A 56,953-nucleotide genomic window follows, 5' to 3' on the forward strand; every position below is an offset into this window, starting at 1 on the left:
CATCGCCGTGGACTTCAGGTTGATCAGGCGTGCCCCAGTGCAATCGCAAACGACACAACGATCATGCACGCGAACGCAAAATTGAGATTCATGAAGATTTCTTCCATAGATTTTAAAAGTGCGGCCATTTTGACCCTCTCTGGAACAAATAAAAATTCGGCTGCATGATTTAAAAGATCAAGGAAATTGATAGCTGCCGGTCCTCACTGCGTACCGAACATCGCCGTCCAGTAGATGCCGGCATCGCTTTTCGGGTCCACCGCATACGCCGCGCCCAGTTCCTTGTACTGCGGGTTCATCAAGTTGGCGCAGTGGCCAGGGCTGGAGATCCAGCCATCGACGACCTTTCCAGCGGTGTCTTGCCCGGCAGCGATGTTCTCGCCGATCTGCTGGGCGTTATAGCCCGACAGTTCTGCCCGGTCACCGGGCGTGCGGCCCTCGCGGTCCTTGTGATCGAAGAAGTTGTTATTGGCCATGGACCGCGAGTGCGCCTCGGCGGCGGTCGCCAACGATGCATTCCAGGCCAGCGGCGTGGTGGCAGCAAAGGATTGCGTGCCGCACTGGCGGGGTTGGCTGCGGGCGTTGTTGAGCTGGGTCAGCAGTTTTTGTCCTTCCGCCTGCCAGTCACCCAAACGGCCGGTCAGCAGCGGTCGTGCCAGCACAATGCGCCAGTCCCGGTCTTCGTGGCGGACACCGATGTCAACGAACTGCGGGTCGAGCACCACGTGGCAGAAGCTTTCCTGAATGGCTTTCATGGCCGACGGCGCATCGCGGGGCCCGGACAGGGTGATGACTTGCACGTTGACCATTGGATAACCCGCGGTGGCCATGGCCTGTTGCAGGTTGCGGGCGCTGGCATCGGACAGCGCCAGTCGCGGATCACCCGCCAGTGGGGGGAGCTCCGGTGCTACCTGATCGGCGCAGCGTTGGGGCTGGCTGCGGTAGGCATTGATCGAGTCGATGAGTTGTTTCTCTTCCGCGGCCAGTGCCTGGGCGGCGAACGACAAGCTCAACGACAACACGGCAAGACGCATGGCAGATGGTATGAAACGCATGGAAATCCCCTTGAACTGACTGCGCCCATGATGCGCGATTTCACCCCCGCAAGCGCAATGTCTTTTTGCGCCGAAATACAATTTGTTGCCCGCCTGTTGAAATGGATTCTGGCTACTACAATCAAGCCAGATCGCCCCTGAACCGGGTGATAGCGTCGCGAATGCGTTGCCCGAATCCGTTCCCTCAGAAGGGTCGATCATGCGATTGATGTGGATAGCAACCTGCCTGGCAATATCCCTTTTCAGCAGCCACGTGTCGGCCACTGACCAGGAACAGAAAAAGGCCGAGGACAAGGCCGAGGTACTGGAAGAAAAAGCCGCAGAGAAGGGCGCCGATGTCCCGGTGCCCAAAGCCGAAGCCATCACCACGTCCGAAGTGCAGGCTGTCGATCCTGCCGGTAAGGCGCCACTGGATGACGCCATCACCTGCCTTGCACGCTCTATCTATTGGGAGGCCAAGGGTCGTGAAACCAATGAGATGGAAGCGGTCGCCAGCGTGGTGATGAATCGCCTGGGTCATGAAGGTTTTCCGGACACGGTGTGCGCAGTGGTCAAGCAAGGTTCAGAAACCAAAAACTGCCAGTTCTCCTGGTGGTGTGACGGGCGCTCGGACCAGGTCAAGGAGGACGCGGAGTATGCCGTCGCCAAGGAAATCGCGCGCAAGGCACTGAACAAGACCCTCAATGATCGTACGTTGGGTGCGATGTATTTTCACGACAAGACCGTGAGACCGGATTGGGCGGGCAAGTACATCAAGACGGCGGATATCGGCCGGTTTCGGTTTTACAAACCGCGAGGGGGAGATGCGAAGTAAGCACGTACCCCAAACACAGCCCTGTGGGAGCGGGCTTGCTCGCGATGGGGTCGTGACAGGCGAGATCACTGTTGAATGCAAGACCGTCATCGCGAGCAGGCTCACTCCCACATTTTTGATTTTTGTCGGGCACAGAATAGGTGAACACCGCTGATCCCCTGTAGGAGCGAGCCTGCTCGCGATGGGGCCGTGACAGGCGACATCATTGTTGAATGCAAGACCGTCATCGCGAGCAGGCTCACTCCCACATTTTTGATTTTTGTCGGGCACAGATTAGGTGAGCACCGCTGATCCCCTGTAGGAGCGAGCCTGCTCGCGATGGTCGTCAACGATAACGCTGCACGCCTGATACGACCGCGTTTTCAAGTACACAGCTTGCGCACGCTGACCCGCATGAACGTCCAGTCTGGTGCCGATTTAGCTCGGCAGCGCAGCAAGTCTTAAACCCGGCTAACCGGGTGGTGCATAAAAAAGGCCCCGACATCAATCGATGAAGGGGCCTTTTCAGTGGGCGCCGATTTTACAGTTCCTGGCCCAGGAAGATCAGGGTGTTGCCATGGGACTCAGCCGCTGCACGCTGGTTGTAGCTGTCGCGATGGGAGCAGTTGAAGCCATGTTCAGCCTGTGGGTACACGACGATTTCGACGTAATCGTTGTTTTCGAAACGCTCGGCGATTTGCTCCACGGCGTCCAATGGAATGTGGCTGTCCTCTTCACCGAAGTGCATCAGGAAGGGGACGGTGATTTCATCGGCACGGTCCAGCTGGTTCTGAATGCCACCGCCGTAATAAGCGATCGCCACGTCGACCAGGCCGTTGGCGGCGGTGTGGTAGGAGAGCAGGCCGCCGAAGCAGTAACCGATGGAGGCAACACCGCCGTCCAGGCCAGGCTGGGACTTGAGCGCTTCAATGGTCAGTTTGATGTCGTCCTGGGCTTTGCCGACGTCCGTGGCGTTCATCAGCTCGACGGCACGTTTCCAGCCGGCTTCGTCGTAATTCAGCTCGATGCGCGGGCCGCTGCGCCAGAACAGGTCCGGCGCGATGACCAGGTAACCATCGGCGGCGTACTGTTCGGCGACGGAGCGAATGTGTTCGTTGACGCCGAAAATTTCCTGGATCAGCACGATCCCCGGGCCTTTCTGAGTGTGGGGAATGGCCAGGTACGCGCCGAATTTACCGTCGGCGCTGTCGATTTCGATCCATTGGGTGGTCACGCTCATGGTGGCTCCTGTCTACTCGAGTAAGGTGGGGTGAAGGCTGCCACGTTAACATTTCAATGATTGTTGCGACGCCAGAAAATTCGCGACAGCAGTGCATCGAGGCTGAGTTTTCCGGCACCCGTGAACAACAATGGCATGAGGGCAACGAGGTAGATCAGCGGCAGCTTGAAGTTGCCGTGGCCCTTGTTGCTGATGGCATAACCCTGTGCAAGCTCACTTAATGTAGACCAATCGGCCGGCCAGTGAACGGCAGCGGTCGCGACGATGGTGACCACGATTAGAATGACGGCTGAAACCCGCGTCCCCAGGCCCGCCAGCAGGGCGAGGGCGCACATCAGTTCGGCCCACATCGACAGCTCCCAGTTGAAGGTCGCCGGCACATGGTTGAACGGAAACGGAAAGCGCTCCTGGATATCGGCGAACCAGTTCTGGCCATTCCATTTTTCCAGCCCGGACTCGAAGAACTCCCAGGCGAGGAACACCCTCAAGGTCAGCGGCGCGATCCAGCTTCCGGCACGGTCGAGGTTCAGGTGCAGGCCTTTGACGGCCGAAAAAATTGAGGTGCTCATGGGCATTATTTCCGTTCAGTCAGGGAGGCGGGGCAACGGCGTGCCCCCCGCAATGGGTTACTCGCTGGCGCCGCACTTGCCTTCGCCGCATTTGCCTTCAGCGGGTTTTTCCGCCGTGTCGGCCTGGACCTGGCTGTAGCCGTGGGCCAGCTGCTTCATGCTGAAGGCCTCGGACTCGGAGGCCGAAGCGACGTTGGACAGGGCCAGGCCACCCGCAAAGAGCAGGCCGAGGGTCAGGGAGGACGTCGAGAGTTTGAACATGGTGATACTCCGTTGCTGAGTTGAGTGATGCGCTTTGATCGGCTTGGCCAATCGACAGGCAAATTTCAACAGGCGGGTGTATCGGTGATGTGTCGTGGGGACCGGGTATTAGAGCCATAGTGTGTCGAGGCGCGGTGCGTATACAGAGTGATACGAATCGCGAAATGTTAACGCCCCCACGATCTCTGTAGCAGCTGCCGAGCCTGCGAGGCTGCGTTCGACTGCGCAGCAGTCGTAATCCCTATGCATGCATTCCACCTGAATGACCGATTTGACTGATTTGACCGATTTGACTGATTTGGCGACTGCTACGCAGCCGAACGCAGCCTCGCAGGCTCGGCAGCTGCTACAGGGCGAGGGGGACAGGGAGAGAGGGCGTGGGTGATGATGACGCTCCAGAGATTTTCCGGTACCTTTTCCGCCCGCCCATTGCATGGTGAATCCGCTTCATGTCTCTTGCGCTCGAACGTCTAGTCGCTGGCACGCCGATCCCTTTCGCTGGTAACCGTGTCTCTGTCGTCAGCCCCGAACTGGCCGCGCGATTCCAGCCCGGTGACCATTTGCTGGTGGAACAGGTCAGCGGCGAACTGTTGCTGATCCCCGTGTCCGACCAGCAAGCGGCAGCGGTGGCGATTGAGCGTGCTGAAGCAGCGTTCAAGGCCATGTCCGACGTGTCTGATCAGGCGATCAGCGAGTTTTTCGACCGTTTCGCCCAGCGTCTGGAAAGCCAGGAGACCTGGGCGTTGATCGAGGCTGCGAATCTGGGCGATATCGAACGAGCCAGATCACGCGGGCGCTCCACCACCCGGTTGCTGGCCAATGAACCCATGCGCCGAGACATGATCGCCGGCCTCAGGGCCTGGCGCGATGCGTCGGCGACTCGCGGCAAAGTGATCAGCTGTGTCGAGCATGACGGCTGGAAAGTCGAGCAAGTGGTCTCGCCGCTGGGCATCGTCGCATTTGTGTTCGAAGGCCGGCCGAACGTCTTTGCCGACGCCGCTGGTGTACTGCGCACCGGCAACACCGCAGTGCTGCGCATTGGCAGCGATGCGTTGGGCACCGCTCAAGCCATCGTCAGCCATGCGCTGAACCCCGCGCTGGCCGATGCAGGATTGCCCGCCGGCGCCGTGTCGCTGGTGGAAAGCGTCAATCACGCTGCGGGCTGGGCCATGTTCGCCGACCGGCGTCTGTCGCTGGCAGTGGCCCGTGGTTCGGGTCGAGCGGTCAGTCAGCTCGGCAGTATCGCCCAACAGTCCGGCACCGCGGTCAGCCTGCACGGCACCGGCGGCGCCTGGCTTATCGCGGACAAGGACGCCGATTCCCGGCGCTTTGCCAGCGTGGCGCGCAATTCCCTCGACCGTAAAGTCTGCAACACCCTCAACGTTTGCCTGATACATCGCGATCGTGCGGCAGAACTGGTGCCGCTGTTTCTCGATGCACTGCAACAGGCGGGCGCTGCTCGGGGGCAGGGCTGCAAGTTGCACATCGTCGAAGGTAGCGAGCCGTGCTTGCCGGCGGACTGGCAAACTGCGAGCGTCGAGGTGTACCGCGCTGAAGGCTATCGCACCGAAGCGCTGGCCGAGCCCTTGCCCGAGGCGCAATTGGGGCGCGAGTGGGAATGGGAGGAGACGCCGGAAGTCAGCCTGAAAATAGTTGATGACCTTGACCAGTCCATCGCCTTGTTCAATCGCTACAGCCCGCAATTCACGGTCTCGTTGATCAGCGAAGATGCCACCGCGCAAGCGCGCTTCTATAACGCGGTCAATGCGCCGTTCGTGGGCAACGGGATGACCCGGTGGGTCGACGGCCAATACGCCTTGAACAAGCCGGAGTTGGGACTTTCGAACTGGGAAAGTGGCCGTCTGTTTGCGCGCAGTGCGATTCTTTCGGGTGACGGTGTGTTCACGATCCGCAGTCGCATGACGCAGACCGATCTGGGCGTCAAACGCTAAGCGACCGCTTTGCCGTAGACCGCGCAGGCCATTGGGTGGTCCACCAGTGACACAAAGCCGCGGCTGTCGGCATCCAGCGCATCAATCGAACCGGTCTCGATGTCGTAGACCCAGCCATGCAGGTTCAACAGGCCTTTTTCCTGGGCCAGTCGCACGCTTGGGTGGGTCTGGATATTGGCCAGTTGGGCGATCACATTCTCGCGCACCATCGAACTGACCTTCGCAGCGTCATTGGCGTGCACGCGGGATTCATTGATGACTTTTGCCGACTCGGCGTGTTGCAGCCAGCCGCTGACGGCGGGCAGGTGGTCCATGCATTTGCAGTGGGCGACGGCCGTCATGGCGCCACAATCCGAATGGCCGCAGATCACGATATCCGTCACGCCCAGTACCGCGACCGCGTACTCCACGGTGGCCGAGACACCGCCGGGGTGTGGGCTGTAGGAGGGAACGATGTTCCCCGCGTTACGGATCACGAACAGTTCACCCGGCTCTTGCTGGGTCAACAGTTCCGGTACTACACGGCTGTCGGAGCAGGTTATGAACAAGGTGCCAGGGTGCTGGGTGGTCGCCAGGTGTTTGAACAAATCGGTACGTTGCGGAAACGCTTCGTTCTGGAACCTCAGGAAACCTTCAATCAGCGCTTTCATGGTTGCTTCCTCTTATGAGTTGACCAGATCCCTGTAGCAGCTGCCGGGCCCGCATTCGACTTTGCAAAGTCGTTGGGTTTGGCGAGGACTTCGTCCTCGGACGCAGCCTCGCAGGCTCGGCAGCTGCTACAGGTTATGGGGTGCAACGAGCGTTTTGCTTAGAAAGGACGCAATGGCAGGAATTTGCCGTCCAGGGTAATCACGGCGCGGGAGCCGCCTTCCGGGTCTTCGACTTTTTTGATGTCGAGTTTGAAGTTGATCGCGCTGATGATGCCGTCGCCGAACTGTTCGTGAACCAGCGCCTTCAACGTGGTGCCGTAGATCTGGATCATTTCGTAGAAGCGGTAGATGGTCGGATCAGTCGGAACACCGCTGAGGCTGCCGCGCAGCGGGATGATCTGCAGGCGGGCCACTGCGTCAGCGTCCAGTTCGAGCTTCTCGCCGATGACGTTGGCAGCAGATTCCGGCAGCGGATGCTGACCGAGCAGGGCTGCGGTGACGTAGGCCAGGCCAAGGCCGGTGCCATCGGTGAGATCCTGCCAGGACAGGTCTTTTTGCGCCTTGGCATCCAGGATTTTCGTGGTAAGGGCCAGGCTTGGATCGTTGTAGGCGTAGGACTGTTGCATGGTGGTGCTCCTGTCGTAGATGAATGCTTGGGTGTGAAGCCATCTTCTGCCGATCGATCCATAGCGTCCAAGACCCATATACAATGTCGAGCATAAGCACAGCCTATAGAAGGTGAGTCCCAATGCTGCTCCGACATCTGCGCTATCTGCTCGCGGTCGCCGACCATGGCGGCTTCACCCGTGCGGCCGAAGCGCTACACGTTTCTCAGCCGACGCTGTCCCAGCAAATCCGGCAACTGGAAGAAACTCTGGGCGTGAGCCTGTTCGACCGCACTTCACGAATGGTCAAACCCACCGATGCGGGTGAGGCCTATATCGAGTCCGCTCGCCGTGTGCTGCTGGAGCTGGAGGCGGGGAAACGTGCGCTGCATGACGTCAAGGACCTGACTCGCGGCAGCGTGCGACTGGCCATGACCCCGACATTCATGGCGTATCTGGTGGGACCGTTGGTGCGCGATTACACGGCGCGCTTTCCGAATATCAAACTGCAGATTTTCGAGTTGTCGATGGACGACATCGAGGCCGGGCTGATGGATGACTCCCTGGACATCGCCATCGCTTTTGACCAGGTGAGGAATGCCGATATCGAATCGATCCCGGCATTTACCGAGACCATGGGAGTGATGGTTGGACGGGATCACCCGATGTTCGAGCGTGAGGAGGCGTTGTCCGCCGAAGAAGTCGCGCAGATGAACTTTGCCCTGTTGGCCACTGACTTCGTGACACGCACGCGCATCGATGAGTACTTCGCCCAGGAAAGGATTACGCCGAAGGTGGGCATCGAGGTCAATTCGGTGAGCACGTTGCTGGAGGTCATTCGGCACACGGCCATGGCGACCGTTCTTCCGGAATCGATTGCGAGTGAAGAGCGCGCGTTGCGCAAGATTCCGTTGCAGGGAGAACCGCCTACACGTGGGGCTGCGTTGTTGCGCAGGAAAAACAATTATCACAGTGCGGCGTCGGTGGCCTTTATGGAGCTTGTTCTGGCAACCAGGACCTCTTGATCACCACAGAACACCTGTAGGAGCGAGCCTGCTCGCGATGGCAATTCATCAGGCAGCATTTGTATCGAATGATAAATCGCCATCGCGAGCAGGCTCACTCCTACGGTTGGATAAAGGAGGCCAAGTGGCAGAAATACAAAAGGCCCCGTTCGCAAACACGAACGGGGCCTTTGGTTTTATTAAGTATTAGCAGAACCGGTCAATCACCCGAACTTCATTCTGGTTCTGCATCGATGCCCACGCCTGTTTCAGCGTTTGCAGAACATTGCCAATGAAGTCTTTATCAGCGGCGGCTTTTTTGCCGACGTAGCCCTGGCCGCGACGGTACATCTTCAGTCGGGCAAGCAGGTTCTGATTATTCTTATCGAATTCTGCTTCATCGGCATGTGTCGACAGGCAGTCGATATGAACCTGGCCCGATTTGCTGATCCACAGAATATGGCTGTCCTGGCTGTCTTTTTGCGCCGCGAACATACGAGCCAGTTCTTCGATAGTAGGTTGATTGTTCAGATTCATAATTTGCCCCTCGACCATTTGGTGATCTTTCAAAGTTGGTTCGCTAATACAGGTAGCCCATCGGTTAGTTGATCCCTGGCACCGAAACCAGGACGTCAGCGTTCAGTCGCCGACAGTGGCGAGGTCCCGCGTCTGTTGCATGTAGTCGTGTTGAATAACTGCTACGCAATAGCGTCACAACGAAGAGAAGCAGCGAAAACCTGGAGGCCACTGCCGACGTTTCAGGGTCGGCCACAAGCTTCATGAGGATTGATCGCCAGCGCTTCTAGTCCTTGTACTGGACGTTCGGGCCAGGTCAGCTTCTTCAATCTGCCTTGTGGGCAGCGTGTATCCGGGAAAAACAGCTCGGCGGTCAGACGAGCTTGCTCAAACATGTTGCCGTACTCCCGATCGGGGAGATGTCTGCATCATGCAAGGGCAAATCGGACGCGTCAACGGTTTTGTAGTGATTATTTTCTGGCACTACATATTGTCGGACAAAGCGGATTGGAATTAAAAAAAAGGCGGGGCCATGTCATTCAGGGCGATGGAGAAAAAGCCTGGAAACGGTAAACAGTGCAGGAGTATTCGTCGATAAGTCGTTGATGCAGGGTGAAATCACCGCCGGTGAGCGCCGGCATGACGTTGGCCCAAAACAGCCGTGCCGGCTGGTTCTTATCGAGATGGAAAATTTGCCATTCACCGGGGTGACGGCTCAAGAGGGCAGATACGACAAACGTTGCGACACCTTGACCGCGAAAGCGCCGAGCGACGAACAAGTAACCGATGTTGTGCGCTGCGCCCTCCAGATGAGTGACATCATCCATGGTCACGAAGCCGGCGAGCTCACCATCGACGGTAATCAGAAAGGGTTGAGTGGTCGGTTTACGCCAGTAATCCGGCATCGGCTGGATGTTGAAGAAGCCATGCTCACCCAGCTTCAGCGGCAGCCACTCGCTGAGGTCGTAGGTGTAGAACTGCATCAGATTCTCAATGGTTTCCAATTCGTCGCGCCGGGCGGCGTGCAGTTCTACCGAGGGCATAGTGGGCGGCTCCTGTCGGGCTGTATCAGTGTGGGGCGAAGTCGTACTGGCCGCCTGTCTTCAGTGCGGCCGCATACGCAGGACGCTTCTGGAAGCGCTCGACCCAGGCTGCAACATGCGGGTACTGATCCAGCTTGCCTTGGGCTCTGGCGATCTCGCCGATAAAACTCATCTGGATATCTGCAGCGCTGAATTCGTTGCCCAGCAGATAATCGGATTTGCTCAGCGCTGTGTCGAGGTAGCCGAGGTAGTTGGCCACTTCCGAATTGATCCGTGGGTGTAAGGGCGCACCGGCCTCACCGAGGCGACCTACATACAGATTCAGCATCAGTGGCAACATCGCCGAGCCTTCGGCGAAGTGCAGCCATTGCACATACTCATCATAGGCAGGGGTGGCTGGATCAGGCTGCAGGCGGCCTTCGCCGTGACGTCGAATCAGGTAGTCGATGATCGCCGCGGACTCGATCAGCTTCTGTGCGCCATCCTCGATCACCGGGGATTTACCCAGGGCGTTCACCGCCTTGAGTTCCGGCGGGGCGAGGTTGGTTTTCGGGTCGCGCTGGTAGCGTTTCAGCTCGTAGGGAATGGCCAGTTCTTCCAGCAGCCAGAGAATCCGCTGGGAGCGAGAGTTGTTCAGGTGATGGACAATGATCATGTTCGATGCCTATTCAGGTTTGGGGCTGTCGCCGGGCTTGAAGAACACTAGACCATCACGGTCAGCGCGAAGTGCCCTTACGCTTTGCTGGCCGGTTTGGTCGTTCGCCTGGCACCGGTCGTGGTTTTGCGCTTGGCGGGTTTGCGTTTGTTTTTCCACGGCGTTGCAGCACGCCCGGCGGGGCTGGCAGGACCGCTGATGGTCAGGCTCAGTCCAGCGCACCGGGCGACTTGCTTGCTCATCCACGCCGCCTGTTTGGTGACGAATTCTTCCAGGCTCATTTCGCCGCTTTGCACCATGTCCAGCGCCTGCTCCCAGATCGCCGTGGTACCGGGGTCGGCGATGGCGCGCGGTACCGCATCGATCAGGCTGAACGCCGCCGGGGTTGCCGCCAGCGCCTTGCCGTTCTTGATCAGGTAACCCCGGTCGAGCAGGCCCTGAATGATCGACGCGCGTGTCGCCTCGGTGCCAATGCCCGTGGTGTCCTTGAGTTTTTGCTTGAGCAGCGGGTCTTCCACCAGCTTGGCGACGTTTTTCATCGCCTTGATCAGGTCGCCTTCGGTGAAAGGTTTGGGCGGTTGTGTCCAGAGGTCCTTGAGCTTGACGTCGGCGATCGCGCAGTCACGCCCTTCAGTCAGTGCCGGTAGCGTCTGCGGTGCGGGTGCCTCGCGTCCTTTCGCCGGCGCCAGGGCCTCGGGCAAGGCGCGTTTCCAGCCGGGTTCGACGATCTGTTTGCCGACGGCACGCAACGCCTCGCCGGCGCAGTTGAAGTCGGCCTGGGTACGATCGTATTCATGGTTGGGCAGGAACTGCGCCAGGTAACGGGCGCGAATCAGCGTGTACACCGCTCGCTGCTTGCCCACCAGCCTGTCGAGATTTTTTGCCGCCGCCGTCGGAATGATGCCGTGGTGGGCGCTGACCTTGGCATCGTTCCAGGCCCGGGAGCGCCGCTGAGGTTCAAGGTGATCATTCAAGGCGTTGAGGGTCGGATCGGCCTGTTTCAAGGCCGCCAGAATCGACGGCGCTTCACTGTGCTGGCTGACCGGCAGGTAGCCGCAATCGCTGCGTGGGTAGGTAATGACTTTGTGAGTTTCGTAGAGCGCCTGGGCGATGTCGAGGGTTTCCTGTGCGCCAAGCCCGAGTTTTTTCGAGCAGACTTCCTGCAAGGTGCCCAGATCGAAGGGCAGTGGCGCCACTTCGCGCATGCGCTCGGTGCGCAGTTTGATGACACGGGCACTGTCTGCACTGGCAATAGCGTTCGCAGCTTGCTGCGCCAGTGCCTGATTCAGGCACCGGTCCTGGTCGTCGCAGACCTCGGAGGCCGCCCGCCATTGCGCCGTAAATACGGTGCCGTCGTGCCGCAGGTGCACATCGATGGCCCAGTAGGCGACCGGCACGAAATCGGCGATGCTTCGGTCACGATCCACCACCAGACGCAGGGTAGGGGTTTGCACCCGACCCACCGGCAACACGCCTTGATAACCGGACTGGCGTCCCAGCAGCGTGAACAGCCGACTCATGTTCATCCCGATCAGCCAGTCAGCCCGGGAGCGGCCCAGCGCCGAGTGGTACAGGCTGAAGGTCTCGGCGCCTGGCTTGAGCGTTGCCAGGGCCTTGCGGATCGACGCGTCGTCCAGGGCGGACAACCAAAGGCGTCGAATTGGGCCGCGGTAACGACAATGCTCGACCAGTTCCCGGGCGATCATTTCGCCCTCGCGGTCGGCGTCCGTGGCGATCACCAACTCATCGGCCTCGCCCAGCAACCGTTTGACCGCCTTGTACTGGCTGGCAGTGCGTGGTTTGACGGTCATCTTCCATTTGTCCGGAATGATCGGCAGGTCGGCCAGTACCCAGCGCTTGTATCGAGCGTCATAGGCATCCGGCGGCGCGGTTTCCAGCAGATGGCCGATGCACCAGGTCACAGTGACGTCCGTTCCCAGCCAGCAGCCGTCGCCGCGACGTTTCGCGCCAAGCACGGCCGCAATGTCTTTGGCCTGGGAGGGTTTTTCACAGAGATACAGCCGCATAACCACCATCGTTCAACAAGTGTGCCAGAGGCGCACAGAATGGCGGGTGACGAACGATGGAGCAACCTTTATCTGTATGGATGTACAGTCGTCCGGTTTCCGGTCATTACGAGCATGACGATGTTCTGCCGTTCGCCCTTTGCAGTCGATAAAGAGAGGCGAACTTGCTTCCGTTCGGCTGTGGAGCCATCGCGAGGGGAAAAGATGGGTTATACCTGAAGGATGGGCCGTGCAGGTGGTTGCCTGACACCCAGCGGGAGCGAGCTCAGTCGCCACTGGCACGCTCTTCAATCAGGTCAACGCCTCGGCCATCAGTGATTCCAGTCCTTCAGAGGAATGCATTCCATGCCTACTCCCCCCGCCGTCATTACCATTGCAGAACAACCGGGTTGTCTTCTGGTGAAGTTCCACGGTATCCAGGTGGCAGCGTCCGCACGTGCGCTGGTGCTGCTGGAGGCCAACTACCCTCCGGTGTACTACGTACCGCGCGAAGATATCGACGAAAAATATTTCGCACGGACCGACCACACCAGTTATTGCCCTTACAAGGGCGACGCCATCTATTTCAGTCTGCAGATCCCAGGGCACGAAGGCGCCAATGCGGTGTGGAGTTATGAAGATCCCAAGGTATCGGTCGAGCAGATCAGAGGTTATGTGGCGTTCTACCCTGATCAAGTGAAGTTTGAGCTTCTGGAGTCCGAAGTCTGATAGGCATGTCTGGTCGAAAAGGGGTTTGGATCAGCAACTGATAATGGCTATTGCCAACAACCGGTTACAACTATGACAATGCGAGTCATTATCAGGCGCGAATTATTCCATCGTCATGTCCGCCAACGAATTGTCCCTGCGCAGCGCCGTCAATGATCTGTATTGCGACCACCACGGCTGGCTCAGTGGCTGGCTGCGCAAGCGCCTGAACAACTCGTTCGATGCCGCCGACCTTGCGCAGGACACCTTCGTTCGGGTGATCAAGGCGCGTAACGCGCTGGAAATCCGCGAGCCGCGACCTTATCTGTCGATGATCGCCAAGGGCCTGTTGGTCGATCTGTTCCGGCGACGCTCGCTGGAGCAGTCTTATCTGGAAGCCCTGGCTGCGATGCCGGAGTGGCAACACCCTTCGCTGGAAGATCAGGCGATCCTGCTACAGGCCCTGATGGAAATCGATCGACTGCTGCAAGGCCTGGGAGCGAAGGTCAAGCAGACGTTCATCCTCTCCCAGTTCGACGGCCTCACTTACCCGCAAATCGCCGAACGTCTGGGTATCAGCGTGCGCACGGTGAATAACCACATGGCCAAAGCCATGGAGCATTGTTGCCTGATGCAAATTCAGTTGCAGCTGGCATGAGCCTTTCGGCAGCGGAATTGGCGGCGATTGGCGTGGCGGCCCGGTGGTACGCAAGGCTTCAATCAGGTATCGCCACCGATGTGGATCGAGCGGCATGGAACACATGGCTGAACGCGGACCCCGCGCATCGTCATGCCTGGCAACGGATGACGGCGGTGGGCGAACAGATGGCGAGCGTGCCAGGGGTCCTGGCGTCGCCGGCCTTGCGCGGCGCGGATCGATCCCGGCGGCAAGTGCTGCGCAGCGTGGTGATGCTGTCGTCTGCCGGGTCGCTCGGTTGGCTGGGCTGGCGCAGTGAATCGACGCAAAATCTGTTTGCCGATTTACGCACTGCGGTTGGTGAGCGTCGAAACGTCCGGCTGGCGGATGGCAGTTCGTTGCTGCTGAACACCGATACGTCGGTAAACCTGCGTTTCGACGGTCGGCAACGGGTGCTGGAACTGTTGTGGGGGGAAATTCTGGTCACGACGGCCGTTGACCGTTCGCAGCGACCGTTCAAGGTGGTCACGGCACATGGTGAAGTCCTGGCGTTGGGAACGCGCTTTATTGTTCAGTCTCAAAACCAGGGCGCCGAGGTGGCGGTGCTGGAAAAAGCGGTTGAAGTCAGTGCCCATGGGGCAGACAGGAAGGAGCGACTGGAAGCCGGTCAGCGCCTGAATTTCAATGCCCGTGCGCTAGGGCCGGTGGGGCGCAACGATGCGTCGACGGGTGCCTGGCAACAGGGCAGCATCATCGCCATCGATCGTCCTCTGGCGGAGTTGCTGGCCGACCTTTCCCGCTATCGCACAGGGGTGTTGCGCTGTGATCCGCGCATCGCCGATTTGAAGGTGTCCGGCGCGTTCCCCATCGATAACACGGACCGTGCATTGGCAGCATTGGAAAGTGGTTTTTCGCTGCGCGTGAGTCGCTACAGCCGGTATTGGGTGACGGTCTCTCGTTAGTTCTGCGCCCCCCCAGGCGGTCAGGTATGACGGGGCGGAAAAAAATTCATGTCTTTTGCACTTTTCAACCACATCGTTCGGCTCATCCCTCAGTAAGCATTTATTGAAGGTTCTTGGGGGAGGGTAAGCATGTCTCGGGGGTACGCGCCAGGTCGTCTGGCGATCGCAATTAAGGTCGGTTTGCTCGCGGCAACGACGATGGGTTCGTGGCCGGTTGTAGCCATCGCCGCACCGGCACAACAGCAGAACTCGGTTCAATCGTTCGACATCGCCGCTGGCCCGCTGGCCGAAGTACTCAGCCATTTCGCCAGTGCCGCGGGCGCCGCCATTTCGTTTGATGCGCGGCAGACCGAAGGGATGAAATCGCCTGGGCTGAAAGGGGCTTTCGCCGTCAGTGAAGGTTTTTCCCGGCTGCTGGGCGGCAGTGGCCTGCAAGCCGAACCTCAATCCAATGGCACCTACATCCTGCGCCCCGAGCCGGCAATCGGTTCGGCCCTGGAGCTGGGGGCGACCAACATCAATGGGCAGGTGCTCGGTGCGACCACCGAGGACAGTGGCTCATACACCACCGGCGCGGTGACCATCGGCAAGGGCGAACACTCGCTCAAGGAAACACCGCAATCGGTCACGGTGATGACCCGCAAGATGCTCGATGACCAGAACCTCAATACCATCGATCAGGTCATGGAAAAAACGCCGGGCATTACGGTGTACGACTCGACCATGGGCGGTAAGTACTTCTACTCCCGGGGCTTTCGGATGTCGGGCCAGTATCAGTACGACGGTGTGCCACTGGACATGGGCAACCTGTATGTCCAGGCCGACAGTTTCAGCGGTGACATGGCCTATTACGACCGGGTCGAAGTGCTTCGTGGTGCGGCCGGGATGATGAAGGGATCTGGAGGCACCGCCGGCGGGGTGAACTTCGTGCGCAAGCGCGGTACAGCCACGCCGCACACCGAGGTGACGCTGTCCGGTGGCAGCTATGACAATTATCGCGGTCAGGTGGATACCAGCGGCCCGTTGAATGATTCGGGCACCTTGCGCGGCCGGGCCGTGGTTGCCGAGCAGAGTCGACACTACTTCGTCGACGACGCGAATCGCAAGGACCAGGTCTATTACGGCGCGCTCGACTTCGATCTGAGCCCCGACACGACGCTGGGTCTGGGCGTGGCCTATGAAGATGTCGACGCCAGTCCTTGCTGGGGCGGGCTGCCACGTTACAAGGACGGCAGCGACCTGAAACTCAGTCGCTCAACTTGCCTTGATCCCTCCTGGAACACCTGGCGCAGCAAGCGCACCACCGTGTTCAGTGATGTGAAACACCAGATCAACGACGATTGGGCATTGAAGGTCGCCAGCGTTTATACAAAGAACACCCAGGACATCAAGTACGCCTTCGCCTCGGGGTCCGTAACGCCCGGCGTCGACACCACCGGCATGCTGGGCAGCCTGTACGATTACGATCAGGTGGATTACGGCCTCGACGCCTATGTAGATGGCAAGTTTGGCGCGTTCGGCCAGCAACATGAACTGGTGGTGGGCTTCAACGCCAGTCGTTCAAAAAAGGATGACTTCTACTCCGTGGCCTTCCTGCCGCAGCGCCAGAATGTATTCAACCCGGACAAACATATCCCCGAGCCGGACGACAGCTACTTCACCGATAACTCATCCCGCGGCGGACCGGTCAATTCCGTGACCAAACAGAAGGGCGTTTACTCGACCTTGCGTTTGAAGCTGGCGGACCCGCTGACCCTGGTCATGGGCGGACGGGTGAGCTGGTACAACTCCGACACGGATTCCGTGTTCATCAATTCAGGCACCTCTGAGCACTCCCGCACCACCGAGACCGGCCAGGTCACACCGTTTGCCGGCGTGCTGCTGGACCTCAACGAGAACCTCACGGCCTACGCCAGCTATTCGGATATTTTTACCCCGCAAGGTAACTTCCGCTCCGAGGATGGTTCGACCCTCAAGCCGTTGGTGGGCCAGAGCTATGAACTGGGGATCAAGGGCGCCTGGTTCGACGGTCGCCTGAACAGCTCGTTCAACCTGTTCCGGACGATCCAGAAAGACCAGGCACAGACCGACTACAACTCCTCCTGCCCGTCATCGGACGGCTATTGCTACGTCAACGCCGGGAAGGTTCGCGCACAGGGTTTCGAAGCCGAGATCAGCGGTGAAGTCATCGAGCGCCTGCAATTGCTCGCGGGCTACACCTACACCCAGACCAAGACCCTCGACGACATCGACAGCAGCCTGAACGGTGCTGCGTTCAACAGCTACGTGCCGCGGCATGTGTTGCGCGTTTGGGGTGACTACGCTTTGGGCGGCGCGCTGGAGCGGTTCAGTATCGGTGCGGGCGTGAACGCGCAGAGCGATAACTTCCGGTTGTCGCCGGCGACGGGGGAGAAGCTTAGCCAATCGGGTTACGCGATCTGGAACGGGCGAATCGGCTACCGCATCGACGACACCTGGTCAGTCGCCCTCAACGGCAACAACCTGTTCGACAAGCGCTATTACGCCACCATCGGGACCGAGACGTTCGGGAACTATTACGGTGATCCACGTAATTTCATGATGTCGGTCAAGGCGAGTTTCTGACCGGTCCTGACCGCGCAGCACGCCGCAGAACCCTGTAGCAGCTGCCGAGCCTGCGAGGCTGCGTTGGCTCCGGGGTCGCGCTCGACCGCAGCAGTCGTAAACCTGAGTATGCGGTCTACCGAAATACCGCATCGTCCGGATTCACGACTGCTTCGCAGCCGGACGCAGCCTCGCGGGCTCGGCAGCTGCTACAGGGATTCGTGGTGTTTATGCGATGGTGTGCACCAACGTGGTTTCGTCGATCTGACCAATCGACGTCACCCCGGTCAACGTCATCGCCACGCGCATCTCTTTGGCGAAGATATCCAGCATGTTCTCCACCCCGCGTTGACCGTCCGCAGCCAGCGCATAGGCCATCGACCGCCCCAGCAATACGCCTTTTGCGCCCAGCGCCAGCATGCGGACCACGTCCAGCCCCGAACGGATTCCGGAATCCACCAGCACCGTCAGATCGTTGCCGACCGCCTGGACAATCGGTGGCAAAGCCCGAGCAGTCGAAAGCACACCGTCCAACTGCCGTCCGCCGTGGTTGGACACGACGATGCCGTCAGCGCCGAAAGTGACCGCGTCCTTGGCGTCCTGGGGGTCAAGAATGCCTTTGATGATCATCGGGCCTTTCCAGAAATCACGAATCCATTCCAGGTCGCTCCAGCTGATCGACGGGTCGAAGTTGTTCGCCAGCCAGCCCATGTAGTCTTCGAGCGTCACCGCTTTGCCGAGGTACCTGGAGATGTTCCCCAGATCGTGTGGCCGCCCCATCAGCCCGACATTGAAGGCCCAGTCAGGGCGGGTCATGGCTTGCAGCATGCGTCTAGACGAAGCGAACGGACCGGACATGCCCGAGTGAGCATCCCGATAGCGGGCGCCGGGCGTGGGCATGTCGACCGTAAACACCAGATTCTTCACGCCGGCGGCCTTGGCGCGTTCCAGGGCGTTTTTCATGAAGCCCCGATCCTTCAACACGTACAGCTGAAACCAGATGGGTTGTTGGCTTTGGGCGACGACCTCTTCGATCGAACACACAGAGACCGTCGACAGGCACAGAGGAATGCCTTTGTTTTCGGCCGCCCTGACCGCTTGCACCTCACCCCGACGAGCGAACATGCCGGTCAGGCCAACCGGCGCCAGGATGATCGGCATGGCCAGTTTTTGCTCGAAGAGAGTGGTTTCCAGGCTCAGGGTTTCAACGTTTTTAAGAATGCGCTGGCGCAGGCTGATAGCGGTGAGATCGGCGCTATTGGCCCTCAGCGTGTGCTCTGCATAAGCTCCCCCGTCGATGTAATCGAACAAAAACCGGGGAAGTTTGCGACGTGCCGCTTCGCGATAGTCGGATGCAGATGAAATGATCATGAATACAGGTGCCTCGATCGGGTGAGTGGCGGGGCTGTGTTGCGCATTGCTGATTGCAGATTACCGAAAACCCTGTGGCGAGGGAGCTTGCTCCCGCTGGGTCGCGAAGCGGCCCCCTCTTACACCTAAAAAGCAGGGGACTGCTTCGCAGCCCAGCGGGAGCAAGCTCCCTCGCCACAGGTATAGCGCCGTGCTTCAGTGAACAGTATCACCCGCACTCGCGCTGGCTTCAGTTGGTGTCCAGATCCACGTTCTTCGTCTCACGCAAAAAGATCATCCCCACCACCAGGCTCACCCCGGTGATCAACACCGGATACCAGAGCCCGTAGAAAATATCCCCGGTGTACACCACCAGGGCGAACGACACGGTCGGCAGGAATCCGCCGAACCAGCCATTGCCGATGTGATAGGGCAAGGACATCGAGGTGTAGCGGATGCGCGTCGGGAACAGTTCGACCATCAGCGCCGCCAGCGGGCCATAGCACATGGCGGAGATGATGATCAGCGCGACAATCAGCGCCACTATCATCGGTTTATTGATCAACTGAGCGTCCGCCTGTGACGGGTAACCGGCCAAGGTGATCGCACCGCGCAAGGCTGCTTCGTCATAGCCGTCGATTTTGACGTCGCCGACGCTGACCTGCACGGCACTGCCGGCGGGTGCTGCAGCGCTGGTGTACGGCAGGCCTTGCTTGACCAGGAAGGTCTTGACCTTGTCGCACGGGCTGTCAAATTTCGCCTTGCCTACCGGGTCGAACTGGAACGTGCAGGTGGCCGGGTCCGCCAGTACGGTGATGGGAGCTTGTTGACTGGCCTGGTCGATGGCCGGGTTGGCGTAATGGGCCAGGGTCTTGAAGATCGGGAAGTACAGCGCGGTCGCCAGCAGCAGACCCACCATCAACACGGGTTTGCGCCCGACCTTGTCCGAGAGCCAGCCGAAGAAAATGAAGAACGGTGCACCGATGATGACGCTCACAATCAGCAGGCTGTTGGCCAGGGCAGGGTCCATTTTCAGGAACTGCGTGAGGAAGAACAGCACGTAGAACTGCGCCGCGTAGAAGGTCACGGCCTGACCGGCGTTGATGCTGAACAGGGCGATCAATACGACCTTGAGGTTTTCCCATTTGCCGAATGAATCGCGGATCGGCTGTTTGCAGAGTTTGCCTTCCTCTTTCATTTTCACGAAGGCCGGTGACTCGTGCAGGCTCAGGCGAATCCAGGTCGAAATGCCCAGCAGCACGATGGAAAACAGGAATGGAATGCGCCAGCCCCAGACTTCGAACTGGTCACCGGTAAAGTAGCGGCAACCGAGCACCACCAGCAGCGACAGCAACAAGCCGAGGGTCGCGGTGGATTGAATCCAGCTGGTGTGGAAGCCGCGTTTGCCCATCGGTGCGTGTTCTGCAACGTAGGTAGCAGCGCCGCCGTACTCGCCACCCAGGGCCAGGCCCTGGAGCATGCGCAAGACCACAAGGATGATCGGCGCCGCGATGCCGATGCTGGCGTAGGTCGGCAGCAATCCGACGCAGAAGGTGGCCAACCCCATCAGGACGATGGTGGCGAGGAAGGTGTACTTGCGTCCGATCATGTCGCCAAGACGCCCGAAGACCAGCGCGCCGAAAGGCCGCACGATGAAACCGGCGGCGAATGCCATCAAGGCAAAGATGAACGCCGTGGTGTCGTTGACCCCCGCGAAGAACTGCTTGCTGATCACCGCCGCCAAAGCGCCGTAGAGGAAAAAGTCGTACCACTCGAACACCGTCCCGAGTGACGACGCGAAAATGACTTTGCGGGTGTCATGGCCGATCTCGGCGCGTCCCACGGACTCCAGAGGCTGAACATGTTCTGACATATCGGTATCCCTCACAGTGATTGTTTTTGTTGTTCCACTGTCGGCGCCGGCCTTGTGGGTTGGCGCCGCTACTTCGATGTACAGGATTTCTGTAATTCCTGTAACCCCGTAACTCCGTAACTCCGTAACTCCGTAACCCTGTAACCGCTGTAACCGCTGTAACCCCTGTAGGAGCTGTCGAGTGAAACGAGGCTGCGATCTTTTGATCTTTTGATCTTTTGATCTTTTGATCTTTTTCTTTGCAATCAAATCAAGATCAAAAGATCGCAGCCTCGTTTCACTCGACAGCTCCTACACAGCTCCTACACAGCTCCTACAGCAGGCGGGCGTTCAGACATTCGTGACCAGTTCCTTCGGCCCTGTGCAGCTCCTTGTGGCTGGGTTGAGGATCATGTGTGCCGCTTTCTCGGCAATCATCAGCGTAGGCGAACAGGTGTTGCCCGAGGTGATTCTCGGCATGATCGAGGCGTCGGCGATGCGCAGGCCGGGGATGCCGTGGACATTGAGTTGAGCATCTACCACCGCATCCGCGTCATTGCCCATCTTGCAAGTGCCGACCGGGTGGAAGATGGTCGTTCCGATTCGGGCCGCTGCCTCATGCAGTTCTTCTTCACTTTGCAAACGGTCGCCGGGCAGGTACTCCACCGGTTTGAACCCTTGCAGCGCCGGTGCGCAAACGATGCGTCGAGTCAGGCGAATGGCGTCCGCGGCTACGCGCAAGTCTTCTGGGTGACTCAAATAATTGGGCTGAATCAGCGGCGCGTCCTGAGGGTTGGCGCTGCGGATGTCTATGCGGCCCCGGCTGCGTGGTCGCAGATCACACACCGACGCTGTAAAGGCGGGGAAAGCATGCAACGGCTCGCCGAAACGCTCCAGCGACAGCGGTTGCACGTGGTATTCGAGATTGGCCGACGTCTGTTCCGGACCGGAACGCGCGAAGGCGCCCAATTGGCTCGGCGCCATGGACAGCGGACCGCTGCGGTCGTACAGGTAACGCAAGCCCATGCCCATCTTGCCCCACACACTGCCAGCGATCTGGTTCAGGGTGCGCGCGTTTTCCAGTTTGTAGATCAGTCGCAGTTGCAGGTGATCCTGCAGATTGCCGCCTACGCCAGGAAGCTCATGCACGACGCCGATCCCGAGTTTTTCCAGCAGCGGGCGGGGGCCGATGCCGGAACGTTGCAGGATGCTCGGTGAGCCGACGGAACCGGCGCACAGGATGATCTCCTTGCGAGCCTTGAACGTCTTCGGCTGGCCACTGCAGCGAGTGATGACCGCCGAGGCGCGGCCGTTTTCCAGCTGCACGCGGTCGACTTCGACGTCGGTCAGTACGGTGAGGTTGGGTCGATGGCGGACCGGTTTGAGGAACGCCTTGGCCGCGTTCCAGCGAACGCCGCTTTTCTGATTGACCTGGAAATAGCCGCAGCCTTCATTGTCGCCCTGGTTGAAGTCATCGATGCTGGCGATGCCGGTTTGCTCGGCCGCGTGCCGGAAGGCATCCAGAATCGGCCATGAAAGGCGCTGGCGCTCGATCCGCCATTCCCCGGCCGCGCCATGAAATTCGGAGTCGCCCGCAAAGTGATCTTCGCTTTTCTTGAACATTGGCAGCACGTCGTTCCAGCGCCAGCCCGGATTGCCGTCAGCGGCCCAGCCGTCGTAATCGCCGGCCTGGCCCCGCATGTAGATCATGCCGTTGATGGAAGAACAACCGCCGAGCACCTTGCCCCGCGGATAACTCAGGGCCCGGCCCTGCAGACCGGTTTGCGCCTCGGTCTTGAAGCACCAGTCGGTGCGCGGGTTGCCGATGCAGAACAGGTAACCCACCGGGATATGAATCCAGGCGTAGTTATCGCGGCCGCCGGCTTCGAGCAGCAGTACCCGGTGTTGCGCGTTGGCCGACAGTCGATTGGCCAGCAAACACCCCGCCGGACCGGCGCCGACCACGATGTAGTCGTATGCATCTAGGGAAGTCCGCATCCCTGACCTCGTCTTGTTGTTCTTGTTGTCGGTCATCCTAGTTGTTAGCTTTCGTTTAAAGAATGTTAGTTTTTGCGCAGCCGCTGTGCGTTTTTAAACAGCGTAGCCCTAAGGACGATTCATGTTCGATTGGAATGACCTGCGGTTTTTTCTTGAGTTGCAGCGCAGCGGGCGGTTGCTGACGGCGGCCCGGCGCTTGAACACCACCCACGCCACGGTGGCCCGGCACATTGAAGCCATCGAAAAGAGCCTGGACACCGCCTTGTTCGTGCAGCACGCCCAAGGTTACGAATTGACCCCGGCCGGCGAAGCGCTGCTTAAACATGCCGAAGCGATGGAAAACGTAGCGCTGCTGGCCCAGGAGGAAATCACCCAGTCCACGGCGCCGCTGGGCAAGATTCGCGTTGGCGTGACCGAAGGGCTGGGCATCATGTTTCTCGCCAGTCGCATGAACGGTTTGTTCGAACGTTATCCGGGGCTGGAAGTGGAATTGGTCGCGGTGCCGCGATTCGTCAGCATCCTCAATCGCGAAGCCGAAATCAGCATCCACCTCGAACGCCCTGCGGCGGACATGCTGGTCACCCGCAAACTCACTGATTACCGTCTGGCGCTGTATGCCAGCCAGGATTACCTCGACCGTGCGCCGCCCTTGCGCAGCCGTGAAGACCTTGGACGCCACGCCTGGATCGGCTACGTCGACGACCTGTTGTTCAGCCAGGAATTGATGTTCCTCAACAGCTTCTGCCGCAATCCGCAGGTGGTCTTCCACAGCACCAGCGTCATCGCTCAGCAACAGGCGGCGCGCTCGGGACTGGGGATCGCCGTGCTGCCGTGTTACATGGCCAGCGCCGACTCGGGATTGGTGCCGTTACTGCCTGAGGAAAGCATTCTGCGCAGCTACTGGATCAGCACCCGCCGCGAGTTGCACAAATCGGTGCGGCTGCGGGTGTTGTGGGATTATGTGGTGGAGTTGTGTGAGCGTGAGCAGGCGCTGTTGCTGGGCATGAATGCAAGCGCGACCTAACAGACGTACTCCCCTGTAGGAGCTGTCGAGTGGAACGAGGCTGCGATCTTTTGATCTTGCTTTTAAAAGCCAAAGTCAAAAGATCGCAGCCTCGTTCCACTCGACAGCTCCTACAGAGGGACGGATTTCAGTCGAGGATCTCGAACAACGTGCTGGCCAGGCGTTCGCCATTCACCAGGATGTGCACCGCGTGCTTGCCTGCGTAATGCCGGCGGGTGGTGAGTTCCTTGATCTGCTGTCCGCGGCTGACGATTACCGTCGATTCGCCCGGCAGCGTCAACGCCTTGAGCTTGAACACCTTCGCCGAGGTGCTGCCGTTGGCTTTGACGTAGTCGATGGCATAGTCGATCACCAATCGCTGGCTGGTCTCGACCGTGGATTTCACGGCAAAGGACAGCGTGATTGTCTCCCCGAGCCTGATCACCGGCGGTTCGACCTTTACCTGGGTGATTTCGACCTCGGGTTTGCCGCCCGCGCCAATGATCGCCAGCGCCCGCTGATTGCCCTGTTTGATCAGGCTGCGCAACGCATGTTTGGCGATCCAGGCGGTGTGCTTGTTGTCCAGCGGCCAGCCTTCGATCAGGTCCAGCACCCACTCGGGGTGATCCTTGGTGATGTCATTGAGGTGGTTGGCCACCGACTTGCGCACGTAAAGACTGTCGTCGGCCTTGAGGTTGTCGAGGATCGCGGAAGCCAGCGCCGGGTTGGCCTGGATCTGTTCCAGACGAAAAGACCAGGGCAGGCGCGGTCGGCTGCCTTCGCTGGCCAGGCGCCGGACGTGTTCATTGTCATCCAGCGACCATTGGTGCATGACCGCGAGGGAGCGCTCGACGTCGCTGCGCAGGAAGTGCCGGACCGCGAACTCGGATGAACCGAACGCGGTGAAGTACTTCAATGCCTCCATGGACGTATCGAAGGTGTGGCTCCCGTACGTGGCGACGTAATGCGGTAAAGAAATGCTGACGAAACCGCTGTTAAGGCGTGGCGCCAGGTCGCGGAGGACGGTCAGGGAATCTTCGTAGCTCAGTGGCAACACCGCATGCAGACACTCGCTGACCCTGGCCATGCGCTGCATGATAGACAGTTCGGCGAGGCCTTCATTGGCCATTTTCAGGAACGCCTTGGCGTTGAACGCCGGGTACACAGCGGTCATTTCGGCGGCGATGTGCTGCAGGCGCTCGGCGTTAAAGATTTCCTTGAGGGCCGGCGAGGGTTGATCGGTCATCGTGCGTTCCTTGGAATGGGGTTTACCTGAAGTACCGCGTTATCGTTCCCGCACCTTCAACTTCAACATCAACATCAACATCAACATCATCATCGTCTGACACACCGCCATCGCTGGCAGGCCCGCTCCCACAAGGGATGTGTGTTGGACGCAGATCCAGTGTTCATTGCTGATCAAATGTGGGAGCGAGCCTGCTCGCGATGGGGCCGGACTTTTCACCGCAACAGTTTGGCCTTGCCCGCTTCCTGCTCCTCCAATTGATCGGATTCAAACAGCTTCGCCAATTCCGCCCGAGCCTCCTGCGCCGACTGCTGCACTTTTGCTTCATCGTCATAAATCGCGTGCTGAGCTTCCAGCACCTGCTCATCGTGGTGCTTGAAGCGCTTGATCCGCGCATCGGCCTGGGCCTGGGTCAGTCCCAAACCGACCAGCGTACGCCGGCTCATTTCCAGGCTCGAATAGTAGGTTTCCCGAATGGCCTCCGCACCGAGGTCTACCAACCGGTGAACGTGCTGGCGGTTACGTGCCCGGGCGATGATCTTGATATGCGGATACAGCTTGTGCACCAACTCGGCGGTCTTGATGTTGGTGTCCGGGTCATCGGTGGCGATGACAAAGTATTCTGCCTGCTCGACCTTGGCCGCGCTGAGGATTTCCGGGCGCATCGGGTCGCCGTAGAACACCGGCACGCCGCCAAAGCTGCGCGACAGTTCGATGGTTTCCACCGAGGTGTCGAGCGCCACGAACTTGATGTTCTGCGCCCGCAGGATACGCGCGACGATCTGCCCCATGCGGCCCATACCGGCGATCACCACCCGTGGCGTGTCGGTATCGATTTCACGAAATTTCTCCGGCACGTCCACCGGCTGCACCTTCGGGCTGACGAGTCGTGCGCAGATCAGCAACAGGAGCGGCGTCACAGCCATCGAGAGGGTGATGGTCAGGACCAGCATGTCGTACAGATGCGGCTCGAACAGACCCTTGTCACGGCCAATCTTGAACACCACAAACGCAAACTCACCGCCCGCCGCCAGCACGATACCGAGGCGGATCGCACTGACCTTGCCCAAGCCACCGGCCAGCCGACCCACGAGGAACAGCAGCGGCAGTTTGATCGCGATCAGCAGCAGCGTCAGGCCCAACACCGTGATCGGTGCGCTCAGCAGCAGGCTCAGGTTCGCGCCCATGCCGACGCTCATGAAAAACAGCCCCAGCAACAGACCCTTGAAGGGTTCAATCTGCGCTTCAAGTTCATGGCGATATTCGGAGTCCGCCAGCAGCAGGCCAGCGAGAAACGCTCCCAGCGCCATGGATATACCGACCAGGTCCATCAACCACGCCGTGCCCATGACCACCAGCAGCGCCGTGGCGGTGGAAACCTCCGGCAAACCGGCTTTCGCCACCACGCGGAACACCGGGCGCAGCAGATACCGCCCGCCGATCACCACCACAGCGATACTGCCCAACACGCGCAAACCCAGGTTAAGGTTCTCGGCAGCGGTCGTGACGTGATCGCCTCCCGCCAGCAGTGGCACCATGGCGATCAGCGGGATCGCGGCAATGTCCTGGAACAACAGAATCGCAAACGCCAACCGCCCATGGGGGCTGGTCAACTCTTTGCGCTCGGCCAGGCTTTGCAGGCCAAACGCAGTAGAGGACAAAGCCAGGCCCAGGCCCAGCACAATCGCGCTGTTCCAGGGTTGGCCGAACGCGAATAACGCCGTCAGGCCAATCGCCGAGCCCGTCAGCAGCACTTGCGCCAGACCGACGCCAAACACCGATCTGCGCATCACCCACAACCGTCGCGGTGACAGTTCCAGGCCGATGATGAACAGCAGCAACACCACCCCGAGTTCGGAAATGTGGCTGACGCTTTGCGGATTGCCGATCAGGCCCAGCACCGACGGACCGATGATTACCCCGGCAAACAGATAACCCAGCACAGCCCCCAGTTGCAGAAGCTTGGCCAGGGGCACGATGAGCACCGCCGCGCACAGAAACACAACAGCGGCTTGTAACAGGTTGCCTTCGTGGGGCATGACTGACTCCAGAACTCGGTACGGCGGGGGACAAGGATAAAGGGTGTAACGGCATGCGTCAGCTTTGGCCGCAATGATTGTAAGAATGGCGCGTCGTGTGTACGGCGTTAAATCAATTCGACGTGAATGAATGATTTCGTCTGCGTGCAGTCGGAGTTCACGTACCACACATCCTTGGAGGATCACCCATGAACAGCAAAACCTTGATCGCCGCCCTGGCCATTGCCGCAGGCGTTGCCGGTATCAACCCCATCGTTCAAGCGGATGACCCACCGCAGAAAACCGTACAGCCCGGCGTTAACAACAGCCGCGAGCTGGTCGTCGGCGACCGCGCGCCGGACGTCTATCAGCGCAGCGACAAAGCCCTGAAAAACTGGAAAGCAAAAGGCCTGGCTGCCCCGAAAGAACAGGCGCAATGGGTGCAGATCAATGACAAATACATGATGGTAATGATCACCAACGGCACGATCATCGACGTCACGCCGGTAGAGAAATAACGCTGCAGTGCGGGCAGGGTCGCTTGCATGAGTGATGCAAGCTATCCAGTGATCCTGGATTAAACCTGTGGCGAGGGAGCTCGCTCCCGCTGGGGCGCGAAGTGGCCCCGTCTTTTAGTTGCGTATCGAGACTAAGAGGATGGCTTCGCCCTCCAGCGGGAGCAAGCTCCCTCGCCACGAGAGCGCGCCTGGCTTTGCGTGCCCATCGGATATCAGCCTCACAACACTTCGCCTTTGTCCCACAGGTGAACGAGGTCACCCGGTGCCCGGTCCTCCGGTACTTTCAGCACCATTCGGTCAGCTTGCTCGCCGCTGCGGTAGTGCACTTCAATTTCATAGAAGCGCTGATCACTGCGGCCCGAAGACGAATCTGCAATGGGCAGGCAGCCTTCGAGTAATGAACAGATGCGCGTGCGCTGGCTGATGTCGCACTGCGCGAAATCGATACTGCGCGGACGCGTCAAGGCGTGGATCGAGGCCACACCGCCCTGACGGGAAAGGTGAATAACCGCATCGTCACCCAATGCAGGCAGGGTTTTCATGGTTTCTCCCGGTTGAGTTCAACACCGACATCAGACCAGGCCTGCGCCACAGCCTGCCTTTCTTCCGTGCCAAAACGCTGCAAGGCATGCTCAACGGTCAACGCTGCAAATTCACTGAACGAGGCTTCGCTGTTCAGGCGCTGGTCGCACAGCGCGTCGTACCAGATATGACCGGTTTTTTGCCAGGCGAAGCCGCCCAACGCCTGTGCCGCCAGATAAAACGCCCGATTGGGAATCCCGGAGTTGATGTGTACACCTCCGTTGTCCTCCTGGGTGATGACAAATTTGCTCATGTGCGCTGGTTGCGGGTCCTTGCCGAGTAGCGGGTCGTCATAGGCCGTACCGGGATGAGCCATCGAGCGCAAGCCGACGCCTTTTATCTGCGGTGTCAGCAAGTCGGCGCCGATCAGCCAGTCTGCCTCTTCGGCGGTCTGGCCCAGCACATGCTGCTTGATCAATACCCCGAAAACATCCGATATCGATTCATTCAACGCTCCGGACTGGTTGTTGTAGATCAGGCCCGCTTCGCTTTCAATCACACCGTGGGACAGCTCGTGGCCGATCACATCCAGCGAGCGCGTAAAACGTTCGAAAATCTCGCCGTCGCCATCACCGAACACCATTTGCGCACCGTTCCAGAACGCATTTTCATAGTCCTGGCCGTAGTGCACGCTGCCAATCAGCGCCATTCCGTTGTTGTCGATCGAGTCGCGTTCGAGCACCTTCCAGAAGAAATCATAGCTGGCGCCCAACGCGTCATAGGCCTCATCGACCGCCGGATCTCCCGTCGGTGGCTGGCGTTCGACACGCACCGGCATCCCGGGCAAGAGCATCTTCCCCTGAGCATCATGGACGCTGCGTTGCACCACACCGGGCTGGGTGGAGGGTGGCAGCATTGTCGCGACGGGAGCGCGTACCGGTGGGAAGGGTGCGTGGCGCAGGGTGCGCACATGGGTCAACGTGACCCGTGCACTGGCGCGTTGCCGCTCGGAGCCATGGGCAATAATGCGGTGCAGAATGTAGGGAGGAATGAAGCTGCACAGTGATCGTGAGTCGTTCATCAGAGCGTCCTTTCCCGAGTGCGAAGTCGATACTTATGTGAGCGAACGTTTGAGGATTCGGTTCCATGGATTGCCAACGGCGTCCGATTCTGCGAAAACCTGCGTCCATGCCCGTTACGAACCGGGCGACAGACAGTGGACGAGTAAGCCGTATGAATGACCAATTGCAGATTATCGATTTGGAACCGGGTGATGGCAAAGCGGCTGTGAAGGGCGCTTTGATCACAACTCAATACCGTGGCTGGCTCGAAGATGGCACCGAATTCGATTCTTCCTACAGCCGAGGAAAGCCTTTCCAGTGTGTGATCGGGACAGGGCGCGTGATCAAGGGCTGGGATCAAGGAATCATGGGGATGCAGGTGGGCGGCAAGCGCAAATTGCTGGTGCCGGCGCACCTGGGTTATGGCGAGCGGACCATGGGGTTGATTACGCCGAATTCGAATCTGATATTTGAGATTGAGTTGCTGGAAGTGTTGACGCGGGAAGATTGATTGTCGGGGTTGACCCGGCATCCATGCCGGGTTGCCCACTCCGCAGAAGCATACGCATACTCCTGTAGGAGCTGCCGCAGGCTGCGATCTTTTGACTTTGATCTGTCCAGTCAAAGGACGATGGAAGGTGCCCAGGATCTTCCAGAACTTTCACTGTCTCGCACCGAAAAGTTCCGGCGCATGCTGCAGCCGACGACATTTTGAAACCGACCTGAGAGCTCATGTAAAAAGCGCAATATCCTCCAGAGCGTCAGCGACAATCCCCTCAAGGGCCGGAAATTTCTTCTTCGCTTTGCTAAGTGCAGAGTCCACCGCCTTTACGTCCAATTCGACCTGCCTGCGAGCTAAATGGCCCACTGCACACACGGCGGCCGAAACGATTGTTTGGTTTTCTCTACTCATGTATTCCAGGCAAGTATTTTGAGCCCAGGCTTCATCCTGTTCGTTTAACCCTATTGAAACCAAAGCCGCGGCAACATCCGTTTCCACGTCACTCATGAGAAAAGTTGTGGTTTCTTCGTGACTCATCGATGGATTTTTATAGAAGAAGCTCACTTTTTTTCATCCAGAATATTGCCCCTGTTGAAGGGAGGGCAGACATACACGCTCAGTTGCCCGGCCACTACTTGAACAATGGAACACGCCCATTAACCGAACGCCGATACTCCCAACTCAATCGCCCCAGATCAAGCTTCACCGCCAAAACCTCCCTCACCGTCGCACCGGCAATTTCCATCGCCAGCACCTGCCCCGGACATTGATGACTTCCCGCACCAAAGGTAAAACTTCGACGATCCGGACGCTCAAGCATGAACACATCAGGAGTGTCGTTTAACCGGGGATCCCGATTGGCTGACGCCAGCAGCACCAGGATCACATCCCCGGTATTCATGCTTACGCCATCGATCTCACAGGGTGCGGCGACGAAGCGGCGGGTGTTTTGTACCGGTGGATCGAAACGTTGGGTTTCGGCGATCAAGTCGTCGATCCCTGTTGAATCACGGGGCAGCGCCGGATCTAGAATCAGTGCCAGCAAGGTGTTGCCGATCAAGCCTGCAGTGGCGTCATAGGTTTGTGAAAACAGTCCGATCAGGTTGGCGATCAGCGTTTGCGGAGTGGCCTCTGTCGTGGCGAAGCGTTGGCGGATGCCGGCTAGCAGGGCGCTTCGGTTGTGCGGGTCATCCAGCAATTCTGTGAAGTAACCGTTGAGCCGTTCGGCTGCGGTCTGTGCCGCAGCCAGTTGCTTTTGATCGCTCAAGGGCGACAGGCAGGCCACGAAGTCGGCTGTCAGTGCGCTGATGGCGCGGCCTTGAGCGGGGGAGAAGCCCAGAAGCGCCGCAACCACGCAGACCGGTCCACGGAACATGGCGTTATGCAGACCCTCAGCGTCAGGCGTGATCAATCGAGCGGCTATCAGTGTTTTTACTTCGTCCATATCAACCAGCGCCAATCCGGGTTGAATCGATGACCTCGGGCAACGCTGGCGTTCGCCGTCGTTCATGCGCATCAACTCACCGAAAACGGTCCCGGCCATCCCGCCGATGAGCGCTTTGGGTACGGGTTCATTGGACGGGCGAACATGGCAATCGGGATGTGCCAACACCGTCGCCACTGCTCGGGCGCTGCTGGCCACCCACAGGTTGAGCCCTTGATGGAAAACCAGTCCGCCCTCGGCGCGCAGTTGTGCATAGTAGGGATAAGGATCGGGATGAGTCGCAGCGATGATCGCGTCCATGGGTCGCAGCCTTGTTCTGAGGTTGAAAAGTGTTGCTACTATCTTCAGTTCGGAACGGCCTTGATTCGTCCGGGAGCGAAATATGAACGTAGAACACCATGACATCGGCATCTCACACGTCGCTGCAGCCATTGCGGAGCCGGCGCGGACGAAAATCCTCTGTTCATTGATGGACGGCCACGCGCGGACCAGCACCGAGCTGGCGACGATTGCCGAGGTCAGTGCGTCCACGGCCAGTGCGCATCTGGCCAGGCTCAAGGAGCTGGCGCTGGTGCGGTTGCACATTCAGGGGCGGCATCGCTATTACAGCCTGGCCGACAAGCGAGTTGCCCAGGCGCTGGAAGCGTTGATGGTGATCAGCCAGAACGCCGCGCCAACCTTTAGTCCGCGCACGCCGGATCGCCTGCAATTTGCCCGCACCTGTTATGACCACATGGCCGGTACGCTGGCGGTGCTGCTGCATGACCGGATGCTCGAGGCGGGTTGGCTGGTGGCGACCGACGAAGAGGACTATCAGTTGAGCGAGCGGGGCGAAGGGGCGTTCGAGGGCTTGGGCATTGAAGTCAAGGCACTGGCTCTGTTGCGCCGTCGATTTGCTTGTCCCTGTCTGGACTGGAGCATGCGGCGCCCGCATCTGGGCGGCGCGCTGGGTGCGGCCCTGCTGCAAACGGCGATCAAGCGCAAATGGGTGACGCAGGACCTGGATAGTCGGGCATTGGCGTTGACGGCGGTGGGGCGCAAGGCAATCAGCAGCCGGTTTGATGTTGAACTGCCTCCTCCAGCGAGAGCCGGTCAGGTCTTGCCAGACGAGTCAAAACGGCGCGTCACCGTCAGTTCCACGCCTTAGGCGCTGTCTCATCATTTTGCTAACGCAGCCGATAGCCTTCTATGTCACCGAATTGCTACATCAATCAGAAGGCAACCATGACGCCGAAACTCGATTCAAACGGTGTCGCCCGCGCCGATACCTCGAGCTTGTCGCTGGCGCGAACCTCCCTGCTCAAATTTGTGGGTTTATTGGCCGCGGTGTTTTTACTTGCCAGCTACTCACTGTTTTATCTGGCCCGTGACCTGGACCGAACGGAACAACGGGAAAGTGCTTTCTACACGCAGAAGGCTGTGCAAGCGCTGGAAAAATCATCGCGCTCGACTATTAAGGATTACGCGTTTTGGGGCGATGCCTACCGAAACCTGCATGTCGAAGTGGACGCCGACTGGGCTTTCACGCGGCAAAATGTGGGACCGACGCTTTATACGGATTTTGGATTTCGGGGGCTGTTCGTTGTCAACGATGCCAATCGCACGGTCTATTCAGTCGTTAACGGTGAGCTTGAGGCTGTAGAAGTCGGAGACTGGCTCCAGCAGTCCGTGTCGGACATTCTCGATAAAGCCCGCGCAGGGGCCGAAACTGAAACGACGATCACAACTTTTATAAACGTGGGAGGGGTGCCAGCGCTTGTCGCAGCCGCCGCGATCACACCGGGCACCGACCCGACAGTGATGCGTGATGACCGGCTGCCCTCGGTGCTGATTTTCGTAGACTTTCTGGACCGCGCCAAGCTCGAGTCGATAGGCAGTGATTTCGGCGTGGAAGACTTGCACGTCGCCACTGACGACGAAGTCGGCGGGACGCCGGCCTTTCCATTGGGCGCAGACGGTTCCGCCGGCAGTTTGCGCTGGACGCCGGAGAAGCCCGGACGGCGATTACTGGGGACAGGACTGCCATTTATCGGTCTCGGTGCACTTCTGGTGGGCTTTATGACCTTCGTCATTTTGCGTCGCACGACCGCAGGAGCACTCGCGCTGGACGCGAGCTATGCCTCTCTGCAGAACAGCCAGGACTCACTCGCCATCAGCGAAGCACGTTTTCGCGACGTCGTTGAAGCCAGTTCAGACTGGGTGTGGGAAATTGACGAGGACTGGCGTTTCACCTATTTGTCCGAACGATTCGAAGTCGTCACAGGGCTCACCAGGGCCGCCTGGATCGGTCAGGCGATCAATGATCTGTTGAGCACTGAACTGGGGTCATTGTCCCAGTGGCTCGCTATCCCGAATCGACGCCCTGCTATCAGCCTCCTGTGCCAATACGTTGATACCAAGGGGCGGGAGCGCATCACGCGGCTTTCAGCGCGAGGTATGCCGATTAAAGGGTTCCGCGGCACGGCGACGGACGTGACCGAAGAAGTCGAAGCCCGTAGGCGAATCGAGTTTCTCTCTCAGCACGACGCCCTGACTGGCTTACCCAACCGAACACGTCTACGGGAGTTTCTGGACGGTAAACTCAAGGCGATGCCGACCGTCGAGCAACCTTTGGTGATGCTCAGCCTGGACCTGGATAGATTCAAGCCGGTGAATGACTTGCTCGGGCATGCGGCAGGTGACCTGGTACTCAACGAAGTGTCGAGCCGCCTGGCAGACTGTGTTCGTCACGGGGATCTGGTTGCTCGCGTCGGCGGAGACGAATTCGTGCTGATCCTCACCGACATGAGCTCCCAGGAAGAGGTCGAGGCACTCTGTCAGCGCCTCATAGACTCTATCGAAGGCCCTATAAGGATTGATGATCAGGAAGTGTTCGTCAGTGCCAGTATGGGGATCGCGATGGCACCCAATGACGCCTGCGAGGCTGCTGAATTGCTTCGTTATGCGGATATTGCACTGTACGAGGCCAAGACCGGAGGTCGGAACACCTGGCGATTCTACGCGGGCGACATGAACATCCGGATAATCGAACGTCGTGGTCTGGAAAACGATTTGCGATTTGCCATTAAGCACGGTGAACTGCGGCTGCATTTCCAGCCCCGCTATCGAATCGCTGACGGCCAGATGGTGGGCGCCGAAGCGTTGGTGCGCTGGCAGCATCCTGTGCGAGGTTTGATACCACCTGACGTATTTATCCCTATTGCCGAGGAGTCCGGGCTGATCCTTTCCCTGAGTAACTGGGTGCTCGATGCGGCGTGCAGTAGCGCTGCACGCTGGCCAAAAAATCTGTTCGTGTCAGTCAACCTGTCACCTACCGAATTCAAGCGCGGCAATCTGGTGGAGCGGGTTCAGAAAGCACTGCACAGTTCTGGAATCAACCCTGCCCGAGTAGAGCTTGAGATTACTGAGAGCGTCATGCTTGAAGACACCGAGGGTGCTCTTGAGGTGATGCACACACTGAAACGCCTTGGGTTGCGGATCGCCATGGACGATTTCGGGACGGGTTATTCATCGTTGAGCTACCTGCGGGCATTCCCGTTCGACGGGTTGAAAATAGACCGCAGCTTCCTGAGCAGGCTCGACGAAAGCGACGATGACAAGGCTATCATCCAGGCAATTGTAGGGCTGGGGCGCGCTTTATCGCTTACGGTCACGGCAGAGGGCATCGAAACGGCCGAACACCTGAACTTGCTCAAAACAGTCTCGTGTGACGAAGGTCAGGGGTACTACCTGAGTTGCCCTCTGGATGACAGTAAGTTCAATGCACTGGTTGGCATTGCTGCCAGTGCCGATGTCGAGAACAGCGTGTAGCCCGCGTTTCTGGATTCAACGGCCCACAATCAGACCAAGGGCTGTTTGATGGCTTGTTCCTGGAGTATCGAACCTATACTGTATATCCAAACAGTAAGTGGCGTGCCCCCATGGAACTCATCGACAAACTCAGCATTCTCGCCGACGCCGCCAAATACGACGCGTCCTGCGCCAGCAGTGGTGCGCCGAAGCGCAGTTCCGAGGGCAAAAGTGGTGTGGGCTCGACCAACGGGATGGGTATCTGCCACAGCTACACGCCAGATGGGCGCTGCGTATCCCTGCTGAAAATCCTGCTGACCAATTTCTGCCTCTATGACTGTCAGTACTGCGTCAACCGCCGGTCCAGCGACGTGCCGAGGGCGCGGTTCACGCCAGAAGAAGTGGTCACGCTGACCCTGGATTTCTATCGACGCAATTGCGTCAGCGGGTTGTTTCTCAGCTCGGGGATCATTCGTTCGGCGGATTACACCATGGAGCAGCTGATTCGCGTGGCGAAGTCGCTTCGTGAAGACCATGAGTTTCGCGGTTATATCCACCTCAAGACGATTCCCGAAGCCGACCCGGCGTTGATCGAGCAAGCCGGGCGCTATGCCGACCGGCTGAGCGTCAACATCGAGCTGCCCACGGATGCCAGCCTGCAAACCCTGGCCCCGGAAAAACAGCTGGGCTCGATCAAGCAGGCGATGCAGACCATCTATACCGGCGTTCAAACCGTGTTGAACGAGCCCAGATCGCCGAAGTTCGCCCCGGCCGGGCAGAGCACCCAAATGATTGTCGGCGCCGATGACACCGATGACAGCACCATTCTTCACAGCGCCCAGGCGCTTTACGGCAACTTCCGTCTGCGCCGTGTGTATTACTCGGCATTCAGTCCGATCCCCAACAGCCCCAAGAGCGTGCCGCTGGCCGCGCCGCCCCTGATGCGTGAACACCGTCTGTACCAGGCCGATTTTCTGTTGCGCAGCTACGGTTTTACCGCGGGTGAGTTGTTCAAAGGGCCCGGGCACCTGGCCTTGGACATTGATCCAAAGCTGGCCTGGGCGCTGCAGAATCGGGAAGTTTTTCCGCTGGACCTCAACAGTGCCGAGCCCTCGTTGATCGCGCGCATCCCCGGGATCGGCCTGCGCACTGCCGAACGGCTGGTGGAACTGCGCCGTCAGCGACGCATCCGCTATGAAGACCTGGCGCGCATGCGCTGCGTGCTGACCAAAGCCAAACCCTTCTTTATCACCAGCGATTACCATCCGCAGCAGGCCGAAGTCACCAGTCATCTGCTCTATCAACAACTGCGCGACCGGCCGCAGCCGCAGCAAATGGGGTTGTGGGGATGATCCATCTTGATTGCGATGACCTCTTCGATACCTGGCGCGGGCAGGCGCGCTGGCTGCTGAGTCATGAAGTTGATCCGAGCCAGGTGAGCTGGGCCAGTGAGGGCGTGTCGGATTTGTTCGGCAGCGATGACGTGCTGCCCAAGACACAGGGCCCGTTTCTGGCTCGGATACCGCGAACGCTGCTCGACACGCTTGAGCGCGCGGCGCGTTATCGCGGCGATCAGCGTTGGAGCCTGCTGTATGAAGTGCTGTGGCGAGTCAGCCACGGTGACCGTACAGCGATAATGGCTGGCGATAAACTAGGCAGTGAATTACAGAGAAGAATCAAACAGATACAGCGGGAATCTCATCATTTACATGCATTTGTGAGGTTCGTTGCGATGCCTGAAAACGAAGGCCCGCAGTACGTGGCCTGGCATGAGCCGGCCCATGACATCCTCCACAGCGCCAGCGAACATTTCATTGGTCGCATGGGGCGCGATCGCTGGATGATCGCAACGCCCAGGGACGGGGTTTACTACGACGGCCAGCAGTTGATCCACCAGCGCCAGTGTCCGGTGGAATGGCAGCAACTGGCGCAAAACGTCGAAGACCCGCACAGCGACATGTGGCTGACGTACTACAGCCACATTTTCAACCCGGCACGGCTCAACCCGACTGTCATGCAAGGGCATCTGCCGGCGCGATTCTGGAAGAATCTGCCTGAGGGGGCATTGATCCCCGGGTTGATTTCCCAGGCGAGAACCGGCAAGCAGCAAGACGGCCAAGCCAGCGGAATCAAGGGCAGGGCGGGTAAACGCATCGGGGCGGGCGCCCACAAGCAAGATCAGGGCTCATAAAAAACCCTCCATTGCCGAGGCAGATGGAGGGTTTCGATGGCGCGGGTGTCAGGTCAGACTTTGACGATCCAGCCGGCTGGCGCTTCGATGTCGCCGGTTTGCACACCGGTCAGCTCTTTGTAGAGCTTCTGGGTGACCGGGCCGACTTCGGTTTCGCTGTGGAATACGTGCAGCTTGTCGTTGTAGTTGATGCCGCCGATTGGTGTGATCACCGCAGCGGTACCGCAAGCACCGGCTTCCTTGAAGTCGGACAGCTTGTCGATGAACACATCACCTTCGATCACTTCCATGCCCAGGCGCGATTGTGCCAGTTCGATCAACGACAGACGGGTGATGCCCGGCAGCACGGAAGGCGACTTCGGTGTGACGAACTTGTTGTCGTGGGTGATACCGAAGAAGTTGGCCGAACCGACTTCTTCGATTTTCGAGTGGGTCATCGGGTCCAAGTAGATGCAGTCGGCAAAGTGCGCCTTCTTGGCCTGGGAACCTGGCATCAGGCTGGCGGCGTAGTTGCCACCGACCTTGGCCGCGCCGGTGCCTTGAGGGGCGGCACGGTCGAAGCTGGAGATCAGGAAGTTGTGCGGAGTCAGGCCGCCCTTGAAGTAGGCGCCGACCGGAATGCAGAAAATCGAGAAGATGAACTCGGGGGCGGTACGCACGCCGATGTTGTCACCCACGCCGATCACGAACGGACGCAAATACAGCGCGCCGCCGGTGCCGTAAGGCGGAATGAAACGCTCGTTGGCGCGAACCACTTCCTTGCAGGCTTCGATGAACTGCTCGGTTTCCACGAACGGCATCAGCAGACGTGCGCAGCTACGCTGCATGCGCAGGGCGTTCTGGTCCGGGCGGAACAGGTTGATCGAGCCGTCCTTGCAACGATAGGCCTTCATGCCCTCGAAGCATTGCTGACCATAGTGAAGCGCAGTGGAGCCTTCGCTGATGTGCAGCACGTTATCTTCGGTCAGGGTGCCTTTGTCCCAGGAACCGTCACGCCAGTACGACAAGAAACGCTTGTCTGTCTTGATGTAGTCAAAACCCAGCTTGTCCCAATTGATGCTTTCGTTACCCATGACACCCTCTATCACTGAACAACCGCCAAAGCGGTTCAAGGCTTCTGACGTTTTTTTGGATGGGGACAACAATACTTCATTCCGGGCCTGTTTCGCAGCCCGGACTATCGGATGACAGACAGATAAATCGAGTGGACCTCAAGAAATCGCCAGCAGGCTAGCTCCCACAGGAGAACGCATTCCAAATGTGGGAGCTAGCCTGCTAGCGATGAGGCCATCTCTGCCAACATCCATTGTTTTGAATCACAGATGCAATGCATACCCCAAGGCTAGCTCCCACAGGAGAACGCATTCCAAATGTGGGAGCTAGCCTGCTAGCGATGAGGCCATCTCTGCCAACATCCATTGTTTTGAATCACAGATGCAGCGCATGGCCAAGGGCACGCAGCGCGGCTTCCTGGACGGCTTCACCGAGCGTCGGATGCGCATGGATGGTGCCCGCGATGTCTTCCAGTCGTGCACCCATTTCCAGGCTCTGGCCGAACGCGGTCGACAACTCCGACACACCGACACCCACCGCCTGCCAGCCGACGATCACATGGTTGTCACGCCGCGCTACGACCCGGACGAAGCCGCTTTTCGACTCCAGTGTCATTGCTCGGCCATTGGCGGCGAACGGGAAGCTGGAAACGATGCAATCCAGGCCAGCAGCCTTGGCGTCATCCGGCGTCTTGCCAACCACCACCAGCTCCGGGTCGGTAAAGCACACGGCGGCGATAGCGGTCGGGTTGAACTCGCGGGATTTGCCGCTGATCAGTTCGGCGACCATCTCGCCTTGAGCCATTGCCCGGTGGGCCAGCATCGGTTCGCCACTCAAGTCACCAATGGCGTACACGTTGCGCATGCTGGTCTGGCAGCGATTGTCGATCTTGATCGCGGAGCCGTTCATGTCCAGATTCAGCGCTTCCAGGTTGAAACCCTGGGTATTGGGTTTGCGCCCGACCGCGACCAGTACCTGATCGGTTTCAAGGCTGACAGTGCCGCCGTTCGGGTCACGAACCTTAAGAAAATATTCTTGTGAATCAAAGGCTTCAACGCTGTGCTTCAAGTAAAGCTTTACGCCAAGTTTTTTCAGTTCTTCGTGAACTGGTTGGGTCAGTTCCGCGTCATACGCGGGCAAGATGCGATCCTGCGCCTCGACCACGCTGACGTCCGCACCCAGCTTGCGATAAGCAATTCCCAGTTCCAGGCCGATGTAACCGCCACCCACGACGATCAGACGCTTGGGCACGGACGTCGGCGCCAGGGCTTCAGTGGAGGAAATGACCGGCCCGCCAATCGGCAGCATTGGCAGGTTCACGCTTTTCGAACCCGTGGCCAGCACCAGGTGCTCGCAATGGATCCGCGTATCGCCCACTTCGACGGTCTTGCCGTCGATGATGCGGGCCCAGCCTTCAATGACCTGTACCTTGTTCTTTTTCAGCAGGGCAGCAACGCCGGTGGTAAGGCGATCAACGATGCCGTCTTTCCATTCGACACTCTTGCCGATGTCCAGGCTTGGTGCCGAAACGCTGATCCCCAGCGCTGAATGCTCACTGTGGTGCCGGGTCTGGTGAAACTGCTCGGCCACATGGATCAGCGCCTTGGACGGAATGCAGCCGATGTTCAGGCAAGTACCGCCCAGCGATTGGCCTTCCACCAGAAGGGTCGGAATGCCCAGTTGGCCCGCACGAATAGCCGTGACATAGCCGCCGGGACCGCCACCGATGATCAGCAGTGTTGTGTTTAGAGTTTGCATTGCAGTTCCTTACTCCACGAACAGGGTGGCGGGTTGTTCGAGCAGGCCACGTACGGCCTGGATGAATTGCGCCGCGTCCATGCCATCGACCACGCGATGATCGAAGGAGCTGGAGAGGTTCATCATCTTGCGAATCACGATCTGGCCTTTGATGACCATCGGACGTTCGACGATCTTGTTCACGCCGACGATAGCCACTTCCGGCAGGTTCAGTACCGGAGTGCTGACAATGCCGCCCAGTGCACCCAGGCTGGTCAAGGTAATGCTCGAACCGGACAGTTCGTCCCGGTTGGCCTTGCCGGTGCGCGCGGCGGTCGCCAGGCGTGAGATTTCGGTGGCGTTGTCCCACAAGCTGCGGGCTTCCGCATGACGCACCACCGGAACCATCAAGCCGATGTCGGCTTGGGTGGCGATGCCCACATGCACGGCGCCGAGGCGGGTGATGACCTGGGCTTCGTCGTCGTAACGGGCGTTGATTTGCGGGAAATCCCGCAGGGCGACAACCAGGGCGCGAACCAGGAACGGCAGCAAGGTCAGTTTGCCGCGAGTCGCACCGTGTTTCTCGTTCAGGTGGGCGCGCAGTTCTTCCACCGCAGTGACGTCGATTTCCTCGACATAACTGAAGTGTGCGGCGCGTTGAGTAGCGTCCTGCATGCGTTGGGCAATCTTGCGTCGCATGCCGATGACCGGAATCTGCTCTTCGTCGTTACGCTGGGCGTAAGCGGTGGAAACGCTGGAGGCATTCGACTGTCCCTGAGCCAGATAGGCGTCCAGATCGTCGTGCAGTACCCGGCCCGCAGGGCCGGTGCCACGCACCAGACGCAGTTGAATGCCAAGGTCCAGTGCATGTTTGCGAACGGCCGGGGACGCCAGCGGGCGCTCATCGGCCTCGCGAGCAACCATCGGGCCTTGGGCGACAGCAGGGCGCGGCGCTGCAGCCGCGACCGGTTTGCTCGCCACCACGGCTTCGACTTTGCTGGCCGCAACAGGGGCTTCTTTAACGACAGCCGCCGCAGGTTGGGCAGACTCTTTAACGTTGCCCGCGCCTTCGACTTCAATGCTGATCAGGATGCTGCCAACGGCCATGACTTCGCCTGGCACACCGCCCAGCGCAATCACTTTGCCGTGAACCGGCGATGGAATATCGACCATCGCCTTATCGGTCATGACATCCGCCAGTACCTGATCTTCTACGACCAGGTCACCGACCTTGACGTGCCACACCGACAACTCGACTTCTGCAATGCCTTCGCCAATGTCCGGCATCTTGATAACGTGCGTGCCCATTCAGACCTCCATAACCCGATGCAAAGCCGCGCCCACACGGGTCGGACCAGGGAAATACGCCCACTCTTGCGCGTGCGGGTAAGGGGTGTCCCAACCGGTGACGCGTTCGATAGGCGCTTCTAGGTAATGGAAGCAGTGCTCTTGCACCAACGCGGCCAGTTCAGCGCCGAAACCGCAGGTACGGGTCGCTTCGTGAACGATGACGCAACGGCCGGTTTTCTTCACGGACTTGACGATGGTTTCCAGGTCCAGCGGCCACAGGCTGCGCAGGTCGATGACTTCAGCGTCGATCCCGGTTTCTTCAGCAGCCACTTGCGACACATACACCGTGGTGCCGTAAGTCAGGATGGTCACGTCCTTGCCCGGACGGGCAATGGCTGCGACGTCCAGCGGCACGGTGTAGTAGCCGTCAGGCACTTGTGCCGAAGGGTGTTTCGACCACGGGGTTACCGGGCGGTCGTGATGACCGTCGAACGGGCCGTTGTACAGGCGTTTCGGCTCGAGGAAGATCACCGGGTCATCGTTTTCGATGGAGGCGATCAGCAGGCCTTTGGCGTCGTACGGGTTGGAAGGCATGACGGTGCGCAAGCCGCAGACCTGAGTGAACATCGCTTCGATGCTCTGGCTGTGGGTCTGGCCGCCGTAGATGCCGCCGCCGCAAGGCATGCGCAGGGTCATCGGAGCGGTAAATTCGCCCGCCGAGCGGTAGCGCAAGCGGGCGGCTTCGGAAATGATCTGGTCCGATGCCGGGTAAACGTAATCGGCGAACTGGATCTCCGCCACTGGCCGCAGACCGTAGGCGCCCATGCCTACGGCAACGCCGACGATGCCGCTTTCGGAAATAGGTGCGTCGAACACCCGCGAGGTGCCGTACTTGGTCTGCAGACCCTCGGTGCAACGGAACACGCCGCCGAAATAACCGACGTCCTGGCCGAAGACCACAACGTTGTCATCACGTTCAAGCATCACATCCATGGCCGAGCGCAGGGCCTGGATCATGGTCATGGTGGTCGTGGTCATGGCGGTTTCCAGCTCGATATTGTTGTTGTGATCGTTCATGTCAGATCCCCAACTCTTGACGCTGGCGCTTCAAGTGCTCCGGCATCTCTTTATAAACGTCTTCGAACATGGTCGCGGCGCTTGGAATCTGGCCACCGGCCAGGGTGCCGAACTTCTCGGCTTCTTTCTGCGCGGCGATCACTTCGGCTTCCAGTTCGGCGCTGACTGCGACGTGTTCCTCTTCGGACCACTGACCGATTTTCACCAGGTGCTGCTTGAGGCGCGCAATCGGGTCGCCTAACGGGAAGTAGCTCCAGTCGTCGGCAGGACGGTATTTGGAAGGATCATCGGAGGTGGAGTGCGGACCGGCACGGTAGGTGACCCACTCGAGCATGGTCGGCCCGAGGTTGCGGCGCGCACGTTCGGCGGCCCAGGCGGACGCGGCATAGACCGCGACGAAATCGTTGCCATCGACCCGCAGGGAGGCAATCCCGCAGCCAACGCCACGACCGGCAAAGGTAGTGGCTTCGCCCCCGGCGATGGCCTGGAAGGTGGAAATGGCCCATTGGTTGTTGACCACGTTCAGGATCACTGGGGCGCGGTAAACGTGGGCGAAGGTGAGGGCGGTGTGGAAGTCGGATTCGGCGGTGGCGCCGTCGCCGATCCAGGCCGAGGCGATTTTGGTGTCGCCCTTGATCGCCGAGGCCATGCCCCAGCCCACGCCCTGTACGAATTGAGTGGCGAGGTTGCCGGAAATGGTGAAGAACCCGTGATCGCGGACCGAGTACATGATCGGCAGTTGGCGGCCCTTGAGGGGATCGCGTTCGTTGGAGAGCAGTTGGCAGATCAGGTCTACCAAGGGCACTTCCCGCGCCATCAGAATGCTCTGCTGGCGATAAGTCGGGAAGCACATGTCGTCAATGTTCAAGGCCAGGGCCTGGGCGCTGCCAATGGCTTCTTCGCCGAGGCTTTGCATGTAGAACGACATTTTTTTCTGACGCTGGGCGACCACCATGCGGTTGTCGAAGATGCGCGTCTTGAGCATGGCACGCATGCCTTTGCGCAGGATCTCGACCGGAACCCCTTCAGCCCATGGGCCGAGGGCGTTGCCTTCGTCATCGAGGACGCGAATCAAGCCCTTGGCCAGGTCGGCCGTGTCGGCAGGTTCTACGTCAATAGGGGGTTTGCGCACCGTACCGGCGTCGGTCAGACGCAAGTAGGAGAAGTCGGTTTTGCACCCTGGACGGCCCGAGGGTTCGGGAACGTGCAGGCGCAGCGGTTCGTACGCTTGGTTCATGGCTTCTACGCTCGATCTTGTGAATTTCTTGTAGTGAGCTGACCGTCTTTCTTCTGTGGAAGAAATCTTGTCCTACAACAATCATAGGCCGGCGCAAGAAGAATATTTCTCTCTGTTTCGTTGCGCTTGAGATCATTTGAGGATAAAAAATCTGCATAAACATAAAAAACAGGTGTTTTTGTCTCATGCGCAAACTGGACCGTACCGATATCGGCATTCTCAACAGCCTTCAGGAGAATGCACGCATCACCAACGCCGACCTTGCCCGCTCGGTCAACCTGTCCCCGACGCCGTGCTTCAATCGGGTCAAGGCCATGGAGGAATTGGGGCTCATTCGCGAGCAAGTGACGTTGCTGGATGCCGAGTTGCTGGGGCTGCACGTCAACGTGTTCATCCACGTCAGCCTGGAGAAACAGGTGGAAGAGGCACTGCAGCATTTCGAAGAGGCGATTTCGGATCGCCCGGAGGTGATGGAGTGTTACTTGATGGCGGGCGATCCGGACTATTTGATTCGGGTGCTGGTACCGACCATTCAGTCGCTGGAACGCTTCATGATGGATTTTTTGACCAAGGTGCCTGGGGTGGCGAACATCCGCTCGAGCTTTGCGCTCAAGCAGGTGCGCTATAAAACGGCGCTGCCATTGCCGGCCAACGGCTTGACCCTGACCAGTTGAAACTCCTGTGGCCTGACCTAACCCCTGTAGGAGCTGTCGAGTGAAACGAGGCTGCGATCTTTTGATTTGCTTTTAAAAACAAGATCAAAAGATCGCAGCCTCGTTTCACTCGACAGCTCCTACAGGGTCGCGTGCAATCGTGGCTTCACGGAGGTACTCGCCCCCTGTCGAACCTGCGATCTAATGATCTCAAAGCTTGTTGATCGGAATCTTCAAGTACGTCACGCCATTACTTTCCGCCGGCGGCAGATTCCCTGCCCGCACATTCACCTGAATCGCCGGCAACAACAGGTTCGGCATGCCCAAACCCGCATCGCGCTGATTGCGCATGGCAACAAACGCGGCTTCATCGATACCGTCACGCACATGGATATTGCTTTTGCGCTGCTCGCCGACCGTGGTCATGCACTGGGGCTCGCGATCCTCGGGCGGGTAGTCGTGGCACACGTACAGGCTGACGCTGGCCGGGAATGCCAGCAGTTTGTGGATCGAGGTAAACATCTGGTGGGCATCGCCACCGGGAAAGTCGCAGCGGGCAGTGCCGACATCCGGCATGAACAGCGTGTCGCCCACCAGAATCATCGTGCTGTCGACCAGGTAGGCCATGTCCGCTGGGGTATGCCCGGGTACATGCAGGGCCTTGGCCTTGAGATTGCCGATCATGAACGATTCGTCCGCCGCAAACAGATGGTCGAACTGCGAACCATCGACGCGAAATTCCGGCTCCAGATTGAACAGGCCCTTGAACACATCCTGAACCTTTCTGATTGTCTGACCAATCGCGATCTTGCCGCCCAGTTCCCGACGCAAATAGAACGCGGCAGACAGGTGATCGGCGTGAGCATGGGTCTCCAGCAACCACTGCACCTGCAGCTGATGCTCGCGCACGAAAGCCACGATCCGGTCGGCCTGCACGGTACGGGTCCGACCTGCCGCCGCGTCATAATCAAGCACGGGGTCGACGATGGCGCAGGCACTGCCATCGTGTTCGTAAATCACGTAGCTGTAGGTCGATGAGGCGGGGTCTAGAAAAGCTTCAATCTGGGCAGGCATGATGGCCGGTTCTTCGTGGGACACCTGTTGAGCGTAGAGTCATTTGCACCGGCTTGACCAGCCCTGGTCAATTCAGTGAAGGAAAAAAGCCGTGGGGGCTCTATCCTGTAAACCAATCGATACCGGGCGTTCCCGGCTTTTCATGGATCTCGGGTTTTTATGTTGCTGGCAAGTTTTTTTGGTGTGGTGATGGGGCTGGTACTTGGATTGACCGGGGCCGGAGGCGGGATTCTTGCGGTGCCCGCGCTCGTGCTGGGCATGGGCCTGACGATGACGCAAGCCGCCCCCGTTGCGTTGTTCGCCGTGGGCAGCGCAGCGGCGGTGGGCGCCATCGACGGTCTGCGTCATGGACTGGTGCGCTATCGCGCGGCGCTGTTGATTGCATTGCTGGGCGCACTGTTTTCGCCACTCGGCATCTTCTTCGCCCATCAGTTGCCGGAAAAGATCCTGATGATCCTGTTCAGCCTGCTGATGATCATGGTCGCCTGGCGCATGCTGCGCCGCGAGCGTCACGAAGAAGGACCGAGCGACCACGGCCACGCCAACTGGGGACAGAAAAACTGCATGCTCGACCAGCAGACCGGGCGGTTTTCCTGGACCGCCAAATGCACCGCGACCCTGGCGGCGCTGGGTGCGGTGACTGGCGTCGTCTCCGGGCTGCTCGGCGTCGGGGGCGGGTTTCTGATAGTCCCGGCGTTCAAGCAATTGACCGACGTGCAGATGCGCGCAATCGTCGCGACCTCCTTGATGGTGATCAGCCTGATCTCGGTCATCGGGGTCATTGGCGCGTTCCACGCCGGCGTCCGGATCGACGCCAGCGGCGGCGCATTCATTGTCGCCAGCATTGTCGGCATGATCATCGGTCGACGCCTCTGCGCGCGAGTCCCGGCCCGTGGCTTGCAGATCGGTTTCGCCAGTCTGTGTGTCCTGATAGCGGCCTGCATGTTGTACCGGGCGAGCGTCTGACAGTCTTACACCCATGGTCCCGGGCCCTGTCGCGGCCCGGTCTTACGCCGAACATGCCGCGCCGCACCGGCCAACCCAAAGCACTTCATAACCGCCTCCAAGGCAGCGTATGACGCCGCCGGTCAGCTTTCGATAATCGCCTCCGACATCCAGTCCACGTTGCGGAGCGCGTCATGCACAACAATAAGAATTTCAAGCATCGTTACTTGCCTGCCTTGATTGCCAGCCTGTCGACCCTGGGTTTGGCCCCGATGGCCGAGGCCGAGATCATGCTGTACGACAAGGACCAGACGACCTTTTCCACGGACGGCTACATCAACGCCTTCTACGTGAACAGTGACGTGGACCGCGCCGGCGACCAATACGACCGTCGACAGTCGCGCGTGAAGATGGGGTTCCTGCCCAACTACCTGGGCTTCAACATGGGCAAGCAGATCGATGACTTGAAGCTCGGTGCGCGCGCTTCATTCTGGGTGACCATCAACGACAGCGAGACCAACGGCACCGACACCGCCATCGATGTGCGGCAGTTCTACGGCACGGTGGCCAACCCCGAGTGGGGCGAAGTGCTGATCGGCAAGGACTTCGGTCTGTTTGCGCGCTCCAACATCCTGCTGGATGAACTGCTCGCCGGTTATGGCCAGGTCAGCGATACGCTGGGCCTGGTGGATGGCGGCGGCGTGTCGTTCGGCAACATCGGCACCGGTTATCCGTACCCGTTTCCCACCTCACAGATCACCTACCGCACGCCGGTGATGGACGGCTTGCGGGTGGCGGTGGGGATCATGGACCCGGTCGACACCAACGACAGCAGCCCGACCGGCAAGGCCTACCAGGAAAACCCGCGCACCGAGAGCGAGATCACCTATCAGTTCGACCTCGCCGGGGCGAAGATTTATAGCTGGGTCAACGGCAGCTACCAGACCTCGGACAATACCGATTCCAGCGTTGAATCCGTGACCTCCAAAGGTGTCGGTTACGGCGTGCAGGCGAAGATGGGCGGTTTGTCCCTCACCGGTTCGGGCTTTCAGGCGAAGGGCATCAACCCGTTCTACACCAACAACGCCGGCGAACCGACGTTGCGCAACATCGACAGCGACGGCTATTTGCTTCAGGGCTCGTACAAGCTGGGCAAGAATCGCCTCGCCTTGTCCTACGGCAAGACCAAGGACGACGGCAACGGCGCGGTCGGCAGCGGCGCAGACTACGAAACCCGCGGTGTCGCGCTGTTCCATGACGTCAACGACAACCTCAAACTGGTCGCCGAGTACAACCAGTTCGAAATCAACGGCCACGACACCGATGCGCAGAATGAAGACACCGATACCTTCGCCGTGGGGGCGGTGCTGACCAGGTAACGCCCAAACAACACAGGCCCCTGTAGCAGCTGCCGAGCCTGCGAGGCTGCGTCCGGCTGCGAAGCAGTCGTAAAACCAGTCCAATGCGGTGTGTCAGATAACCCTCGCGCGCAGGGTTTACGACTGCTGCGCAGCCGGACGCAGCCTCGCAGGCTCGGCAGCTGCTACAGGGACGATGCGACGGTGCGACGGGGTGCGGAGGTGCTTGCTCTCATCCCATCGAAGTGCCTACCCGCTACCCAAGTAGCATAGGTCGCGCTCCCGGGCCTTCGTACACTCGAACCTCATACACGCGCACCTGCGGGAGGCGACAATGCAGCAGGTCGGGAATGAAGGTGTGGTCAGTGCGATGTCCCAGGCCACCGATGCGCAGCAAGTTGCCCAGGAGCTGGCGCGACAGCTGTTGCACCCGCATTTGGGCTTCGTGCTGTTTTTCTGTTCCGCCGAGTACGACCTCCAGGCGCTGGGGCAGGCATTGCAACAAAGCTTCGGCGGCATTCGCCTGGTGGGCTGCACCAGTGCCGGGGAAATCACGCCGCTGGGTTACGGGCGCAATTGCGTCACGGCGGTGGGTTTCGATCACCGGCACTTTTCCATCGACGCCGAACTGATCGACGAGATGGAGCGCTTCAGCCTGATCGACGCTCAGCAGATGGTCGAACGGCTGGTGAGTGGCTGTCGCAGCAACACCCTGGCGCCGATCAAGGGCAACAGCTTCGCCCTGACCTTGCTCGACGGCTTGTCCAGCCGTGAAGAAATGGTCCTTGGCGCCCTGAGTGCAGCGTTGGGCGACATCCCGCACTTCGGCGGCTCAGCCGGTGACGACAACTACCTGACCCACACCCACGTCTACTTCGGGGGCGAATTTCACAGCGGTGCGGCGGTGGTGGTGCTGGTCAACACCTGGCTGGACTTTGAAGTGTTCACCACCCACCACATTTTGCCCCGCGCCGAAAAACTCGTGGTGACAGGGGCCGACAGTGCGTCCCGTCGGGTCTTCGAGCTCAATGCCGAACCCGCCGCCGAGGAGTACGCACGGCACATCGGTGTCCCTGTGGCTGAACTGGATCATCGAGTGTTCGCGGCGCACCCGCTGGCGGTGCGGATCAACGATCAGTACTACGTTCGGGCGATCCAGCAGGTGCATTCGGACCTGAGCCTGAGTTTTTACTGCGCGGTGGAAAACGGCATCGTTCTCACCGTCATGGCGCCGGGGCCGATGCTGCCCAACCTGCAAAACCTGTTCGAAGGCTTGCACGAGCGACTGGGTGATCTGCTACTGACCCTCGGCTGCGATTGCTTTCTACGGCGCATGGAGCTGGAAAACAGCGGCAGTCTGGAGCAAGTCGGCGCGTTTTTGCGCGACCAGCGGGTGATGGGTTTCAACACCTACGGAGAACAGTTCAATGGCATGCACATCAACCAGACCTTCACCGGCGTTGCCATTGCCCGGGGCCGATCCCCTGGCCACCGTTGAGCTCCAGGCCCAACTCGCCAGCCTGCGCCGTGAAAATCACAAACTGCAGCGCATCAACAGTGCGCTGATCGAGCGTATCGAATCGGGCGCCACGCGCGGCAATGACCCCTACGCGGCGTTCCAGCATTCGGTGGTGCTTGCCGAACAGGTGCGCGAGCGCACCGACGCGTTGAACCAGGCCATGGCCGAACTCAAGTCCGGCAATCACCTGCTCAGCGACGCGCGCCTGCGAGCGGAGACTGCCCATCAACATTTGATCGACGCCATCGAAAGCATTTCCGATGCGTTTGTGTTGTTCGATGCCGATCAGCGAATTGTCTTGTTCAACAGCCGCTTCAAGGCGTTCTGGGGCAACAGCCGGGTGCGCATCAACGCCGGCATGCGCCTGGCCGAAGTCAAACGCTTGATGAGTGCCACCGGTTTGTTTACCGAAGAGCCTCGCGGCCATGCCGACGAAAACCTGCTCTATCGCCTGCAAGACGGGCGCTGGCTTCAAGTCAGTGAACGGCCGACCCAGGAGGGTGGACGGGTGATCCTCTTCACCGACATTACCGACGTCAAACTCAGCGAAACGATGCGCCGCGAACAAGCCGTGGCGCAGAAATCCCACTTGCTGCAACGGGCGGTCGACAACCTGTCTCAAGGCGTGGCCATGGTCAACGCCGAGGGCGTGCTGGAACTGTGGAACCGGCGGTTTCTTGAACTCAGCGGTCTCGCGCCGGTGGCCGCCCATCGTCCATTTGCCGAGGTGATCGCCGACAGCGAATTGAACCTGCTGACGCCGGCCAGTCGCGACATCAACGGCCGACCGGTGCAGGAGTGCGAGCAACGCCTTTACGATGGCCGCGTGCTGGAAATTCGCACCCATCCATTGCCCACAGGGGGCTTCGTCAACACCTTCACCGACATCACCGAGCGCTATCAGCACGCCGAAGCGCTGAGCGAAAGCGAGCGCTGGATTCGCCTGATCACCGACCACGTACCGGCATTGATCGCCTACCTGAATGCCGATCTGGTCTATGAATTCACCAATAAAGTCTACGAACAATGGTACTGCTGGCCACGGGGCGTGATGCTCGGCCAGAGCCTGCGCGAAGTGCACAGCGAGCAGCATTACCAACGCCTGGAAGCCTACGTCGCCAGGGCGCTGGCGGGTGAAAGCGTGACGTTCGAATTTGCCGAAACCAACATCAACAATCAGGAGCGCTACATGCTGCGCTCCTATGTACCCAATCGCCTGGCCACCGGAGAGGTGGTGGGGATTTTCGTGTTGATCCGTGACATCACCGAGCGCCGCCGCACCGCCGAGGCATTGCACCAGGCATATCAGAATCTCGAACTTCGGGTGCGGGAACGCACGGCGGAACTGACCACCCTCAACGACCAGCTGCTGCGGGAAATAGACGAACGTCGGCGGGTCGAGTCGCGTTTGCGCGAAGCGAAGCTGGAAGCCGAACAAGCCAACCTGTCGAAGACCAAGTTTCTCGCTGCTGTCAGCCATGACCTGCTGCAACCGCTGAACGCGGCGCGGCTGTTTACCAGTGCATTGCTGGAGCGCCGGGAGCCGATGGCCAACGAAATCCTGGTGCGCAACGTCAGCAACTCGCTTGAGGACGTGGAAAACCTGCTGGGCACACTGGTGGACATTTCAAAGCTGGATGCCGGGGTGATCAAAGCCGACATTGCGCCGTTCGCCCTCAGCGAGCTCCTGGAAAACCTGGCCGCCGAATACACACAGGTCGCGCTCAGCGAGGGGCTGGAACTGCATTTCATTGGCTGCTCGGCGCTGGTGCGCAGTGACATCCAGTTGCTTGCCAGGATCTTGCGCAACCTGCTGAGCAACGCCATTCGCTACACCTACAGCGGGCGAGTGGTGCTGGGCTGCCGACGTCATCACCAGCGCTTGTCGATCGAGGTGTGGGACAGCGGGATGGGCATTGCGGAAAATCGGCTGGAAGAGATTTTCCAGGAGTTCAAGCGTGGAGACGTGCAACGGCCGGATCAGGATCGTGGCCTGGGTTTGGGCCTGGCGATCGTGGAAAAAATTGCCGGGATTCTCGGGCATCGCATTCACGTGCGTTCGTGGCCGGGCAGGGGCTCGATGTTTTCCGTTGAGGTGCCGCTGAGCGCCACCGCGCCAAAGGCGCTGCCCAGTCTGTTGATGAGTGAGCCGATGCTGGAGCGCCTGCGCGGGGCGCGAGTGTGGGTGCTGGATAACGATGCCGCCATTTGCGCCGGCATGCGCACCTTGCTGGAAGGCTGGGGCTGTGTGGTGGTGACGGCGTTGTCGGAACAGGACCTGGCACGCCAGGTGGACAACTATCATGACCAGGCGGATTTGTTGATTGCCGACTATCACCTTGATGACGACCAGAACGGCGTCGACGCCGTGGCCCGAATCAATGCCCGACGGGCCAGCGCAATACCGGCGATGATGATCACCGCCAACTACAGCAACGAGCTGAAACTGCAAATCCGTGAACTGGGCCATACGCTGATGCACAAACCGGTCAGGCCGATGAAGCTGAAGACGGCAATGAGTCATTTGCTCGGCAGGCCTTGAGTTCTGCAGTGCTTTGGCCGGCGTCATCGCTAGCAGGCTAGCTCCCACATGGGGTCTTGGTCGTGCACAAACTCTGCGTTCAATGCCGATCAATGTGGGGAGAGGGCGAAGAGTTACTTGCTCGGCCAAAACCGATAACCCAGGCCAATCACAACCTGTTGCAGCTGGCGACCTGTGGCGAGGGGATTTATCCCCGTTCCAGTGCGTAGCGCTGGCAGAAAATCCTGGGGTCGCTTCGCAACCCAACGGGGCGGTGCGACGTTTCGCTAAATCCCCTCGCCACAGGGTTGGTATCGGGGCTGGAGGGCGCGCTCAACGTCGCAGATAAGACCCGAAATCAATATCCCCGGCACTCAGAATCGCCTGCACCCGGTTGTGCACATTGAGTTTGCGCAAGATCGCCGAGACGTGGGCCTTGACCGTGGTTTCGGCGATTTCCAGGGTGTAGGCGATCTGTTTGTTCGATTCGCCCTTGGTCATGCGTTCAAGCACCAGCAATTGCTTGCGGGTCAACGCCTGCAGCAGTTCCGGCGCAAAGCTCGGGTTGTCGTTCATCCGGCGGTGCGTGCCGCTTTTCTGCGTGCGGATGATGTCCGGCGGCAGGTAGACGTTGCCATTGAGGATTTGCTGGATGGCTTCGGTCATCTGCACCCGCGGCGAGGATTTGGTGATGAACCCCACGGCGCCATAGGTGATGGCTTGCAGCACGATCTGTTTGTCCTGCTCGGCCGAGACGATCACCACCGGAATGGTCGGAGCCTCGTTGCGCAGGTTGATCAGGCCGTTGAGGCCGTGCATGCCGGGCATGTTCAGGTCGAGCAGGATCAGGTCCAGGTCATCATGGTCCTGGGTCAGCAGCAGGGCGCTGTCCAGATCGGCAGTTTCCATCACTTCGCTGCCGGGAAATCCGTCGCTGATGACGTTATGAATGGCTTCGCGAAACAGCGGGTGATCATCGGCAATCAGAATTTTGTACATGGCCTTTCACCTCATTATTTTCATTATGGTGTGGCAACAACACGCAAGCGTAAAGTTCAGGGAAAGGGTTCGGGCTGGGCGGCCATCACGGGCAGGTTCGCCGCTTGCCAGGCATCCAGGCCGTCGCGGTACCAATACAGTGTCTTATAGCCCATTGCGGCGGCGCGTTTTACCGCGTTCCAGCTCAGCCAGCAATCGGAGCGGCAATAGAAGACCAGCGGTTGCGCCAGATCTCCCGCGGTCAGTGCCGTCAGGTGACGCGCGAAATAGCCCGCCCACTCGGCGCTCAAGTCGCCGTCGCCGGTGTTCGCCAGCCAGTGGCTACCGGGTACATTTTCGTGGGGCTGATCTTCGATAAATCGCCCTTGCAGCCATTGGCGGCGGTAGACGTCGATCAATACCGGGCGAGGGGTTTGCTTGAGCAAAGCTTGCAGGGCCGTGGTGTCAATGATGGCGGCGCCATCCAGTTGATTCGGTGTCGGACTGCGATAAAGCGCGATGCGATAACCGTCGGAGGAGAACAGCGCGGTTTCGGCATGTGCAACGCCCAGCAGCAGGCTCAGGGACAGCGCGGCAAGAGTGGGACGCAGAAGGCAACGTCGGGCACGCAGCATGGGGTTCAATCCTTATAGTTATGAACCTATTACATGCCAGATGCGGTGCGTTGGGAATGCGACGATAGACAGGTAAACCGGTACTAAAGTAGTAAATGGCCCAACTCTCTCCCTCCCTGTAGGAGCTGTCGAGTGAAACGAGGCTGCGATCTTTTGACGTTGTTTTTTGACGGCAAGATCAAAAGATCGCAGCCTCGTTTCACTCGACAGCTCCTACAGTGATTTGCGGATATCGAAAGATTGAATTACAGGGTCAGGTGGCTTTGCGCAGGGCCGCGTGCTGCGGGTTGAAGGTGAGGACCGCGAGCAGGGCGAATACCAGGGTCAAACCTGCACACACGCCCAAGGCCAGCGGATTGAACCGTTCATACAGCGCAAACCGCACCAGCTCCACCGCATGGGTAAAGGGATTCAACGCACACAACCAGTACAACCACTCGCTGGAGTCACGCATTTTCCACAGCGGATACAACGCCGACGACAGGAAAAACAGCGGGAAGATCACAAAATTCATTACCCCGGCAAAGTTCTCCAGCTGGCGGATGGCGTTCGACAGCAACAGCCCCAGCGCACTCAGCATCAAGGCCACCAGCAACAGCGCCGGCAAGGCAATCAACAAGCCCATCGGCGGCGGTTGCACGCCATACACCCAGGCGATGGCCAGGAAGGCATACACCTGCATCAGCGAAATCAGCGACGTCGCCAGCAGTTTGCTGCAGAGCAGAAACGTCCGGGGCAGGGGGCTGGTCAGCAGCACGCGCATGCTGCCCATTTCCCGGTCATAGACCATCGACAGCGAACCCTGCATGCCGTTGAACAGCAGAATCATGCAAGCAAGCCCCGGGATGATGTACACCTCGTAGGGAATGTAGGTGTCGTAGGGCTCGATGATCGCGATCCCCAGCGCCGCGCGAAAACCGGCCGCGAACACCAGCAACCACAGCAACGGTCGCACCAGTGCACTGAGGAACCGCGTGCGTTGCAGCACGAAGCGCAACCACTCACGCAGCACGATGCCGCTGAAACACTGCCAGTAAGCATTCATCGGACGGCGGCTCCTGAAGGTGATGGCATGGTGAGGCGCGCGAAGGCTGAACCGAGATCGCCGCCATGTTCCAGGCTCAAGGCATCGGCCTGGCCGCTGGCGACCAATCGCCCTTGATGAAGGATCAGCAAGTCATCGCTGGGCTGCACTTCGTCGAGCAGGTGCGTGGTCCAGAGCACGCTGATGCGTTGCTCGCAACAAAGGCTGCGGATGTGTTGATTGAGTGCAAGGCGGCTGGCCGGGTCGAGGCCGACACTGGCTTCGTCGAGCAGCAACAGGCGCGGCTCATGCAGCAGGGCGCGGGCGATTTCCACCCGGCGGCGATGGCCGCCATTGAGTTCGCGCACCCGTTCGCGCCGACGCTCGGTCAATGCCTGTCGCGCCAGTTCAGCGTCCACCCGCAGACCGGTCTGGCGCCGTGACAGGCCATGCAGCGCGGCGTGATAGCGCAGGTTCTGTTCGACGCTGAGGTCCAGGTCCAGGGTGCTTTGCTGGAACACCACGCCCAGCTGTTTGAGCGCCGGGCGCGGCGCGTTGCGCAGTGAACAACCGCCCACCAGAATCTCGCCTCGCTGCAGATCGTAAAGCCGCGTGAGCAAGGCGATCAGCGTCGATTTGCCCGCGCCATTCGGCCCCAGCAGTGCCGCGAAACGCCCCGGCGCCAGGCTGAAACTCACCTGGCGCAGCGCTTCCCGAGCACCGTAGGCAAAGCTCAGCTCGTTGACCTCGAGCGCGTTCATGGCGTGACCACCACGCCCCACGGATAGCGCCCGACCTTGACCGATTTGGTCACCTTGAGGCTGTCGACATCAATCACAGACACATCGCCGCTGACGCCATTGTTAGCCAGCAATTGCTTCTGATCCGGGGTGAACGCCATCTGCCAGACGCGTTTGCCCACCAGCAGGTAATCAAGAATCTCGAAGGTCTTGGCGTCGATGACCGCCACATGATTGGCCGGGCCGAGGGCGACAAAACCGTATTTGCCGTCGGCGCTCAGCTTGATACCCACCGGTTGCACCTTGTCCGGGTGCACACCCTTGATCTGAAAGGTCAGGGTCTTGAGGATCTGGCGAGTCGCGACATCCAGCACCGTGACCGTGCCACCGATCTCTGCCGAGGCCCACAACTGTGAGCCGTCCGGCGCGAACTCGACGAAACGCGGACGTTGGTCCACCAGGGTGCTGTCCGCTAGCGTCTGGGTACTGGTGTCGATCCAGTGCAGCATGTTTGTGGTTTCGCTGGTGTTGACGGCCCACTTGCCGTCCGGACTGACCGCCATGCCTTCGGGCTCGACACCGACGTTGATCTGACTCAGCACCTTGGAGGTTTCAGTGTCGATCACGGTCACCAACGCATCGTCTTCGTTGGAGACGTACAGCCAGCGATTGTTGGGGTGCAGGGCGAATTGCTCGGGGTCTTTGCCGGAAGGCAGCTCCTTGATGATCTTGCGCGTGGCAACGTCCATCACCTGAACCCGGTCCGAGTCGCTGGCGCAGATGTACAGCAGTTTGCTGTCGTGGGACAGCAACAGGCCCCGGGGGCGCTGTCCGACGGGCAGGGTGTCGGTGACTTGCAGGGTCTGCATGTCGATCAGGCTCAGGCTGTTGTCCTTCTCGTTGGAGACCCAGGCGGTGCTGGCCGCGGCGTGCCCGGCGGCGAGCAACAGGGCGCATGAAAGCAGGGTGCGGCGCATGGCGGATTCCTTATTGTTTTTGGAGGTTTGAATCAGGGAAAGCGGCAGCTGACCTCGGGCTTGTCGTAGCCGAGGCTGTCCATTTCGTTGAAGGGGTGCAGGAAACCGTCCTGGGGCGACGTGCTGACCAGTGCCCGGGGTTGCACGATCGGAATCGGTTGACGCAATTGGCCGTTCCACGGGCGATAACTGAGCTTGCGACCCTTGAAACCGTCCAGCGGTAGTTGATCGCTGATTTCCAAAGTACGGATCGCCATCGGATCGGCCTGACGCAGCTTGCTCACTGCGCTGGCGATGCTGCGTACGGCGATCCAGGCGGCAAAATCGCGGTCATTCATCCAGCGTCCGGCCAGGGCTTCAAAGCGTTTCTGTAGTTGCGCGGCACCGTAGGTTTCCACGGTCTTGTGCCAGCCCACCGGGGTCAAACCCTGGGTGCCGGCGACGGGGCGCGGATACCACGTCTGGTAGGGCACGTACTCGCCAAAGTCACCGCGTTCATCGGCCACCAGCACCACGTCGTACTCGGCGGTCTGGGTGAACAGCGGCATGTCGGCCTGGGCGCTGCGACGTTGATCGTTATCGAAACTCCAGGCTTTCTCCGCCACCAGTTTCAGGCCGAAGCGCTTGGCCGCGCGACGCAGGGCGGCGGCGTAGGCTTGATCATCGGCGGTCGGGCCGACGATCAGCAGCGCCCGCTGCAATTTGCGCACCACCAGAAATTGCGCCAGCGCATCGGCCAGCATCGCCCGGCTCGGCAGGCTGTGCAGCACGTTTGGCAGGCAATCGGTAGTGCGCAGCGTGTCATCGGCGCTACCGGCGTTGAACAGCAAGCTGTCGGGCAGGGCGGCACTGAGTTGGCGCAGGGTGTCGGCCGGGGCATTCACCACGAACAGCCTGACACCCTGTTCGTGCTGAACCTTGGCAGCGTCGATCAGGGCTTGCGGATTGTCGACGCTGGCGCTGAGCAGGCTGTACTTCTGATTGAGAAAACGTCCGGTGCTATTGCTGTCGGTGATCGCCAGTTCGGCACCGCGCAGTCCCGCATCGGCGGGCTCGGGAATGACGTTCGACAGCAATGGGCCAGGGTCCGAGCGGTAACCCAGGTAGCCGACCTGCACCTGCAACGGCGCATCGGCGGCCTGGCTTTGGGTCGCCAGCCCGGCGGCACAAGCGATCGCCAGCAGGTAGAACAGGGCGTAGGGGGCAAGCTGGCGCATAGGACACTCCATTCCGGGTAGCGCCAGCATAGGAACCCGGTGGGTGATAGGAAATATGCAGAAAGTACCAGTCAGGCAGTACCAAGGTAGTAACTCGCCCCGGGGGGCGCAGACTTAGGATGGAAAGAAGGATGGACAGCAGCGGCCATTACTCTGAAGGAGATCGACCATGCGTATTTTCAAAG

52 protein-coding genes (1 of these 52 running past the window's edge) are annotated in these 56,953 nt (G+C 59.5%); 20 read left to right on the forward strand and 32 right to left on the reverse strand.

Annotated elements, in window-relative coordinates; genetic code table 11:
- Positions 1-203 precede the first annotated feature (203 nt).
- The gene (locus ACA063_RS12990; RefSeq protein ID WP_497666190.1) at positions 204-1,055 is read right to left on the reverse strand and encodes a CAP domain-containing protein; all 852 of its coding nucleotides are present in this window, start codon (positions 1,053-1,055) and stop codon (positions 204-206) included.
- 199 nt (positions 1,056-1,254) lie between these two features.
- Here ACA063_RS12990 and ACA063_RS12995 point away from each other — a divergent pair, with 199 nt between their 5' ends.
- Positions 1,255-1,869: a cell wall hydrolase gene (locus tag ACA063_RS12995; protein ID WP_497666191.1), complete on the forward strand. Its 615-nt coding sequence runs from the start codon at positions 1,255-1,257 to the stop codon at positions 1,867-1,869.
- Between the two features lie 520 nt (positions 1,870-2,389).
- On the opposite strand, the gene ACA063_RS13000 is transcribed toward ACA063_RS12995, so the two are convergent.
- From ACA063_RS13000 to ACA063_RS13010, 3 genes are read right to left on the reverse strand one after another with little or no spacing between them, the layout of a single operon-like run.
- Complete coding sequence (locus ACA063_RS13000; RefSeq protein ID WP_194693347.1) at positions 2,390-3,088, reverse strand: dienelactone hydrolase family protein; 699 nt, start codon at positions 3,086-3,088, stop codon at positions 2,390-2,392.
- 53 nt (positions 3,089-3,141) lie between these two features.
- A complete protein-coding gene (locus tag ACA063_RS13005) occupies positions 3,142-3,657 on the reverse strand; it encodes an HvfX family Cu-binding RiPP maturation protein (protein ID WP_497666192.1) in 516 nt (171 codons plus the stop codon).
- Between the two features lie 57 nt (positions 3,658-3,714).
- Positions 3,715-3,918: an HvfA family oxazolone/thioamide-modified RiPP metallophore gene (locus ACA063_RS13010; RefSeq protein ID WP_497666193.1), complete on the reverse strand. Its 204-nt coding sequence runs from the start codon at positions 3,916-3,918 to the stop codon at positions 3,715-3,717.
- Positions 3,919-4,367: 449 nt separating this feature from the next.
- On the opposite strand from ACA063_RS13010, the gene ACA063_RS13015 reads away from it, so the two are divergent.
- Positions 4,368-5,870, forward strand: coding sequence for an aldehyde dehydrogenase family protein (locus ACA063_RS13015; RefSeq protein ID WP_497666194.1), 1,503 nt, complete (start codon positions 4,368-4,370; stop codon positions 5,868-5,870).
- Here the strand turns inward: ACA063_RS13015 and ACA063_RS13020 are convergent.
- Entirely contained in the window at positions 5,867-6,520 is a 654-nt protein-coding gene (locus ACA063_RS13020) for a carbonic anhydrase (RefSeq protein WP_497666195.1), read from the reverse strand. The two genes, ACA063_RS13015 and ACA063_RS13020, sit on opposite strands and share 4 nt — an antisense overlap.
- 158 nt (positions 6,521-6,678) lie before the next feature.
- A complete protein-coding gene (gene cynS / locus ACA063_RS13025; protein WP_497666196.1) occupies positions 6,679-7,146 on the reverse strand; it encodes a cyanase in 468 nt (155 codons plus the stop codon).
- Between the two features lie 122 nt (positions 7,147-7,268).
- Between cynS and cynR the strand changes: the two genes are divergently transcribed.
- Positions 7,269-8,150 carry a transcriptional regulator CynR gene (cynR, locus tag ACA063_RS13030; RefSeq protein WP_497666197.1) on the forward strand — a complete coding sequence of 294 codons (882 nt, stop codon included), beginning with the start codon at positions 7,269-7,271 and terminating at the stop codon, positions 8,148-8,150.
- Between the two features lie 186 nt (positions 8,151-8,336).
- Here cynR and ACA063_RS13035 read toward each other — a convergent pair whose 3' ends face one another.
- The 5 genes from ACA063_RS13035 to ACA063_RS13055 form a co-directional block, all read right to left on the reverse strand.
- Entirely contained in the window at positions 8,337-8,666 is a 330-nt protein-coding gene (locus tag ACA063_RS13035) for a hypothetical protein (RefSeq protein WP_162441078.1), read from the reverse strand.
- Between the two features lie 221 nt (positions 8,667-8,887).
- Positions 8,888-9,040 carry a hypothetical protein gene (locus ACA063_RS13040; RefSeq protein ID WP_221109307.1) on the reverse strand — a complete coding sequence of 51 codons (153 nt, stop codon included), beginning with the start codon at positions 9,038-9,040 and terminating at the stop codon, positions 8,888-8,890.
- A 144-nt stretch (positions 9,041-9,184) separates the two neighbouring features.
- Positions 9,185-9,688 carry a GNAT family N-acetyltransferase gene (locus ACA063_RS13045; protein WP_497666198.1) on the reverse strand — a complete coding sequence of 168 codons (504 nt, stop codon included), beginning with the start codon at positions 9,686-9,688 and terminating at the stop codon, positions 9,185-9,187.
- Between the two features lie 25 nt (positions 9,689-9,713).
- The gene (locus ACA063_RS13050) at positions 9,714-10,343 is read right to left on the reverse strand and encodes a glutathione S-transferase family protein (protein ID WP_497666199.1); all 630 of its coding nucleotides are present in this window, start codon (positions 10,341-10,343) and stop codon (positions 9,714-9,716) included.
- Positions 10,344-10,420: 77 nt separating this feature from the next.
- Positions 10,421-12,370, reverse strand: a complete 1,950-nt coding sequence (locus ACA063_RS13055; RefSeq protein ID WP_497666200.1) for a DNA topoisomerase III — start codon at positions 12,368-12,370, stop codon at positions 10,421-10,423.
- 345 nt (positions 12,371-12,715) lie between these two features.
- Between ACA063_RS13055 and ACA063_RS13060 the strand changes: the two genes are divergently transcribed.
- From ACA063_RS13060 to ACA063_RS13075, 4 genes are all read left to right on the forward strand, one after another.
- On the forward strand, positions 12,716-13,078 hold the full coding sequence (locus ACA063_RS13060) for a DUF427 domain-containing protein (protein ID WP_497666201.1): 363 nt from the start codon (positions 12,716-12,718) through the stop codon (positions 13,076-13,078).
- A 115-nt stretch (positions 13,079-13,193) separates the two neighbouring features.
- On the forward strand, positions 13,194-13,715 hold the full coding sequence (locus tag ACA063_RS13065) for a sigma-70 family RNA polymerase sigma factor (RefSeq protein WP_497666202.1): 522 nt from the start codon (positions 13,194-13,196) through the stop codon (positions 13,713-13,715).
- Positions 13,712-14,656, forward strand: a complete 945-nt coding sequence (locus ACA063_RS13070; protein ID WP_497666203.1) for a FecR domain-containing protein — start codon at positions 13,712-13,714, stop codon at positions 14,654-14,656. The genes ACA063_RS13065 and ACA063_RS13070 overlap by 4 nt, the downstream gene beginning before the upstream one ends.
- A gap of 129 nt (positions 14,657-14,785) precedes the next feature.
- Positions 14,786-17,260: a TonB-dependent siderophore receptor gene (locus ACA063_RS13075; protein ID WP_497666204.1), complete on the forward strand. Its 2,475-nt coding sequence runs from the start codon at positions 14,786-14,788 to the stop codon at positions 17,258-17,260.
- Between the two features lie 207 nt (positions 17,261-17,467).
- On the opposite strand, the gene lldD is transcribed toward ACA063_RS13075, so the two are convergent.
- The 3 genes from lldD to ACA063_RS13090 form a co-directional block, all read right to left on the reverse strand.
- A complete protein-coding gene (gene lldD, locus ACA063_RS13080; RefSeq protein ID WP_497666205.1) occupies positions 17,468-18,610 on the reverse strand; it encodes an FMN-dependent L-lactate dehydrogenase LldD in 1,143 nt (380 codons plus the stop codon).
- Between the two features lie 229 nt (positions 18,611-18,839).
- Positions 18,840-20,462 carry an MFS transporter gene (locus tag ACA063_RS13085; protein WP_194693335.1) on the reverse strand — a complete coding sequence of 541 codons (1,623 nt, stop codon included), beginning with the start codon at positions 20,460-20,462 and terminating at the stop codon, positions 18,840-18,842.
- 330 nt (positions 20,463-20,792) lie between these two features.
- Positions 20,793-22,439, reverse strand: a complete 1,647-nt coding sequence (locus tag ACA063_RS13090) for a GMC family oxidoreductase (RefSeq protein WP_497666206.1) — start codon at positions 22,437-22,439, stop codon at positions 20,793-20,795.
- A 121-nt stretch (positions 22,440-22,560) separates the two neighbouring features.
- On the opposite strand from ACA063_RS13090, the gene ACA063_RS13095 reads away from it, so the two are divergent.
- Entirely contained in the window at positions 22,561-23,463 is a 903-nt protein-coding gene (locus tag ACA063_RS13095; protein WP_497666207.1) for a LysR family transcriptional regulator, read from the forward strand.
- Positions 23,464-23,590: 127 nt separating this feature from the next.
- Here the strand turns inward: ACA063_RS13095 and ACA063_RS13100 are convergent, their stop codons facing one another.
- Together ACA063_RS13100 and ACA063_RS13105 are read right to left on the reverse strand one after the other, a co-directional pair.
- Positions 23,591-24,688, reverse strand: coding sequence for a DNA alkylation repair protein (locus ACA063_RS13100; RefSeq protein WP_497666208.1), 1,098 nt, complete (start codon positions 24,686-24,688; stop codon positions 23,591-23,593).
- A 215-nt stretch (positions 24,689-24,903) separates the two neighbouring features.
- Entirely contained in the window at positions 24,904-26,727 is a 1,824-nt protein-coding gene (locus ACA063_RS13105) for a monovalent cation:proton antiporter-2 (CPA2) family protein (protein WP_497666209.1), read from the reverse strand.
- Positions 26,728-26,915: 188 nt separating this feature from the next.
- Here ACA063_RS13105 and ACA063_RS13110 point away from each other — a divergent pair, with 188 nt between their 5' ends.
- Entirely contained in the window at positions 26,916-27,224 is a 309-nt protein-coding gene (locus ACA063_RS13110; protein WP_497666210.1) for an RcnB family protein, read from the forward strand.
- A gap of 218 nt (positions 27,225-27,442) precedes the next feature.
- On the opposite strand, the gene ACA063_RS13115 is transcribed toward ACA063_RS13110, so the two are convergent.
- Both ACA063_RS13115 and ACA063_RS13120 read right to left on the reverse strand, forming a co-directional pair.
- A complete protein-coding gene (locus ACA063_RS13115) occupies positions 27,443-27,766 on the reverse strand; it encodes a protealysin inhibitor emfourin (protein ID WP_497666211.1) in 324 nt (107 codons plus the stop codon).
- Positions 27,763-28,827 carry a M4 family metallopeptidase gene (locus ACA063_RS13120; RefSeq protein WP_497666212.1) on the reverse strand — a complete coding sequence of 355 codons (1,065 nt, stop codon included), beginning with the start codon at positions 28,825-28,827 and terminating at the stop codon, positions 27,763-27,765. The genes ACA063_RS13115 and ACA063_RS13120 overlap by 4 nt, the downstream gene beginning before the upstream one ends.
- A 152-nt stretch (positions 28,828-28,979) precedes the next feature.
- Here ACA063_RS13120 and ACA063_RS13125 point away from each other — a divergent pair, with 152 nt between their 5' ends.
- The gene (locus ACA063_RS13125) at positions 28,980-29,318 is read left to right on the forward strand and encodes an FKBP-type peptidyl-prolyl cis-trans isomerase (protein WP_497666213.1); all 339 of its coding nucleotides are present in this window, start codon (positions 28,980-28,982) and stop codon (positions 29,316-29,318) included.
- A gap of 219 nt (positions 29,319-29,537) precedes the next feature.
- Here the strand turns inward: ACA063_RS13125 and ACA063_RS13130 are convergent, their stop codons facing one another.
- Both ACA063_RS13130 and ACA063_RS13135 read right to left on the reverse strand, forming a co-directional pair.
- The gene (locus tag ACA063_RS13130; RefSeq protein ID WP_497666214.1) at positions 29,538-29,873 is read right to left on the reverse strand and encodes a hypothetical protein; all 336 of its coding nucleotides are present in this window, start codon (positions 29,871-29,873) and stop codon (positions 29,538-29,540) included.
- Between the two features lie 67 nt (positions 29,874-29,940).
- Entirely contained in the window at positions 29,941-31,053 is a 1,113-nt protein-coding gene (locus ACA063_RS13135) for a cytochrome P450 (protein WP_497666215.1), read from the reverse strand.
- A gap of 82 nt (positions 31,054-31,135) precedes the next feature.
- Here ACA063_RS13135 and ACA063_RS13140 point away from each other — a divergent pair, with 82 nt between their 5' ends.
- From ACA063_RS13140 to ACA063_RS13155, 4 genes are all read left to right on the forward strand, one after another.
- Positions 31,136-31,900: an ArsR/SmtB family transcription factor gene (locus ACA063_RS13140; RefSeq protein ID WP_497666216.1), complete on the forward strand. Its 765-nt coding sequence runs from the start codon at positions 31,136-31,138 to the stop codon at positions 31,898-31,900.
- A 77-nt stretch (positions 31,901-31,977) separates the two neighbouring features.
- A complete protein-coding gene (locus tag ACA063_RS13145; RefSeq protein ID WP_497666217.1) occupies positions 31,978-34,563 on the forward strand; it encodes a bifunctional diguanylate cyclase/phosphodiesterase in 2,586 nt (861 codons plus the stop codon).
- A gap of 110 nt (positions 34,564-34,673) precedes the next feature.
- Entirely contained in the window at positions 34,674-35,894 is a 1,221-nt protein-coding gene (locus ACA063_RS13150; protein ID WP_497666218.1) for a putative DNA modification/repair radical SAM protein, read from the forward strand.
- A complete protein-coding gene (locus tag ACA063_RS13155) occupies positions 35,891-36,733 on the forward strand; it encodes a TIGR03915 family putative DNA repair protein (protein ID WP_497666219.1) in 843 nt (280 codons plus the stop codon). The genes ACA063_RS13150 and ACA063_RS13155 overlap by 4 nt, the downstream gene beginning before the upstream one ends.
- Before the next feature lie 53 nt (positions 36,734-36,786).
- On the opposite strand, the gene ACA063_RS13160 is transcribed toward ACA063_RS13155, so the two are convergent.
- The 5 genes from ACA063_RS13160 to ACA063_RS13180 form a co-directional block, all read right to left on the reverse strand.
- On the reverse strand, positions 36,787-37,806 hold the full coding sequence (locus ACA063_RS13160; RefSeq protein ID WP_497666220.1) for a branched-chain amino acid aminotransferase: 1,020 nt from the start codon (positions 37,804-37,806) through the stop codon (positions 36,787-36,789).
- Between the two features lie 355 nt (positions 37,807-38,161).
- Positions 38,162-39,544 (reverse strand): dihydrolipoyl dehydrogenase, encoded by a 1,383-nt coding sequence (lpdA, locus tag ACA063_RS13165; RefSeq protein WP_497666221.1) that lies wholly within the window; start codon positions 39,542-39,544, stop codon positions 38,162-38,164.
- 9 nt (positions 39,545-39,553) lie between these two features.
- Positions 39,554-40,831, reverse strand: a complete 1,278-nt coding sequence (locus ACA063_RS13170) for a dihydrolipoamide acetyltransferase family protein (RefSeq protein WP_497666222.1) — start codon at positions 40,829-40,831, stop codon at positions 39,554-39,556.
- A complete protein-coding gene (locus tag ACA063_RS13175; RefSeq protein WP_045057695.1) occupies positions 40,832-41,890 on the reverse strand; it encodes an alpha-ketoacid dehydrogenase subunit beta in 1,059 nt (352 codons plus the stop codon). It abuts the gene before it with no gap.
- 1 nt (position 41,891) lies between these two features.
- A complete protein-coding gene (locus ACA063_RS13180) occupies positions 41,892-43,127 on the reverse strand; it encodes a 3-methyl-2-oxobutanoate dehydrogenase (2-methylpropanoyl-transferring) subunit alpha (RefSeq protein WP_162439979.1) in 1,236 nt (411 codons plus the stop codon).
- A 185-nt stretch (positions 43,128-43,312) separates the two neighbouring features.
- Between ACA063_RS13180 and bkdR the strand changes: the two genes are divergently transcribed.
- The gene (bkdR, locus tag ACA063_RS13185; protein WP_162439980.1) at positions 43,313-43,801 is read left to right on the forward strand and encodes a Bkd operon transcriptional regulator BkdR; all 489 of its coding nucleotides are present in this window, start codon (positions 43,313-43,315) and stop codon (positions 43,799-43,801) included.
- 189 nt (positions 43,802-43,990) lie between these two features.
- Here bkdR and ACA063_RS13190 read toward each other — a convergent pair whose 3' ends face one another.
- Positions 43,991-44,854 (reverse strand): MBL fold metallo-hydrolase, encoded by an 864-nt coding sequence (locus ACA063_RS13190; protein ID WP_497666223.1) that lies wholly within the window; start codon positions 44,852-44,854, stop codon positions 43,991-43,993.
- A gap of 159 nt (positions 44,855-45,013) precedes the next feature.
- Between ACA063_RS13190 and ACA063_RS13195 the strand changes: the two genes are divergently transcribed.
- The 4 genes from ACA063_RS13195 to nahK all read left to right on the forward strand — a co-directional run bounded on the left by ACA063_RS13195 (position 45,014) and on the right by nahK (position 51,218).
- The gene (locus ACA063_RS13195; RefSeq protein ID WP_497666224.1) at positions 45,014-45,820 is read left to right on the forward strand and encodes a sulfite exporter TauE/SafE family protein; all 807 of its coding nucleotides are present in this window, start codon (positions 45,014-45,016) and stop codon (positions 45,818-45,820) included.
- A 173-nt stretch (positions 45,821-45,993) separates the two neighbouring features.
- Complete coding sequence (locus tag ACA063_RS13200; protein WP_497666225.1) at positions 45,994-47,178, forward strand: porin; 1,185 nt, start codon at positions 45,994-45,996, stop codon at positions 47,176-47,178.
- Positions 47,179-47,491: 313 nt separating this feature from the next.
- Positions 47,492-48,655 (forward strand): nitric oxide-sensing protein NosP, encoded by a 1,164-nt coding sequence (nosP, locus tag ACA063_RS13205; protein ID WP_497666226.1) that lies wholly within the window; start codon positions 47,492-47,494, stop codon positions 48,653-48,655.
- Positions 48,624-51,218: a hybrid sensor histidine kinase/response regulator NahK/ErcS' gene (gene nahK / locus ACA063_RS13210; RefSeq protein ID WP_497666520.1), complete on the forward strand. Its 2,595-nt coding sequence runs from the start codon at positions 48,624-48,626 to the stop codon at positions 51,216-51,218. Before nosP ends, nahK begins: the two co-directional genes overlap by 32 nt.
- Positions 51,219-51,530: 312 nt before the next feature.
- Here nahK and ACA063_RS13215 read toward each other — a convergent pair whose 3' ends face one another.
- The 6 genes from ACA063_RS13215 to ACA063_RS13240 form a co-directional block, all read right to left on the reverse strand.
- Entirely contained in the window at positions 51,531-52,196 is a 666-nt protein-coding gene (locus ACA063_RS13215; RefSeq protein WP_162439985.1) for a response regulator, read from the reverse strand.
- 56 nt (positions 52,197-52,252) lie between these two features.
- Complete coding sequence (locus ACA063_RS13220; RefSeq protein WP_162439986.1) at positions 52,253-52,810, reverse strand: PQQ-dependent catabolism-associated CXXCW motif protein; 558 nt, start codon at positions 52,808-52,810, stop codon at positions 52,253-52,255.
- 253 nt (positions 52,811-53,063) lie between these two features.
- Positions 53,064-53,855, reverse strand: a complete 792-nt coding sequence (locus tag ACA063_RS13225) for an ABC transporter permease (RefSeq protein WP_497666227.1) — start codon at positions 53,853-53,855, stop codon at positions 53,064-53,066.
- Positions 53,852-54,595, reverse strand: a complete 744-nt coding sequence (locus ACA063_RS13230) for an ABC transporter ATP-binding protein (RefSeq protein ID WP_497666228.1) — start codon at positions 54,593-54,595, stop codon at positions 53,852-53,854. The genes ACA063_RS13225 and ACA063_RS13230 overlap by 4 nt, the downstream gene beginning before the upstream one ends.
- On the reverse strand, positions 54,592-55,551 hold the full coding sequence (locus ACA063_RS13235) for a YVTN family beta-propeller repeat protein (protein ID WP_497666229.1): 960 nt from the start codon (positions 55,549-55,551) through the stop codon (positions 54,592-54,594). Before ACA063_RS13235 ends, ACA063_RS13230 begins: the two co-directional genes overlap by 4 nt.
- Positions 55,552-55,583: 32 nt before the next feature.
- A complete protein-coding gene (locus tag ACA063_RS13240) occupies positions 55,584-56,768 on the reverse strand; it encodes an ABC transporter substrate-binding protein (protein WP_497666230.1) in 1,185 nt (394 codons plus the stop codon).
- A 169-nt stretch (positions 56,769-56,937) separates the two neighbouring features.
- Here ACA063_RS13240 and ACA063_RS13245 point away from each other — a divergent pair, with 169 nt between their 5' ends.
- Positions 56,938-56,953, forward strand: partial view of a hypothetical protein gene (locus tag ACA063_RS13245; RefSeq protein ID WP_497666231.1) — the beginning only. The gene runs 107 nt beyond the window's last position; only the first 16 of its 123 coding nucleotides appear in the window; its start codon is at positions 56,938-56,940; its stop codon lies beyond the right edge, outside the window.

The organism is Pseudomonas sp. LBUM1643, assembly GCF_059716215.1.

Coding starts and splice junctions, on each gene's coding strand:
- ACA063_RS12990 (WP_497666190.1), bottom strand. CDS start 1,055: ATGCGTTTCATACCATCTGCCATGCGTCTTGCCGTGTTGTCGTTGAGC.
- ACA063_RS12995 (WP_497666191.1), top strand. CDS start 1,255: ATGCGATTGATGTGGATAGCAACCTGCCTGGCAATATCCCTTTTCAGC.
- ACA063_RS13000 (WP_194693347.1), bottom strand. CDS start 3,088: ATGAGCGTGACCACCCAATGGATCGAAATCGACAGCGCCGACGGTAAA.
- ACA063_RS13005 (WP_497666192.1), bottom strand. CDS start 3,657: ATGAGCACCTCAATTTTTTCGGCCGTCAAAGGCCTGCACCTGAACCTC.
- ACA063_RS13010 (WP_497666193.1), bottom strand. CDS start 3,918: ATGTTCAAACTCTCGACGTCCTCCCTGACCCTCGGCCTGCTCTTTGCG.
- ACA063_RS13015 (WP_497666194.1), top strand. CDS start 4,368: ATGTCTCTTGCGCTCGAACGTCTAGTCGCTGGCACGCCGATCCCTTTC.
- ACA063_RS13020 (WP_497666195.1), bottom strand. CDS start 6,520: ATGAAAGCGCTGATTGAAGGTTTCCTGAGGTTCCAGAACGAAGCGTTT.
- cynS (WP_497666196.1), bottom strand. CDS start 7,146: ATGCAACAGTCCTACGCCTACAACGATCCAAGCCTGGCCCTTACCACG.
- cynR (WP_497666197.1), top strand. CDS start 7,269: ATGCTGCTCCGACATCTGCGCTATCTGCTCGCGGTCGCCGACCATGGC.
- ACA063_RS13035 (WP_162441078.1), bottom strand. CDS start 8,666: ATGAATCTGAACAATCAACCTACTATCGAAGAACTGGCTCGTATGTTC.
- ACA063_RS13040 (WP_221109307.1), bottom strand. CDS start 9,040: ATGTTTGAGCAAGCTCGTCTGACCGCCGAGCTGTTTTTCCCGGATACA.
- ACA063_RS13045 (WP_497666198.1), bottom strand. CDS start 9,688: ATGCCCTCGGTAGAACTGCACGCCGCCCGGCGCGACGAATTGGAAACC.
- ACA063_RS13050 (WP_497666199.1), bottom strand. CDS start 10,343: ATGATCATTGTCCATCACCTGAACAACTCTCGCTCCCAGCGGATTCTC.
- ACA063_RS13055 (WP_497666200.1), bottom strand. CDS start 12,370: ATGCGGCTGTATCTCTGTGAAAAACCCTCCCAGGCCAAAGACATTGCG.
- ACA063_RS13060 (WP_497666201.1), top strand. CDS start 12,716: ATGCCTACTCCCCCCGCCGTCATTACCATTGCAGAACAACCGGGTTGT.
- ACA063_RS13065 (WP_497666202.1), top strand. CDS start 13,194: ATGTCCGCCAACGAATTGTCCCTGCGCAGCGCCGTCAATGATCTGTAT.
- ACA063_RS13070 (WP_497666203.1), top strand. CDS start 13,712: ATGAGCCTTTCGGCAGCGGAATTGGCGGCGATTGGCGTGGCGGCCCGG.
- ACA063_RS13075 (WP_497666204.1), top strand. CDS start 14,786: ATGTCTCGGGGGTACGCGCCAGGTCGTCTGGCGATCGCAATTAAGGTC.
- lldD (WP_497666205.1), bottom strand. CDS start 18,610: ATGATCATTTCATCTGCATCCGACTATCGCGAAGCGGCACGTCGCAAA.
- ACA063_RS13085 (WP_194693335.1), bottom strand. CDS start 20,462: ATGTCAGAACATGTTCAGCCTCTGGAGTCCGTGGGACGCGCCGAGATC.
- ACA063_RS13090 (WP_497666206.1), bottom strand. CDS start 22,439: ATGCGGACTTCCCTAGATGCATACGACTACATCGTGGTCGGCGCCGGT.
- ACA063_RS13095 (WP_497666207.1), top strand. CDS start 22,561: ATGTTCGATTGGAATGACCTGCGGTTTTTTCTTGAGTTGCAGCGCAGC.
- ACA063_RS13100 (WP_497666208.1), bottom strand. CDS start 24,688: ATGACCGATCAACCCTCGCCGGCCCTCAAGGAAATCTTTAACGCCGAG.
- ACA063_RS13105 (WP_497666209.1), bottom strand. CDS start 26,727: ATGCCCCACGAAGGCAACCTGTTACAAGCCGCTGTTGTGTTTCTGTGC.
- ACA063_RS13110 (WP_497666210.1), top strand. CDS start 26,916: ATGAACAGCAAAACCTTGATCGCCGCCCTGGCCATTGCCGCAGGCGTT.
- ACA063_RS13115 (WP_497666211.1), bottom strand. CDS start 27,766: ATGAAAACCCTGCCTGCATTGGGTGACGATGCGGTTATTCACCTTTCC.
- ACA063_RS13120 (WP_497666212.1), bottom strand. CDS start 28,827: ATGAACGACTCACGATCACTGTGCAGCTTCATTCCTCCCTACATTCTG.
- ACA063_RS13125 (WP_497666213.1), top strand. CDS start 28,980: ATGAATGACCAATTGCAGATTATCGATTTGGAACCGGGTGATGGCAAA.
- ACA063_RS13135 (WP_497666215.1), bottom strand. CDS start 31,053: ATGGACGCGATCATCGCTGCGACTCATCCCGATCCTTATCCCTACTAT.
- ACA063_RS13140 (WP_497666216.1), top strand. CDS start 31,136: ATGAACGTAGAACACCATGACATCGGCATCTCACACGTCGCTGCAGCC.
- ACA063_RS13145 (WP_497666217.1), top strand. CDS start 31,978: ATGACGCCGAAACTCGATTCAAACGGTGTCGCCCGCGCCGATACCTCG.
- ACA063_RS13150 (WP_497666218.1), top strand. CDS start 34,674: ATGGAACTCATCGACAAACTCAGCATTCTCGCCGACGCCGCCAAATAC.
- ACA063_RS13155 (WP_497666219.1), top strand. CDS start 35,891: ATGATCCATCTTGATTGCGATGACCTCTTCGATACCTGGCGCGGGCAG.
- ACA063_RS13160 (WP_497666220.1), bottom strand. CDS start 37,806: ATGGGTAACGAAAGCATCAATTGGGACAAGCTGGGTTTTGACTACATC.
- lpdA (WP_497666221.1), bottom strand. CDS start 39,544: ATGCAAACTCTAAACACAACACTGCTGATCATCGGTGGCGGTCCCGGC.
- ACA063_RS13170 (WP_497666222.1), bottom strand. CDS start 40,831: ATGGGCACGCACGTTATCAAGATGCCGGACATTGGCGAAGGCATTGCA.
- ACA063_RS13175 (WP_045057695.1), bottom strand. CDS start 41,890: ATGAACGATCACAACAACAATATCGAGCTGGAAACCGCCATGACCACG.
- ACA063_RS13180 (WP_162439979.1), bottom strand. CDS start 43,127: ATGAACCAAGCGTACGAACCGCTGCGCCTGCACGTTCCCGAACCCTCG.
- bkdR (WP_162439980.1), top strand. CDS start 43,313: ATGCGCAAACTGGACCGTACCGATATCGGCATTCTCAACAGCCTTCAG.
- ACA063_RS13190 (WP_497666223.1), bottom strand. CDS start 44,854: ATGCCTGCCCAGATTGAAGCTTTTCTAGACCCCGCCTCATCGACCTAC.
- ACA063_RS13195 (WP_497666224.1), top strand. CDS start 45,014: ATGTTGCTGGCAAGTTTTTTTGGTGTGGTGATGGGGCTGGTACTTGGA.
- ACA063_RS13200 (WP_497666225.1), top strand. CDS start 45,994: ATGCACAACAATAAGAATTTCAAGCATCGTTACTTGCCTGCCTTGATT.
- nosP (WP_497666226.1), top strand. CDS start 47,492: ATGCAGCAGGTCGGGAATGAAGGTGTGGTCAGTGCGATGTCCCAGGCC.
- ACA063_RS13215 (WP_162439985.1), bottom strand. CDS start 52,196: ATGTACAAAATTCTGATTGCCGATGATCACCCGCTGTTTCGCGAAGCC.
- ACA063_RS13220 (WP_162439986.1), bottom strand. CDS start 52,810: ATGCTGCGTGCCCGACGTTGCCTTCTGCGTCCCACTCTTGCCGCGCTG.
- ACA063_RS13225 (WP_497666227.1), bottom strand. CDS start 53,855: ATGAATGCTTACTGGCAGTGTTTCAGCGGCATCGTGCTGCGTGAGTGG.
- ACA063_RS13230 (WP_497666228.1), bottom strand. CDS start 54,595: ATGAACGCGCTCGAGGTCAACGAGCTGAGCTTTGCCTACGGTGCTCGG.
- ACA063_RS13235 (WP_497666229.1), bottom strand. CDS start 55,551: ATGCGCCGCACCCTGCTTTCATGCGCCCTGTTGCTCGCCGCCGGGCAC.
- ACA063_RS13240 (WP_497666230.1), bottom strand. CDS start 56,768: ATGCGCCAGCTTGCCCCCTACGCCCTGTTCTACCTGCTGGCGATCGCT.